44 protein-coding genes (2 of these 44 cut by a window edge) are annotated in these 57,671 nt (G+C 39.3%); 29 read left to right on the top strand and 15 right to left on the bottom strand.

The window, feature by feature from the left end:
- Positions 1-2,388: the start of an alpha-2-macroglobulin family protein gene (locus LVD47_RS05815; protein WP_236974617.1), read on the bottom strand. It extends 3,174 nt beyond the left edge of the window; the window shows 2,388 of its 5,562 coding nt (coding positions 1-2,388); it begins with the start codon at positions 2,386-2,388; the stop codon falls past the left edge of the window.
- A 235-nt stretch (positions 2,389-2,623) separates the two neighbouring features.
- Here LVD47_RS05815 and LVD47_RS05810 point away from each other — a divergent pair, with 235 nt between their 5' ends.
- On the top strand, positions 2,624-3,139 hold the full coding sequence (locus LVD47_RS05810; protein WP_236974616.1) for a DinB family protein: 516 nt from the start codon (positions 2,624-2,626) through the stop codon (positions 3,137-3,139).
- A gap of 15 nt (positions 3,140-3,154) precedes the next feature.
- Here the strand turns inward: LVD47_RS05810 and LVD47_RS05805 are convergent, their stop codons facing one another.
- Entirely contained in the window at positions 3,155-4,423 is a 1,269-nt protein-coding gene (locus LVD47_RS05805; RefSeq protein WP_236974615.1) for a purple acid phosphatase family protein, read from the bottom strand.
- 754 nt (positions 4,424-5,177) lie between these two features.
- On the opposite strand from LVD47_RS05805, the gene LVD47_RS05800 reads away from it, so the two are divergent.
- Complete coding sequence (locus tag LVD47_RS05800; protein ID WP_236974614.1) at positions 5,178-6,059, top strand: EamA family transporter; 882 nt, start codon at positions 5,178-5,180, stop codon at positions 6,057-6,059.
- 125 nt (positions 6,060-6,184) lie between these two features.
- A complete protein-coding gene (locus LVD47_RS05795) occupies positions 6,185-6,565 on the top strand; it encodes a MerC domain-containing protein (protein ID WP_236974613.1) in 381 nt (126 codons plus the stop codon).
- A 413-nt stretch (positions 6,566-6,978) separates the two neighbouring features.
- Here the strand turns inward: LVD47_RS05795 and LVD47_RS05790 are convergent, their stop codons facing one another.
- The 3 genes from LVD47_RS05790 to LVD47_RS05780 form a co-directional block, all read right to left on the bottom strand.
- A complete protein-coding gene (locus LVD47_RS05790; RefSeq protein WP_236974612.1) occupies positions 6,979-8,355 on the bottom strand; it encodes a sulfatase family protein in 1,377 nt (458 codons plus the stop codon).
- A gap of 9 nt (positions 8,356-8,364) precedes the next feature.
- The gene (locus LVD47_RS05785) at positions 8,365-9,663 is read right to left on the bottom strand and encodes a Gfo/Idh/MocA family protein (protein ID WP_236974611.1); all 1,299 of its coding nucleotides are present in this window, start codon (positions 9,661-9,663) and stop codon (positions 8,365-8,367) included.
- Between the two features lie 103 nt (positions 9,664-9,766).
- Positions 9,767-10,975 (bottom strand): CehA/McbA family metallohydrolase domain-containing protein, encoded by a 1,209-nt coding sequence (locus tag LVD47_RS05780; RefSeq protein ID WP_236974610.1) that lies wholly within the window; start codon positions 10,973-10,975, stop codon positions 9,767-9,769.
- 157 nt (positions 10,976-11,132) lie between these two features.
- Between LVD47_RS05780 and LVD47_RS05775 the strand changes: the two genes are divergently transcribed.
- Positions 11,133-12,182, top strand: a complete 1,050-nt coding sequence (locus LVD47_RS05775) for an AI-2E family transporter (RefSeq protein ID WP_236974609.1) — start codon at positions 11,133-11,135, stop codon at positions 12,180-12,182.
- 32 nt (positions 12,183-12,214) lie between these two features.
- Here LVD47_RS05775 and LVD47_RS05770 read toward each other — a convergent pair whose 3' ends face one another.
- Positions 12,215-12,631, bottom strand: a complete 417-nt coding sequence (locus LVD47_RS05770) for a VOC family protein (RefSeq protein WP_236974608.1) — start codon at positions 12,629-12,631, stop codon at positions 12,215-12,217.
- A gap of 161 nt (positions 12,632-12,792) precedes the next feature.
- Complete coding sequence (locus LVD47_RS05765) at positions 12,793-14,475, bottom strand: fibronectin type III domain-containing protein (protein WP_236974607.1); 1,683 nt, start codon at positions 14,473-14,475, stop codon at positions 12,793-12,795.
- 296 nt (positions 14,476-14,771) lie between these two features.
- Between LVD47_RS05765 and LVD47_RS24300 the strand changes: the two genes are divergently transcribed.
- The 8 genes from LVD47_RS24300 (at position 14,772) to queG (ending at position 21,726) form a co-directional block, all read left to right on the top strand.
- Positions 14,772-14,915, top strand: coding sequence for a DUF6922 domain-containing protein (locus tag LVD47_RS24300; RefSeq protein ID WP_439651985.1), 144 nt, complete (start codon positions 14,772-14,774; stop codon positions 14,913-14,915).
- Between the two features lie 72 nt (positions 14,916-14,987).
- Positions 14,988-15,173 carry a nucleotidyl transferase AbiEii/AbiGii toxin family protein gene (locus LVD47_RS05760; protein ID WP_236974606.1) on the top strand — a complete coding sequence of 62 codons (186 nt, stop codon included), beginning with the start codon at positions 14,988-14,990 and terminating at the stop codon, positions 15,171-15,173.
- Between the two features lie 268 nt (positions 15,174-15,441).
- Positions 15,442-15,588: a hypothetical protein gene (locus LVD47_RS05755; protein WP_236974605.1), complete on the top strand. Its 147-nt coding sequence runs from the start codon at positions 15,442-15,444 to the stop codon at positions 15,586-15,588.
- Positions 15,589-15,682: 94 nt separating this feature from the next.
- Positions 15,683-17,014: an RIP metalloprotease RseP gene (gene rseP / locus LVD47_RS05750; protein WP_236974604.1), complete on the top strand. Its 1,332-nt coding sequence runs from the start codon at positions 15,683-15,685 to the stop codon at positions 17,012-17,014.
- Positions 17,015-17,429: 415 nt separating this feature from the next.
- Positions 17,430-19,301 (top strand): T9SS type B sorting domain-containing protein, encoded by a 1,872-nt coding sequence (locus LVD47_RS05745; RefSeq protein WP_236974603.1) that lies wholly within the window; start codon positions 17,430-17,432, stop codon positions 19,299-19,301.
- A gap of 38 nt (positions 19,302-19,339) precedes the next feature.
- The gene (locus LVD47_RS05740) at positions 19,340-20,296 is read left to right on the top strand and encodes a YheT family hydrolase (RefSeq protein WP_236974602.1); all 957 of its coding nucleotides are present in this window, start codon (positions 19,340-19,342) and stop codon (positions 20,294-20,296) included.
- A 205-nt stretch (positions 20,297-20,501) separates the two neighbouring features.
- Positions 20,502-20,711, top strand: a complete 210-nt coding sequence (locus tag LVD47_RS05735; protein ID WP_236974601.1) for a hypothetical protein — start codon at positions 20,502-20,504, stop codon at positions 20,709-20,711.
- Between the two features lie 88 nt (positions 20,712-20,799).
- On the top strand, positions 20,800-21,726 hold the full coding sequence (gene queG / locus LVD47_RS05730; protein ID WP_236974600.1) for a tRNA epoxyqueuosine(34) reductase QueG: 927 nt from the start codon (positions 20,800-20,802) through the stop codon (positions 21,724-21,726).
- A gap of 286 nt (positions 21,727-22,012) precedes the next feature.
- Here the strand turns inward: queG and LVD47_RS05725 are convergent, their stop codons facing one another.
- Positions 22,013-22,741 carry a DUF4197 domain-containing protein gene (locus tag LVD47_RS05725; RefSeq protein ID WP_236974599.1) on the bottom strand — a complete coding sequence of 243 codons (729 nt, stop codon included), beginning with the start codon at positions 22,739-22,741 and terminating at the stop codon, positions 22,013-22,015.
- A gap of 146 nt (positions 22,742-22,887) precedes the next feature.
- On the opposite strand from LVD47_RS05725, the gene asnS reads away from it, so the two are divergent.
- Positions 22,888-24,324 carry an asparagine--tRNA ligase gene (gene asnS, locus LVD47_RS05720; RefSeq protein ID WP_236974598.1) on the top strand — a complete coding sequence of 479 codons (1,437 nt, stop codon included), beginning with the start codon at positions 22,888-22,890 and terminating at the stop codon, positions 24,322-24,324.
- 288 nt (positions 24,325-24,612) lie between these two features.
- Here the strand turns inward: asnS and LVD47_RS05715 are convergent, their stop codons facing one another.
- The 6 genes from LVD47_RS05715 to LVD47_RS05690 all read right to left on the bottom strand — a co-directional run bounded on the left by LVD47_RS05715 (position 24,613) and on the right by LVD47_RS05690 (position 30,049).
- A complete protein-coding gene (locus LVD47_RS05715; RefSeq protein ID WP_236974597.1) occupies positions 24,613-24,876 on the bottom strand; it encodes a hypothetical protein in 264 nt (87 codons plus the stop codon).
- A 58-nt stretch (positions 24,877-24,934) separates the two neighbouring features.
- Complete coding sequence (locus LVD47_RS05710; RefSeq protein ID WP_236974596.1) at positions 24,935-25,174, bottom strand: hypothetical protein; 240 nt, start codon at positions 25,172-25,174, stop codon at positions 24,935-24,937.
- 519 nt (positions 25,175-25,693) lie between these two features.
- The gene (locus LVD47_RS05705; protein WP_236974595.1) at positions 25,694-25,951 is read right to left on the bottom strand and encodes a hypothetical protein; all 258 of its coding nucleotides are present in this window, start codon (positions 25,949-25,951) and stop codon (positions 25,694-25,696) included.
- Positions 25,952-26,558: 607 nt separating this feature from the next.
- Positions 26,559-27,314 carry a succinate dehydrogenase/fumarate reductase iron-sulfur subunit gene (locus LVD47_RS05700; RefSeq protein WP_236974594.1) on the bottom strand — a complete coding sequence of 252 codons (756 nt, stop codon included), beginning with the start codon at positions 27,312-27,314 and terminating at the stop codon, positions 26,559-26,561.
- A 38-nt stretch (positions 27,315-27,352) separates the two neighbouring features.
- A complete protein-coding gene (locus LVD47_RS05695; protein WP_236974593.1) occupies positions 27,353-29,353 on the bottom strand; it encodes a fumarate reductase/succinate dehydrogenase flavoprotein subunit in 2,001 nt (666 codons plus the stop codon).
- A 12-nt stretch (positions 29,354-29,365) separates the two neighbouring features.
- A complete protein-coding gene (locus tag LVD47_RS05690; RefSeq protein ID WP_236974592.1) occupies positions 29,366-30,049 on the bottom strand; it encodes a succinate dehydrogenase cytochrome b subunit in 684 nt (227 codons plus the stop codon).
- 159 nt (positions 30,050-30,208) lie between these two features.
- On the opposite strand from LVD47_RS05690, the gene LVD47_RS05685 reads away from it, so the two are divergent.
- The 5 genes from LVD47_RS05685 (at position 30,209) to LVD47_RS05665 (ending at position 36,391) form a co-directional block, all read left to right on the top strand.
- Entirely contained in the window at positions 30,209-30,712 is a 504-nt protein-coding gene (locus LVD47_RS05685) for a hypothetical protein (RefSeq protein ID WP_236974591.1), read from the top strand.
- 10 nt (positions 30,713-30,722) lie between these two features.
- Positions 30,723-32,861, top strand: coding sequence for a ribonuclease R (gene rnr, locus LVD47_RS05680; RefSeq protein WP_236974590.1), 2,139 nt, complete (start codon positions 30,723-30,725; stop codon positions 32,859-32,861).
- 166 nt (positions 32,862-33,027) lie between these two features.
- Complete coding sequence (locus LVD47_RS05675; RefSeq protein ID WP_236974589.1) at positions 33,028-34,176, top strand: acyltransferase family protein; 1,149 nt, start codon at positions 33,028-33,030, stop codon at positions 34,174-34,176.
- Positions 34,177-34,209: 33 nt separating this feature from the next.
- Positions 34,210-35,679 carry a Gfo/Idh/MocA family protein gene (locus LVD47_RS05670; protein WP_236974588.1) on the top strand — a complete coding sequence of 490 codons (1,470 nt, stop codon included), beginning with the start codon at positions 34,210-34,212 and terminating at the stop codon, positions 35,677-35,679.
- A gap of 151 nt (positions 35,680-35,830) precedes the next feature.
- On the top strand, positions 35,831-36,391 hold the full coding sequence (locus LVD47_RS05665; RefSeq protein WP_236974587.1) for a Uma2 family endonuclease: 561 nt from the start codon (positions 35,831-35,833) through the stop codon (positions 36,389-36,391).
- 63 nt (positions 36,392-36,454) lie between these two features.
- Here LVD47_RS05665 and LVD47_RS05660 read toward each other — a convergent pair whose 3' ends face one another.
- Entirely contained in the window at positions 36,455-37,054 is a 600-nt protein-coding gene (locus LVD47_RS05660) for an RNA polymerase sigma-70 factor (RefSeq protein WP_236974586.1), read from the bottom strand.
- Between the two features lie 629 nt (positions 37,055-37,683).
- Here LVD47_RS05660 and LVD47_RS05655 point away from each other — a divergent pair.
- The 11 genes from LVD47_RS05655 to LVD47_RS05605 all read left to right on the top strand — a co-directional run.
- Positions 37,684-41,100: a SusC/RagA family TonB-linked outer membrane protein gene (locus tag LVD47_RS05655; RefSeq protein ID WP_236974585.1), complete on the top strand. Its 3,417-nt coding sequence runs from the start codon at positions 37,684-37,686 to the stop codon at positions 41,098-41,100.
- A gap of 7 nt (positions 41,101-41,107) precedes the next feature.
- Positions 41,108-42,862, top strand: a complete 1,755-nt coding sequence (locus tag LVD47_RS05650; RefSeq protein WP_236974584.1) for a RagB/SusD family nutrient uptake outer membrane protein — start codon at positions 41,108-41,110, stop codon at positions 42,860-42,862.
- Positions 42,863-42,873: 11 nt separating this feature from the next.
- Entirely contained in the window at positions 42,874-45,708 is a 2,835-nt protein-coding gene (locus LVD47_RS05645; protein WP_236974583.1) for a SusC/RagA family TonB-linked outer membrane protein, read from the top strand.
- A gap of 24 nt (positions 45,709-45,732) precedes the next feature.
- Complete coding sequence (locus LVD47_RS05640; RefSeq protein ID WP_236974582.1) at positions 45,733-47,430, top strand: RagB/SusD family nutrient uptake outer membrane protein; 1,698 nt, start codon at positions 45,733-45,735, stop codon at positions 47,428-47,430.
- A 43-nt stretch (positions 47,431-47,473) separates the two neighbouring features.
- Positions 47,474-48,067 (top strand): BT_3987 domain-containing protein, encoded by a 594-nt coding sequence (locus LVD47_RS05635; RefSeq protein ID WP_236974581.1) that lies wholly within the window; start codon positions 47,474-47,476, stop codon positions 48,065-48,067.
- Positions 48,068-48,128: 61 nt separating this feature from the next.
- Positions 48,129-48,968 (top strand): hypothetical protein, encoded by an 840-nt coding sequence (locus LVD47_RS05630; RefSeq protein WP_236974580.1) that lies wholly within the window; start codon positions 48,129-48,131, stop codon positions 48,966-48,968.
- 5 nt (positions 48,969-48,973) lie between these two features.
- Complete coding sequence (locus LVD47_RS05625) at positions 48,974-51,421, top strand: T9SS type A sorting domain-containing protein (RefSeq protein ID WP_236974579.1); 2,448 nt, start codon at positions 48,974-48,976, stop codon at positions 51,419-51,421.
- 50 nt (positions 51,422-51,471) lie between these two features.
- Positions 51,472-52,320: a hypothetical protein gene (locus LVD47_RS05620; RefSeq protein WP_236974578.1), complete on the top strand. Its 849-nt coding sequence runs from the start codon at positions 51,472-51,474 to the stop codon at positions 52,318-52,320.
- 228 nt (positions 52,321-52,548) lie between these two features.
- Positions 52,549-55,002 carry a T9SS type A sorting domain-containing protein gene (locus tag LVD47_RS05615; protein WP_236974577.1) on the top strand — a complete coding sequence of 818 codons (2,454 nt, stop codon included), beginning with the start codon at positions 52,549-52,551 and terminating at the stop codon, positions 55,000-55,002.
- A gap of 132 nt (positions 55,003-55,134) precedes the next feature.
- The gene (locus LVD47_RS05610) at positions 55,135-56,172 is read left to right on the top strand and encodes a FecR family protein (RefSeq protein ID WP_236974576.1); all 1,038 of its coding nucleotides are present in this window, start codon (positions 55,135-55,137) and stop codon (positions 56,170-56,172) included.
- 111 nt (positions 56,173-56,283) lie between these two features.
- A protein-coding gene (locus tag LVD47_RS05605) for a SusC/RagA family TonB-linked outer membrane protein (protein WP_236974575.1) crosses the window boundary here: on the top strand, positions 56,284-57,671 show its beginning. 2,173 nt of this gene lie beyond the right edge of the window; only the first 1,388 of its 3,561 coding nucleotides appear in the window; it begins with the start codon at positions 56,284-56,286; its stop codon lies off the right edge, out of view.

The raw sequence follows: 57,671 nt of genomic DNA, 5'->3' as shown, positions 1-57,671 counted from the left end.
ATTTTGATCCGTTTGTCCTTCAAAGATGATTTTGTCTTCTGTACTAAATTCGATCGAAGGGTCATCAAAATTATAGTCCGGATATTTTTCAAATTTTGTGTCCCCACTCCTAATACTCAATTCAATATCTGTTTTTAAATTCCCGGCTTTTGCCCCATGTAGCCATTGAGAATATAATTGTCCCTTTTGGATGGAACCTTTGGAAATAATGTCAGCTCCAAAATCGATATTTATTTTTAGTCTGTTGGGTTTTACGGTTTCTATTTTGATTGTTTGTGTGAATTCCGAACCACCTACCTTTATTCGTGCCAACCAATTACCTGTGGGGTCTGATGTTGTTGTCCCCGTGCGAAAATCGTAAAATCCATTGAGCGAAGTAGTTAGAACCTCGCGGGTATATAACTGTCGGTCCGGTGTCAATAGCTCAAATATTACGGGATGTGATTCCGGGATTTGCGTGTTGGACTTTTCCAGAACAAATGTAAGATAAAGGGAATCACCCGGTCTCCAAACTCCACGGTCACCATAAAGGAATCCCTTCATCCCCTTTTGAGTTTCTTTGCCCGATACATCAAACATACTCATGGACAGGGAGGATCCATCGTCCAATCGCAAATATCCTTTTTGATTACCTTGTTCGGCAAGAAGGAAAAAGGGTTTATTGGGCAGTGGAATTTCTGCAAAACCTTTAGAATCTGTGTTGACCGAATTGATTAATTGGTTTTGAAAATTGAAAATATTTATTTTGACTCCCCCCTGTGGATCTGTCGTTTGTAGATTGGTTACGGCAAGTTTAAGATTATTTGATGCATCTTTTTTCGCTATAATACCTAAATCGGATGCCAGGATATTTTGGGCTATTGATCTTCCGCTAGACATATAATACGATGGTGTACACGGGTTGTCACGATCCCTCCAATTATAATTTCCATAATCATAGTCGATGTCAAAATCATCCCAATAATATGTGTTTGGGTTGTCAAATAAGGCAGCTTCCGAATCACTAATTTCATCTTCAGTGTTAAAAACGATATCTTCAGTGTTACCGAAAACTGAATCACAAGGGTATAATGATTGGGATGGCTCAAAACTCAGGTGGATCCTGTAGATCGCACCGGGTTCAACTTCTATTAGCCTGGATAAATCAATAGAGAAAGTATTCCAGGTCCCGTAATCTATGGGTTTTTGGCTGCTGAGTTGAATTTTGTCTTTGTAAACAATGCGGCCGACCCGGGATAATTCATTGTATCCGTCAAATTGATTAGTCTGAAAAAATTGAGGGATATTTTCTTCATAGATTTTAATAATCCTCAAGTTGATACCATTTAGATTTACGGCTTTAAAAGGGAAGGTTAAATTTCCTGTTTTTGGAAGTATGACTCCCGAACTGACCAACTCAAGTGCAGGTTTAATCGAAGTGAATGATTCGGTTTTTTCAATTTTATTACTTAACGAGCGACCTACAGTATTTTTTACAGCCTTTTCAACCACAATGGTTTTTTCTCCAACCAGTCTTTTTTCCGGGTAAATATGTATATCGTTTCCTTCCAGGTCAATTCGGATTTTTTCCGAAGGTTGGAAATGTATCAATCCTTCCAGGTTTTGGTTTTCCAGCAAGGGATCTGACATGTGTAGTGTAAGATATTGGTTGGGCTGTTGGTAAACTGAAGTACCTAACAAAGTAAAGTCATTTATGGAGGGAATCTCTATTATTTCTTTCCCGTTGTTTTTCATTTGAATTTTTTCGCCGGTCCAGGAAAGAATAACTCTTGATGGTTCTGTACCCCTTTGAATACTGTCAATTGTCAGATTAAACAGCTTTTGTTCTCCCATTTTTTCCCAGCGAATCGGGCGTTTTTCCCCATTTTGTGTAGCTGTAAATGAAGATTCTAAATGTGTGAAATTAACTATGTCTGCGGTCTGAACTTTTACGTGGTATTGCTGTAAGCTTAGATCATTATTTGTATAAGGTTGCATACCTTTGTTTTGGATGAAAATTCCCTGCGGTATGGTATGAAATTTAAAATTAAAATCTTCCTGTATATTGAGCCATTCCAGTGCTCCAAGGTCTAAAGTAGCTGTGTATGTTTGACCGGAAGATAAAGGTATTTCCGGTATGAATTCCAGTGTTTGATGATTTGTCCATTGGATTGTTCCGGATACTTTTGGTGAAATCATCAAGATATCAGGGTTGAGGGGATTTTCCATGATGGATTCAGGGACTTTTTCTCTCAATTTAATTTTTATGGAGGAATGGCTGGAAATCATACCTGTTGTAAATCCAGAGATATAAGGAGTGAAATCGGTCCTTTCCTCAGAATTCGCCTGCTTTTGACACTGGAAGGACAGTAAAGTAGCGGCAAATATAAAAAAGTGTTTGATGTTCATAGATATGACCTTTTACAAGTTCCATATTATAAACGGAAGTTAGTGAATTTAATGATCAAATTTTTAATCAAAACCATTTTTTTACTTTTGATGAGTTATTATTTATGGTCCCTCAATTTCAGTGTTAAATGTCAGGTATTAAAATATTTTATTTTAAATATTAAATAAAAAATAAATCTTAATTTTAAAAAAAATATTAAATTAAAGCAATTGCAAACTCATTCAAATTTTAGTTATGAAAAAATTGTTTGTTCTATTCGTTTTATTCTTGTCCTTTCAAATGTATGGTCAGGAACAGTTACAGTCCGAGTCCGTAAATTTCCTTCAATTTACATCCAACAAAGTAATACAATTGTCGGAGGCGATACCAGCGGATACATATAATTGGGCGCCAGAGGAAGGAGTTCGTACCTTTGCCCAAATATTTGCCCACATCATTTCTGCCAATTATTTTTTTGGTTCCAAACTAGGTGCAGAGGTTCCATCAGAAATTGATATGCAGTCATTGGAAAAAAACCTTGATACTAAAGAGGAGATACAAAAAGCACTACAGGGGTCATATGATTTTATATTTAACGCAATTAAAGAGACACCATATGAAGTCCTATCAGATAAAGTAGAGTATCCTTTTCCAGGGGAATATACTAATATGTCTTCTATCCTAATTAGTATGTCTCATTCAAATGAACACCTGGGACAGTTAATTGCTTATTCACGTATGAATGGCATAACACCTCCATGGAGCGAATAATGGCAATACGAGAAATTATTCTATTAAAATACTGGCATTGGTACCTTTTTGGAGTACAAATGAATCAAAAAGGTCCCCAGTTGTAGTGTAACATTCAAAAAATAATTTATTTCCATTGATCTTAATTACCTGGTATAATTGTGTGTTTTCCGTACTTTTGGTCATCCATTCTTTTTGATCTCCTACTTCATACATTTTTGGACCACTGACAGATACGACGTACATTGTTCCGGCTTTTACCGGATGTTTTGAGTTTTCGTCCAACATGCCCCGCCCATAGGCATGATCATGTCCTTGAAGGACAAGATCTACACCGTATTTATCCAATAATGGTTTAAGAGCTTTTCGTATTTGAGGATTATCCCGGCTAGCCTTGGTACTATAGAAAGGCTGGTGTAATGTAAGAATGATCCATTTTTTATCGGTTACGGATAATACTTTTTCTAACCATTTTGCCTGGATTTTTCTCAATTTCCGATCATTTTCCAACCTTGTTCCGTCGAGTGAAATAATCCGGACGGCAGGGTAGTCAATGTAATAACAGGCACCATAAAGTTCCTTGATCTCCTCAGGGCCATTCTGCGGTAAAGTAAAGTGGGTTTTCCATAATGGAGAAAGGATCGGGTATTCATACTCATGATTACCTGGAGTCATGACAGAGGGAATCATCCTGTGGATAAAATCACCCGCGCGATAAAAATCTCCCCATTCGCGGTCGTTGTATCCTCTATTAACCAGGTCTCCGGCATAAAGTAAAAATGCAGATTCCGGGGCGGTAGAATAAGCTTGCCTAATGGTTCTTGACCACTGGCTGTGGAGGTCTGATTGTGGATCTCCAAAATAAATAAAACTAAATATGGAATCCGGGCTTGCTTCCGGGAGGTGGAATTGAATCCATTCACTCCATTGATTGGAATTACTTCCTACGCGGTATATGTATTTGGTTCCAGGGGCAAGATTTGTCAATTGCGCCCTAAAACTTTTAAAAATCCCGGTTTTACCCTCATAGGTTACAGTGTCTAATTGAAAAGACGCATTTTGTTGATCAAGTATTGTTTCACTATGTATAGGATGGGGGTCTGCTATTTTCCATTGGATATAATTTTCTTTTACTTCTCTAGGACACCTCCAGGTAATGGATACTCCGGTATGTCCTGATTCAAGAGGGTTGAGTATAATTCTACTCGGTTCGGTTGGGGTTTGAGAAAAAAGTAAAGCGCTAATAAAAATGAATAAAAAGGTAAAAAAGACTTCAGGGCATTTTGAATTGGTTCCGGGTAGCATTTTGATTTTATTTTGATCCTTGCATAAAACCTAAAATCTCACTTCAGGGAATGTGATTTTAATTCAGGCAAATGTATAATATTTTAGATACTGGTTGCTCAATCTATAGATAAAACTTGTAAAATATTTTCCAAGGTTAAATTATGATTAAAACAATTCCAACGATATATTATATCAATGCTTTGAATGCCAAAATAGATTATAAAATATTATAAATTGAAAGACTTTTCTATGAATGCTGTGCTAACAAGACTCGTCGTAGTCCTGTTAAGACAATGTTTTTCGCCACTGTCTCACAATAAATCCAATTCTTTTGTGTGTTTACCAGATGGGCATAGCTGTTTCCATTATCTATTTGGTACAAGTTAGAATCCTGCCGGGTTCACATAGCTCCAGTAAAAGGTCAAAATAATAAATCACTTTCCCCATGGACTCCTGCATATATAGGAATTCGGGGACTGAACAGAAAACTGTTGCTAATATGTTCAATAGCAGATGATTTACCTAAGTCGTTGTTTTGTTGCACACTGGAGTGAGTTGAAATCCTAAATACTAGAGGAAATCAGGTTATCTAAGTATGCAGGATGTGAAAGTTTAATATCTTTGCCGAATTATTGATGGTTTGAATAATTTCTGTAAATAAATATTCTTTATTATTTGTTTTTAACTAACGTCCTAGCGTGTATTGCTTTAATAAATTTTCAAACCCATTTTATAACAGTGAATACCGGATATGTCCTATAGGAAGAAAAATATGAGAATTTCAAAGGGAGGAGTATTTGTCCTTACGGCTGCAGTTCTTTGGGGTGTATCGGGTACTTTTGCACAATTCCTTTTTCAGGAACGGGATATTGAAGCTGAATGGTTGGTTAGTATCCGACTGTTATTTGCTGGTTCTTCTCTTGTATTGTATTCTCTGGTTAAGAATAAAAAAGAAACTTTTCTTGTTTGGAAACAAGCTAAAGATATACGAGAACAAATAATGTTTGGGCTCTTTGGTATGTTAGGGGTCCAGTTGACATATTTTTCTGCCATTAAACATTCAAATGCTGCTACGGCAACTGTCATGCAATATCTGGGTCCCGTACTTATTGCTGCTTATTATTCTCTGGTCAGGAAAAGGTGGCCTTCAAAAAGAGAGGCACTTGCTATTGTTCTTGCAATTTCAGGTACATTTCTCTTAGTGACACATGGTGATATTGGAAAACTCTCGATTACTCCAGTGGCGTTTGTTTGGGGAATATGTGCTGCATTTGCCCTTGCATTTAATTCTATTTTTCCGATAAGATTATTGAAAAGATTTGAATCAACTGCTGTTATTGGTTGGGGAATGCTGATAGGAGGATTATTGTCAGGCATAATAACCCGGCCCTGGATTGTTCCGGGAACCTGGGATATTTATACATTTGCATTTTGTGGTTTTATATTAATTTTGGGAAGTTTGGTTCCTTTCTATCTCTATCTCAATGCAGTGAAAATGATAGGCGCAGAAACTTCATCGCTTATGGCTTCTGTCCAACCTCTTTCGGCTACCCTTTTAGCGGTAATTTGGTTGCAAGTTCCGTTTATTTTCGCGGACTGGCTAGGGGCAATTTTTATTATTGCAACCATCGTTATCCTTGCCAAGAAGACATAGTAAAAATCAGATTGATATTCCTTTTGAAATTACATGCAACTATGTTGCAGTGTGTTTAAAAAATAATTATATTTGCGGATCATAAATGATACAGTTTTGAACTCGTGGCAGAAAAGAATAGAAATATGAGTGCATTAATAAGTAAAAATTCGGATATTTTGGGAGCGAGTTCCAGCGCTTTGTGTATTTTACATTGTTTAATTTCTCCATTGATTTTTGTATTAGCTCCAATAGTAGATTCAGGTCATTCAAACCATTTACATATAAGTGGTGGCGGTTTCTGGGGGTTCCTTGATTTGATTTTTTTAATTTTAGGCTTAATAGCGGTTCAATTTACTTCAGTCAGAAATACTATTATAAAAAAGATTCTCTGGGGAGCTTGGTTGATTTTGGCCCTGGGGTTGGGTATGGATAAAATGGGTGAAGTTTTGGGCCATTTTTTAATGTATACTGGATCTGCAGGACTTGTTGTAACGCATATAATCAATTATTTCCTTAAGAAATAAACCAGCCCTCCTTTTTATAACGATCCCATAGTAAATTGTCCTTTTCAGGAAAATTATTCGGGGGAGTAATGGCGTCTAAGAATTCTAGTACATCAAAACCAAATACTTCCGGGTTGTTTCTTGGTAATAGTCTCCTACTTTCAAGGAAATCGATGTTTTCCCCGCGATACTTTGAATTAATTATATCTAACAAAACCACACTGCTGTTTTCGTTACCTGGCAGGTAATGGTCCTAAAGGGTACCACTATGTAAGGGGACTATCCTGACGATCATTCTTTAAATTGCCAGGTGTGGACTTCCCCCAAGGTGTTGTTTCCGGCCTGTCAGGAACCCTAGTTTTAATTAGCTATTTTAACCCTATGCCATGAGCATCCCACTTTGACTAATATTTATATTTGAATTCAATTTTGGGTTACCTGATTTCTAGTTGATTTTCTACTTGTTGAATTGATTTTTTATGCTTTGTAATGCTTTCTTTTATTCTTTCAATAATTTCCGGATTCTCTGTTGCAACATTGTATTTTTCTGATGGATCTATATTAAGATTGTAAAGCAAGGGAGGATTATGAATCGTTTCCTCGGGGTTGCCATACTCTGCTTTAGTAATGAAATGGGCTTTATAGGCTCCCAGTCTGTATGCGTATACTTTGGTCCCACGATAATATATTACTTCTTGCCTCTTACTAGCTCCCACTCCATTGAGAACATTAGTTAGGTCATAGCCATCATAAATCCTATCTTCGGGCATTTCTATATCGGCTAAGGAACTAAAAGTGGGGAATAAATCCATAGTGGTTCCAGGCTGCATAATTACACCTGGCGAAATGGTTCCCGGCCACCAAAATAAAGTTGGTTCTCGCATACCACCTTCAAAAGTTCCACCTTTTCCGCCACGCAGAAGACCTGCACTTCCTCCTTGCTGGTCAAAAGTAAGCCATGGGCCATTGTCAGAAGTAAAAACAACCAAGGTGTTTTTATCCTGGCCGGTTTCTCTTAATGCATCCAGGATTTTGCCAACGCTCCAATCAATTTCTTCGATCACGTCTCCGTAAAGGCCGCGAAGGCTTTTATCCTCGAAATTTTTGGATCGAAATAAGGGAACATGTGGCATAGAGTGAGCAAGGTAAATAAAATATGGGTGGTTACTCTTATTTTGTATGATCCTGACAGCTTCTTCTGTATATCTTTTGGTTATAGTGGTTTGATCAGCAGGTTGCTCTAATACTTCACTATTTTTCATCAGGGGAACCTGGAAATATTCAATTTTTGAATTGCCAAAAGCTTCATTACGGTCGATGTCTTTGATCCGATCCATGTCATTACTATAAGGTATACCATAGTAATAATCAAATCCATGGGAAGTAGGTAGGAATTCCGGTAAATGCCCCAAATGCCACTTTCCTATGCAGGCCGTATAATAATCTGCTTTTTTCAACTGGCTCGCAGCAGTAATTTCGCTTTGTGGAAGCCCTCCTTTAGAATCGGGAAAAAGAACTCTTCTTTTGTCACTGCACATGCCGGAACGAATGGGCAATCTACCAGTAAGTAGAGCCGCCCTGCTCGGGGTGCATACTGATGCGCCTACATAAAAATTTGTCCATTTTTGACCTTCTTCGGCCATTCGGTCCAAATGAGGGGTTTGTATAGTTGGATGACCAAATGTGCCCAGATCCCCATAGCCCAGATCATCGCAAAAAATGACAATAATATTAGGTTTATCGTTTTGCGAAAAAATCTCAACTGAAGAGAATAAAAAGAGTATAATAATGTACCAAAAACTATTTTTCATACTTTTTTTTTACAATGAATATCCCTTCCGATAGGGCCTGTGGAGGTGTTTATTAGCATCCTGATCTTTGGTGAAAACTTGGCGAATGGGATCCCAGTCTAGTGGCCGGTCCAATTCATACGCTATGTTTCCTATATTACATGTAGTGCAGGTGCTATGACCTATCTCTACGGAAGCGATAGGATCTCTCCTTGTAATGATGGATTCCAGGAAGTCAAGATAATGCGAGGGGCCTTGTATATCCATATCTTCGGGCGGGTTCAGCGACACATCTGAAGCTTTATAATGTCCTCTGGATACTTCGATCCAACCGTCAGTCCCCCAAAATTTACAACCTTTTGTACCCTTTTCATCAAAAGGCTCCTGGGTCATGATTACACCGTTATCATATTGATAGGTTAGGCAATCTGTACCCTCGTGTCCGGGAGGGATGATTTTAACAGGACCATTTCGGTCCATACCTATTGCCCACTGACTGATGTCAAACATATGTGCTCCCCAATCCGTAGTAAGTCCTCCTCCAGTCTCTTTATACCATCTCCAGCCACCCCACATTTCTTCGCTTTGTTCTGGATTCAGAGATATGGGCGGATTGAGTTCTTTGTTATAATGAATATCAGCCGCCAGAGGTCCGAGCCACAGATCCCAGTTCAAATCATCAGGCAAGCTTTCTTTGGGTAGATTAAATGGTTTGGGTGGACCTCCTACATGTGCATTAACTTTTTGGACTGTGCCAATTTTTCCCCTTTGAACCATACGAACTGCATGTTGAAACCGGGTATCAGATCTTTGTTGCGAACCCACAGCCAATACAATTTTGTGTTCCCGAACAGCACTGACTAGTTTTTTACCCTCTTCTACAGTAAAGGTTAATGGTTTTTCAATGTATATATCCTTTTTTGCTTTGCATGCATCTATGGCCATTAACGCATGCCAATGATCCTGTGTAGCAATAACTACCGCATCAATATCTTTGCGTTCCAATAAATCCCGGTAATTTTCATAAATAGTTATTTGGGGGGTCCAACCTTTTGATGAGTAATATTCAGTAAGTATTTTCTTAAATCGATCACATTTGACTCCATATACATCACTTCCCGCTACAATTTCGACATTCCCAAACTTCATAAATCCATTTACCAAATTTACAGATCGGCGTCCTAATCCAATAAAACCCATCCGGATCTTAGACGAAGATGAATATTTTTTTTCTTGAGAACGGAATAGTTTACCCGGACTTATGTAAAAGCCTGCCATCCCTGCAGCAGAAGATTCTATAAAACCTCTTCTGGATACCTTATTACTCATTGAAATGTTTTTTGACAGTGTAATAATATCAAAAAATGAGTGTAAATGGAAATAATATAATATGCAAATACGGTAATATGATATATTTACTGGATATGAGGACTTATTTGTTGATCAAAGGTTGGACCCAGGCTCTTTCTGTTTCACCTTCCTGGTAGGGGTTTTCTTTTAATTTATCGGAAATGATTATCGCCCGTACGTACAAATCATCATCAGTTAATGTATACGAGTTTTCGATTTCGTTGGTTTCTTTTAGCACAATCCCTGTGTCCATAGGGTTACTCTTTTTAGTGCCAATGAACTGAACTTTATAAGTCACTCCTGTTTCGGGCTGAACCTCAAAGGAAAGCGTATTATTTGCTTTTTTGATATAATTAAAATTTACGCCTGAGGTAGCATAAAAGTCACCTTTTTCCAGGGCATTAATTATCGATACCGGGTTCAGGTTTTGGGCATTGACCATGACCCATCCGCGTCCGGTATTGGAATGTCCTACTTTTCTCTCATGGTAGCTGTGGGAATCGTCAGTAGCCAGCCCATATAAAGGTGGTTTATTGTTCAATATGTAAGCAGTGAGTATATCATCCCACATTTCATCCATGCCGGGTCTTGTGTCATCGCCGAAGTTGTGCACTGCGGGATGACCATTATATACTTCAAAAAATTGCTCACCATCCAGTTTTTTAATATCATCTGTCGTAACGGACCACCCAAAATTCGGGTGATTAATATGGGGTATCATAGGTACTCCGGTTTCTTTTCTTTGGGCGTTGACTGCATCAATATTGTTTTGGAGCATTTCGGCAACGGTTTTTCCTCCCCGGGGTTCTATTTTATTTACGATGTTTGTAGCATTAACGTGTATATGTTTGTTCTCGTAACGATCTGTGATCTCTTCTGATTGAATAATGAGAAATTCCTCAGATGCTTCAAAAATACTTCTGTATTCCTGGAGAGTCTTTAGTCGAACCATAGTATTCCCTTCAGAATCTTTCCTGGTATGAATCCAATGGTCCTCAAATTTCTTTTGATATTTCTGCAGGGCTAATTTCTTTGTTTTATTATCATCAATAGTGACCCATTTTTCTCCGGCATTGAGAGTGTTGTGGTCGCTGAGCACTGCAAAATCATAATTGTGATTCTTATACCAATCCATAATCATTTCGGGAAAATCATTCCCGTCACTCCAAAAGGAATGTGCATGGAGATTCCCTTTATACCAGGTTTCAGAAATGCTTTTTTTCTGGGCGGTTGATAAGGACAGAAATGAAAGAAGGATTAGTACGGTAAGATTAAAAGTGTTAGGTTTCATAAATGGTGCATCTTTGCAAAGACATAAATGTATATTACTCCTGAAAATTAATAGTAATCATCCAAAACGAAGAAAAAGGCTGGACAATATTTATTCTTTAGCAGCAAACTTTTACTTTACAAATTGTTTACTAAATAAAATTTAATTCAAGCCGGGTATGAAATATCGTTCTTCATTATTTACGGTTAATCAGTTTTTACTGTTTTTGCTTTTATTATTCACAATGCTGTATTTGGGGCGTTCTTTCCTTATACCCATTGCATTGGGAAGCTTGTTGGCAATGTTATTGGTTCCGATTTGCAAAAAGTTGGAAGACTGGGGACTCTCCAGAGGATTATCGGCTGGCATTAGTGTCCTTTTGACTATCGTAGTAATAGCAGGCGTATTTACGGTTTTGATTAATCAGATTATACTTGTTGGTGAGGATATTGGGTCTTTACAGGATCGATTACCCACCATGTTAAATTCATTTTATGATTATGTTTCAGATTCTTTTGCGCTCTCGCGAGAACAACAAGAAGGGTATTTAAAAGAACAGTTAAAAGCTGCTGCCGGAGAAATTACAAATTTTGCGACTTTGATATTCAGTTCACTGGGATTGTATCTGGTAAATTTTGTGATCGTAATTACCTATGCGGTTTTGCTCCTGTTGTACCGTGATCGATTGAAAAACTTTGTAATACAGGTCGTTCGTAAAAGGAGTTCAGATAATGTGGAGGATGCAGCTGATATCGTCGAAAAGACCACCCGGGTGGCGAGTTCATATATTGCTGGAGTGTTTTTAGTGGTTTTGATTCTGGCAATTACAAATACTATAACCTTATATGCTATTGGTTTAAAACATGCTTTGTTTTTTGGTTTGACAGCGGGAATACTGAACCTGATCCCCTATGTCGGATCATTGTTGGGTAGTTTATTGCCGGTGGTCTATGCACTATTGACTCAGGACTCTTCTTCTGTTGTCGTGATGACCGGAATCTATTTTATAATTATTCAGCACGTAGAAAGTTATGTGCTCACTCCTAATATAGCTGGTGCAAAAGTTGATCTCAGCCCGTTAGCTACGATTTTTGCTCTTCTATTGGGCAGTTTTATTTGGGGTATAGCCGGTATGGTGGTATTTGTACCGATTCTGGGCATCGCGAAGGTGGTATTCGATAATGTAGATGTATTAAAGCCTTATGGGTATTTGATTGCTACACGGTAAACGAATGCTCCTAAAACCATGGTGATTATTCCTTACATATTAGCACTGTATAAAAGATTGAATTTGTGACCGTCAGGGTCGGAAAATACGCAAACGAAATAACCGTTTTCATCATAAAATTTTTTCCGGTCTTTGTTAGAATCAAAAAGAATGGTACCACCTGCCTTTTCTATTTCCTCTATCCACTGGTCAAACTCCTCTTTACTATTTACGGAAAGTGAAAACATAATTTCATTTCCCTGATTTAGGTCAGACAAATTTCCTTCAAGGCTTTCTTTTAACTGCTCTTTTTCAAAGAAGTGGATGATGAACTTATCGTCACTGAAAAAGAAACTTACCAAATTGTTAGCAGGGGATCCATTAAGTTCAAACCCCAGTGCCTGGTAAAATTGTTGTGTCCTTTCGATGTTTTCTATTGCTAAGTTTGCCCAAATCTTCCTTGGTTTCATTTTGTATGGATTTTTTTTCAAATATAGGATCTCTGACACTTATTTCTAAGGTGTAATTGCGACAATATGAAGTGGTAGACACGACAATTTAGATTAATTGTCATGTCCGAAGGATAGAAGTTAAGATTAATATTGTATTATTAAAAATACATATAGAGACTTTAGTCTGGTAATACTTCCAACCGATCTATCCGCGGTATATTTTTCCCCATTTTTTGGAGAGTTATTGTATTATCCCCTTTTTTGAGAAAAACACGGACTGGGGAGGATTTTTCCCAATCCGCCCACGATTTGGTAGGTGTAAATGTCAAATTATGATTTATCACGGCATCATTGACAATAAACTTCATTTGGGAATTCTGACTTCCTTCCTGGGAGTATCTGATGAATAAGATAAAATGACCACTCTTTTCAATCGGTATATCCCAGGTTAGAAATGTAGAGTCTAATTCTTTCTCAAACCAGGCAAATCCATTCTCTGTATATCCTTTGTAGTCAGAATCAATATGGACACCCCGGGATCTATCGGCAATTTCAGCACTGAGTGTTATACCTCCATCCGGAGTCAAGCTGCTAATTTGATTAGATAAAGGAGGTGTGTAAAATAAATTAGGGTATTCGTCGATAATTTGTCCGGATTCATTTACAGCCCGGAGAAATCGTTGATCGCGGTACAAAGAAATGAGTACGGCGTGACGTTCGCGGATAGTAGTGTCCAGATACCAGGTATTGTGTGCATCTTTTGGTTGTTTGAGCTGAGTACCCCAACCACCATCACCAATATATACAGTCCCTTTGGAATGGACAGATCCATTGCGGATCGGGGGCGTACGTTTGTATGAATGGTCGTGATATTCAAAAGCCCAGGGAACATTGTACTTGTCAAATAGGGGACTCCAGTATTTTCTCACTCTTTCGGAAGATCTATTGTCCAGTTCATTGTGGGAAGGATAAGCCGGAACATGATAAACAGGGAAAACATGTGGAATCTCTTTTCGATCTTCCAGGGAGTTTTGCAACCATTTTTCCTGGATCCCATTAATGGGGTTAGTGTGGTCAGTGTCCAGGATGATCAAACTGAGATAATTTCCAATATCCAGTGTTTTGAAACCCGGTTGTCCGGGGAATGCAAGGAGGCTGTAAAAAAATGGGGCGGATTTTTCACGCAAAGCATTGATTTGTTCGTAATCTTTTCCCCAGGAATGGACACTTTTATTTACTTCGTGATTGCCTATAGTAGGGAGGATAGGTATTACTTTACCATCCTTATCTATTAAAGTGTTTTTGATAGCATCGAACCAACCTTCCCAGCGCCAGGACTGGTCCGGTCTACCGTCAGCATATGCCAGGTCCCCGCCCCAGACTATGAATTTTGGTTGGTATTGCATGACTACCCTGTTCATGCGCTCCATCCAAATATGACGTGCCCAGTGGCCACGGTCATAGGTGTCGCCACCAATAGCGAATGATAGTGGTTCGCTGTCAATATTTTCTGGAAGAGTGGTAAATTGATACACCCTTTCGAAGCCGTCAAACTTAAAATGGTAAGTTGTATTCGCTTTTAATCCTGTAAGTTCAATCCTGTTAACAATTCGGTCTGAATTTGGGAAGTCGAAATTATTCCCCTGTTCTTTGCTCCATTCATGTCTATCTTTTTGTCTGTAGTAAATAAATGGTTTTGCATGGTCTTCCGGCAAGGTATGCCAGTCTATAGTCATGGTAGAAGTCGGATCCTTTTGCCAGGTGAGATAAAGACCGGTGGGTTCGGTTTGTGAATAGCTAAATGTGGAAACAAGAATAAAGAGTGGGATGTAGATTGCGTATTCCTTTATCAATTGCGACATGGCTTCATTAAATTTTAGTGCTACAAAGCGGGTACGCAATTTTATATATTTTCTTTGCATTGACATAAAAAAGTGAAAATAGTATGGGATTTTTGATGAATGCTATTATGTGAACTAACTGTATTTCTAAAATTTATATTGGTTGCTGTTTTGCAGCTACTGCGTGCTCTGTCAATTGAAAATCAACAAATTATATCTCATTTGTATTATGATGATTATAAAACGGGAAGAGAAGTGGAAACAAATTACGAAAATACCGAAGGAAAGCCGAAGCCAAATTTCGACCCCCGGTTCTTTTGGGACTTGGATATGGAAAAAATGAGGATATAGACGAGAAAGCGTCCTTTGTGATCGAACGGGTTTTTGAGCGTGGTGATGTGGAAGATATACGTCAGTGCAGGAGATACTATGGGGTAGTCGAATCAAAAATGTATAATTAAATAAGAAGTATTTACCCAGAATCGATTATATCTGGCAAGCGCTGTTATTGACGAACCCGTGAATGTATTCAGATGTTACAAACACAGACAATTAATCCAGAAAGTTTTGCCTTATTGAAAAGACTGAAGAGCCTTTCTGAATTAAGTAATTTCTACTTGTTGGGAGGTACTGCTTTGGCGTTAAAATATGGTCATCGTATTTCGATTGATCTTGATTTATTTGGTGAAAAAGGCTTTGACAAGAGAGTTTGGTCGTGATTTTATGCCTGAAATAAGTAAGGCTAAATGGGCAACTTTCTGCTATATTCAGGATGTAAAAGTTATATAATCAAGTAGGAACATCCCATTATTTCAAAAATAGACAGTATTGGCGATTTTAGAATGTTTGGAGATGAAGACCTGATTGCTATGAAGATTAATGCTATTTTGGGTAGGGGAAGAAAAAAGGATTTTTGGGATATTTATGAATTGGTATACCATTACTCCCTTTCAAATATAATTGGCCTTTTATCACAAAAAATATCCAATGCAAATGCTATTAATTTCTATACCCGTAGCCCTTACATATTTCACGGATACCGAAGAAAGCGTAGAACCGGTCAGCCTAAAGGGGCAAACCTGGGAGGATGTTAAGTCGTTTATTCGGCAAAAAGTAAACGATTATCTAAAATAAACCATTAGTTCGTCAATTATCTGTAACTTCGCGGGCTAAAATTACGTTGGATATCAATGTATAATCCAATTTAAGAGATAAAGAAGGTAATCTTATGGGAATTATGATAGCGCAGTTTGCTTTGAGCCTTTCGCTCTTGATCGTACTGCATGAAATGGGGCACTTTTTTCCGGCAAAGTGGTTCAAGACACGGGTGGAAAAGTTTTATTTGTTTTTCGACCCCTGGTTTTCAATATTCAAAAAGAAATTTGGCGATACAGAATATGGGATCGGATGGTTGCCATTGGGAGGATATGTAAAAATTTCCGGAATGGTAGATGAAAGCATGGATACTGAGGCTTTGAAAGAACCCCCTAAACCCTGGGAGTTCCGTTCCAAACCGGCCTGGCAAAGACTCATAATTATGTTGGGAGGGGTTACCGTGAATTTTATTCTGGGCTTTTTGATATTTGGATTAATGCTCTGGCAGTACGGGTCAGAATATTTGCCAACAAGTGAATTGAAATACGGACTGCAAGTAGACAGTATAGCACAGGAAATGGGATTGCAAAATGGAGATAAGATCCTGTCAATTGGCGATGTCAAATTCGAGAGGTATAACCCCGGGGTGATACGGTCGGAAATAGCCATCAATAATGCCACTACTATGGAAATAGAAAGAGGTGGAGCGCAGCAAACCCTTCAGATAGACCCTCGTTTTACTAAGGTATTGACCAGTTATGAGTACAAAGATGCCTATTTGGTAGCTCCGCGGATGCCGGTAAAAATTGGCAAAATCGTTAAAGGGTCGAATGCAGAAGATGCCGGTCTTAAAGTTGATGATCAAATTACAAAGATAAATGGAGTTGAAACGGCATTCTTTGATCAGTTTTATTCAGAAATACGAGAACACAAAGGAGAAGATATTGAACTTACAGTTTTACGGGAAGGAAATGAAGTGGAAGTGGAGGCCGAAGTAAGTGATGAAGGGACACTAGGATTTCAAAACTATGGAATGGATCATTTTTTTAGTTTTGCAACAGAGAAGTATAGCCTTGGAAAAGCACTTCCAATGGGTGTAGTCCAGGGATGGGATTTCATTATGACTCAGGTAAAAGCCTTTGGACAAATGTTTCGTGGTAAAATCAAAGCCTCTGACAGCCTTGGCGGATTTGCCACGATTTCAAAACTATTTCCCGAGGAATGGAATTGGCAGATTTTCTGGCGAAATACGGCGATACTTTCCCTTATCCTGGGATTTATGAACTTGCTACCTATTCCAGCCTTGGACGGTGGGCACGTAATGTTTCTATTAATAGAGATGGTGACGGGCAGGAAACCGAGTGACAAAGTATTGGAATACGCCACAATAATTGGATTTATCCTGGTGATGGGACTTGTGCTTTTTGCCAACGGACTTGATGTCTGGCGATGGCTCAAGGGATAGATTAGTCTGTTAGTCTATTAGTCTATTAGTCTATTAGTCTGGTAGTTCGTTAGTCTGTTAGTCTGGTGGTCTGGTAGTCTGGTAGTTCGTTAGTCTGTTAGTTGTGGAGTTTTGTAGTAGTTTGGTTTGCAGATCCGATCGGCTGTCAACTCTAATTAGGGATCCGCAACGTAACACTAGTTGTTTACAGCTTGTCCGAAGGACTCATTTGGAGAGACTTACAGCTTTTACAGTACTGACCACCCTTCCATCGGAGAAGGAGACGCAAATCCGATCTTTCGTAATTTTCAGATGTAATGTCTGAGGAGCATTTAATTGATGGGTGAATTGGTATTCATTCCTAAAATTTACAAAAATCCATTATTAAATGGTAATTTCCGAATCATTGTCAACTTGTAATTAAGATTAGCAGGGAATGCGTTTAGAGTTTCTTTGGGGGATTATTTTTTTGTGGATACTTCTTTCTTCGGGATTTACATTTACCCAAGAGCTTTGTAGTGGAATCCTGGGGCAAAACATCTTTGAAGATGGAGATTTTGGTAGTGGGCAGGAAAACATACCCTTAAAAGATCCACAAGTTGCACCAGGATATATATATACTCGAAATGCTCCACCTCCGGATGGATCCTATACTTTGACGAATGATATGCGGAGATGGGGAAATAATTATGGTACCTGGATTTCTATTCCGGATAATTCTTCAGATCCCAACGGTTATATGATGGTCGTCAATGCCTCTTATCAGCCCGGTGTATTTTATGAGGACACTATAACCGGATTGTGTTCAAATACGTTATATGAATTCTCAGCAGATGTGATCAATATAGTTAGCCGGAGTACAGTAGGTCATATTTTACCTGAAGTGGATTTTTTAATTGATGGAGAGGTGAAATATTCAACAGGGAAAATTCCCCAGGATGAGCAATGGAAAAAATACGGATTTACCTTCACATTGCCAGTCGACAAAACTTCTATAAAATTAACCTTGATCAATAGGGCCCCCGGGGGAACGGGGAACGACCTGGCTTTAGATAATATAAGCTTTCAGCCTTGTGGCCCCGAGGGAATCATTGAAATTCAAAATGAACCTCCTCTTATATTTTGTGAAGGGAGACTGGATCCATTGCCATTAAAAGCAATAGTGGATACCTCACAAAATGTGGTACAATGGCAGAAAGCCTCCAACCAAACTAATGAATGGGAAGATGTTGGCGACGAAAATTCCCTGGAGTTTTTTCATAAGGAGTTTACCCCGGGTCAATACACATATCGTTTTATAGCGGCCGGAACAGGGGCTAATTTATCCAATGAAAAGTGCCGGACCATTTCTGAGGAGGTATACCTTGAGGTAGTTCCCCTTCATTATGAAGAAGTCGATACCTTTTGCAGTGGGACTGAATATATGTTCAATAACCGAACTTTAATTTCTCCGGGAATCTATATTGATACCTTTACTTCTCATCTCGGGTGTGATTCTATTGTACAGCTTGAATTAACAGAGGTAGAGAATAGAAATATTGAAGCGGAAATAGCCTTTACGGATCCTTCTTGTTATAATTTTGAAGACGGATCTATTGAAGTTGAATCTATCGCAGGAGGGTATCCACCTTATTCATTTTCCCTAAATACTGAAAGTAAGAATTTTTCCGGTATTTTTAATTCCTTACCGGCAGGTGAATATAATGTATATTATGAAGATCGGTTTGGTTGTAATGATTCTGAACCACTGACCCTTATTAATCCTGAGGAGCTAATAGTAAAGACATCCGGAGATACCATATTGGATCTGGGTGAAGAAATCAATGTAATGGCAACAGTGAACCAGGATATCAAATCCTTGCATTGGGAACCCCCTGAGCAGGTAGCGTGTAAGGACTGTGAGACAACCCAAATTTTACCATTGAACAGTACGGAATTTATAGTGACGGTGGAAAACACCAATGGTTGTATAGCAGAAGATCGTTTTACGATTAGCGTTAATAAAGAAAATTTGCCGATTGCTTTTCCCAATGCCTTTAGTCCCAATCACGATGGGGTAAATGATTCTTTTACCGTGATAGCACCCAAAAACCTGGTGAATTCTATTGAATCATTCAGTGTTTTTGACAAGTGGGGGAATGAATTGTTTCATGCTGGAAATATTACTGGTGGTGGCTCAGAAAATGGATGGAATGGAAGTGCCAATGGTCAGCCAGCCCCTTACGGAGTATATTTGTACCAATGCAGCCTTAGATTATTAGATGGTCAAATTTATCAATATTCGGGGGATGTATTATTAATTCGATAATTATTGCATATTTAGGTCTAAATCGAGTGTAAGAGTCTATGCCCGTATTAAAAGATACGTATAAAATCAATAATACCTTCTTTCGAAATTCCTTTATTTCGTCGGTTTACCCGAATATTTTTCGAAAGGTAAAATTAAAACATCCCGGGGAAATCAGAATACATACTTCCGATGGTGACTTTCTGGATATTGATTTTTACAGTAATGGGGGTTCTTTCGCTGCTATACTGTTACATGGATTCGAAGGGAATGCCCGACGGCCGTATATGAAAGGAATGATTGCCCAGTTATCAAAACAAAATATTGATTGTTTCGCGATGAATTTCAGGGGGTGCAGTGGTATTCCCAATACTACAGATAAGGCATACAACGCAGTCAATAGTGAGGATGTGAATTCGGTGGTAAATTATGTGTGGGGACGAAATCGGTATATTGGAGTTGTTTTAGTAGGATTCAGTCTCGGAGGCAACGTAGTTTTGAATTATTTGGGTCGAAAACAGCCAGAGTTTATAAGTGGAGCTATTGCGATCTCAGTTCCAGTTTACATGCCGGGTTCTGCAAAGGCTATTATGTCCCTTAAAAACCGGATTTACCAGCGGCGGTTTTTGAAGAATTTACGCTCTAAAATGAGGGAAAAACAGGAGGTGTACCCCGGACTCCTGGACTATGAAAAGGTGATTTCTGCCCGTAACCTGGCAGAGGTGGATGAATTTTACACTGCGAAAATTTATGGATACAGGGATGCTGACCATTATTACAGTTCCGCAAGCTCACTACCTTTTTTAGAAAAAATTCAAACACCTACATTGTTAATCAATGCAGAAAATGATAGTTTTTTATCCCCGGAATGTTATCCGGTTGAGGAAGCGAAAAGTTCAGAATATTTGTATTTTATAAAGACAAAGTATGGGGGGCATTGTGGATTTTGGTCCCCGGGAGATGTATATTGGCATGAAAGAAGGGCTATGGAATTTATTGGGGATATCCTTTACTAACTTTAATAATAGATAAGAACAAGTTATAATTTTGGCACGATTTTGCCCTTTTTCAATAGCATATGTATCAAAAAAGCGTTAAGAATTTTCGAAGCCTTGGATTATTGAACGAAATTCTGCCAATCAAAGCAGGATCAAAGAGCATGACTGAATAATGTCTGAACTTGAGAATCAAGTCAGACCAAGGGTGCCAAATGCACGCTTGATGAAGGAACCGAGCAAGGTTTTGCGAAGGTGGGGTGGCACCTTTGGTGAAGTAACCTCGGCTACCATCTCGAGGGTGGGCGTGACTTTTTCGATACGGCTTTTGCCTGGCAAGCAAAAAATGGTCTTGAGAAAAATCGGGATGCCCTTTTGCCGAAGGCATCCCGTTGGAGCTTTTGTTTCGTTTTCTTTGGGCACGCAAAGAAAATGAAAAGTGACAACCAATAATTTGATTTTTAGTTTCTTATGAAAATGTTAGTAGATTCGTCTTAGAGATTATACACGTCAATTAATGAAATATGACGCGAGCAGAAATGGTACAGGCAATAAAAGAACAGGCAAAAGTAATAGGCTTTAGCAGGATCGGTATTGCCCGGGCTGAAGAGCTCACAGAGGAAAAGCAAAGACTGAAATCCTGGTTGGCCAAAGGGTATCACGGAGAAATGAAATACATGGAGAACCATTTTCAAAAAAGGACCGATCCCGGTAAATTGGTTCCTGGTGCTCGTTCCGTCATTGTATTAGCCTATAATTATCACAATCCCAGGAAACAACAAGGTGATAAAATCCCCAAAATAGCTCAATATGCCTATGGAAAGGATTATCATTTTGTGGTGAAAGACAAACTACATGAATTATTCAATTATATCAATGAGGAGATTGCACCTATATCCGGACGAGTATTTACAGATTCTGCTCCGGTTATGGAACGGGATTGGGCACGACGGGCCGGGCTTGGATGGATAGGTAAGAATACATTGCTGATTAGTCCCGGAGAAGGTTCCTACTTCTTTCTTGGAGAGCTCATTATTGATTTGGAATTGGTATATGATCAGGAAATCGGCGATTACTGTGGCCGATGTACCCGCTGCATTGAAGCTTGTCCTACAGATGCCATATATGAAGAAGGGTATGAAATGAATGGGAGCAAGTGCATCTCTTATGCTACTATCGAATTAAAAGGGGATATACCGGAATTTTTTCGTGGGAAAATGGAAAATTGGGTATTTGGATGTGATATCTGCCAGGATGTATGTCCTTGGAACCGGTTTGCTACGCCTCATAATGAAACAGATTTCGAACCCCATCCCGATTTACTGGAAATGAGCAGGGAAGACTGGGAAGCGCTGGATGAAGATACCTTCCGTGAATTGTTCAGGAAATCCGCTGTGAAGCGTACCAAATATGAAGGTTTGAAAAGGAATATGGAATTTTTAAAGGAGTGAAAGGAGTCCAGTTAGAAGATCCTGATTCCAACGAGTTCATTCGATGTCAGTAAGCTGTATTTTCGAAGCGTAAATTATTACTAGGCTTATTATTCTAGCAGCCTTCTAGGATCTTGAAAGAATTGTCCGTGGATTTCAGCGAGTGACTCGGCTGATTTTGTCTAAGCTCTCAGTCAAATTGTCCTCGTAAGAGTTACCTGAGGCACTCGAAGGCAACATTAATAAGAAATAGATTTGACAGTTCTTCAAGAACTGTCAAATCTATTTCTCTACAAAGGACTTTCCATTAAAAGCTATCCAACAGGCTGCCTCCGTTGTTACCTTTATCTTGTTTGGCAAATACTTTCTTCATCATATCAGTGGTACGCATACCTACATTATTCCGAATACCCTGTTCTTCTTTCTCGATCCTTTCAAAAATGGATTTCAATGCCAGTTCGGACACAAATCCGTCAAAGTCTGGATTTACCTTTTCTTTGAACGGTAATTTATTATAGAGGTCTGCAATTTTTCCCCATTCCTTCAAAGCACCTACTTCCTGAAGGCTATTGGATACGATTGGTTTGAATTCGCCCATCAGGGGTTGGTAAGTTTTGTCCTTGAGATAGAGGGTAGCCGCATCTTCCTGACCGCCCATCAGAATATTATAGGCGTCAGCGAAGGTAAGTTCTGTTATTGCTGTTTTGAATATGGGTAGGGAAGCATCAATGGCTTGCGAGGTAGCTACTTCCACTTTATCGGTAAATTTTTTGGTATATTCCTTGACGATAGGTACTGAACTAAGGGTTTTGATAACTTCCAGTGCTTCTGGTGGAATATTGACTGAATTGCCTCCGGTCAAAAAGGAAGGATCCTGGGAAAATTCACGTACGGCTTTTTCCGCACCCTGGTAAAGGGCATCCTTGAGCCCTTGTCCAATTTCTGCGTTGGTCAATCCAGCTGAACCAGCTAATTCCTGCAGCACATCGCATGAGGCCAATTGGAATACTAACACAATCATAAGTAATTTCTTCATCTGATATCTTTTTATTTACTCATTATACGAATTACAACCTGATAAAGTACTTAAAGTTTGCTTAAATTTTTAACAAATTAAATATCGAGTGGCGGGGCTTTTCACATCCAATTCTGTATTTTTGCGGATTCAAGATTCAAATGCTTATGAAGAAGAGAACGAGAATTAATGTCTTATTGGCCGAACAACCTATTGGTGAAACTGTAGTCGTGAAAGGCTGGGTAAAGTCTTTTCGCAATAACCAATTTATATCGCTTAACGACGGAAGTTGTTTTGATAGTTTGCAAATTGTCGTTGACAGAGATGATGTTGAAGAAAAGATCTTGAAGCAAATTACACCGGGAGCTGCTTTAGGAGTAAAGGGAAAGCTAATTGAATCCAGAGGTAAAGGACAATCTGTGGAGATAGATGCTGAGGATGTAATTGTCTATGGCCCGGCTAATCCCGAGACTTATCCGCTTCAACCTAAAAAGCACAGCAAGGAATTTCTTCGGGAGATTGCTCATTTGCGTTTTCGGACCAATACGTTTGGTGCTATCTTCAGAATCCGGCATGCGATATCGTATGCGATCCACCAGTTTTTCAACGAGCAAAAATTTTATTACCTGCATACTCCCATCATTACGGCCTCTGATGCCGAAGGGGCCGGAGAAATGTTTCGGGTGACAACATTGGATTTGGACAATACCCCGAAAACGGAGGATGGAAAAATAGATTTCAAAAAAGACTTTTTTGAGCGGGAAACCCACTTGACGGTTTCGGGACAATTGGAAGCCGAGCTTGGAGCACTGGCACTCGGTCAGGTATATACCTTTGGACCTACTTTCCGTGCGGAGAATAGCAATACCAGCAGGCATCTGGCAGAATTCTGGATGGTAGAACCGGAAGTAGCTTTTGCAGATCTGGAAGAGAATATGGATTTGGCAGAGAAGATGCTGAAATACATTATTACCTATACGTTGGTGAATTGCAGCCAGGATCTCCAGTTTTTGAACGACCAATTGGAAAAAGAAGAAAGTCAAAAGCCGAAAAATGAGCGGTCTGCTATGTCTCTTTTGGACCGTTTGCAGTTTTGTGTAGACTATGATTTTGCTCGCATTACGTATACTGAAGCAATTGATATCTTAAAGAAATCGAAGCCCAATAAAAAGAAAAAGTTCAATTACATTATAGAAGAATGGGGGGCGGACTTACAGTCGGAGCATGAGCGGTATCTGGTAGAAAAGCACTTCAAGAAGCCGGTTATCTTATACGATTATCCGAAGAATATCAAAGCATTTTATATGAAGGTTAATGAGGATGGAAAGACAGTACGTGCCATGGATATCCTTTTCCCGGGAATAGGGGAAATTATCGGCGGTTCACAGCGTGAGGAAAATATAGACATTCTTTTAGACCGTATGAAAGAAATGAATATTCCAGAGGAGGAATTGTATTGGTATCTGGATATCCGTAAATACGGTTCTTGCCCGCACAGTGGGTATGGCCTGGGATTCGAACGGATGGTACAATTTGTGACCGGTATGGGTAATATCCGCGATGTTATCCCATTCCCAAGGACTCCTGGAAATGCAGCGTTTTAGGAGGCTTTGGACAGAAACCCTTTAACTTGTTGCTTACCTTTTGTTTATTTTAAATTTTCCAATACCAATCCCAATATTATTAAATCCGTTATTTGATAAGTGATGGAGAATTTCCGATTCCTTTTGGTAACTCCACAAGATAGTTGCCAGGAAACCATTACCAAAATCCTCATGCCACAAGAGGGTATTATCTGGACCTATCAATTCTGCTTTAAAAGCAAAATTAGGCAATTTTGTTTCTGTATAATTTCCATTTTCGCTTACTTTCCAAAGTTCGTTTTTCAGTACTCAATCACCAACAAAGCTTTTTAGCGGATTTTCTTTTGACTCTGATCCTGCAACCTGGCAGATAGTTTCAGCAGCAAATAAAAACAGGAAAATTAACACCATGATCGCACGGTAAGATTTAGATAGATACTTTTTCATCATCATTGGATTTAATTGTATTGATTTTATGACACACAACTTGTTTATACCCGGACAAAATATCTCATTTACATCCTTTTTTGGCCTATAACCCGGACATTGAACGGTATATTTTTCAAACGCCATCCAAAAAATTTAACATTTGTTAAAGAAACAAATAAATGATACTATTTGATGGGTTTCGCTAATTGGAAATTAGTAGATTTCTTTCAGAAGGGGAAGACAAAGAATGGGAAATAATAATCCACGGTAGTGGATGGATGTAGAAATAATTTATGCTAAATGCCAGAAATCGGTGGCATTTTGATATGGTTAAAGGCCCGGTGCCCGGTGTAGTACTATATCTTTTTCTTCCGGCCGGGGCACTTCCCGCATCTTTTTCCGGACTTTTTATATTTTTTACAGCATTTTTTCTTTTTCCCACAGGCGCACCCCGTTAGTTTGTTGCCACCTACAAGGTCGTAAATACCTTCGGCCTGAAACTGCTGTATAGAAATTAATGTATTCGATTTCATGCGATTACGATTAAACGATCGGCGAATATAATACTTTAATTTTATTTAGACCTATTTTAGATAAATATTTTAAATGAATATATATTATTTTCCTTGAGCATTTTGACCTTTGTCAAGTGACAACAAAACCAAAGAGTTTTGTTACATCATAGACGTACATCAAAACTTTGAATGGGTTTTTAAATATCCTTTTGGGAGTTTTGATACAACAATGGTCTTTAGGTAATGAAATGAATATATTTCTTTATTAATACATTAACGTCAATAGTGGATAAGAAACAAGTTGTACTGTCTGTAGGATTTTGGTCTTTTTCAACAGTATATGTATCGAAAAGCGTTAAGAATTTTCGAAGCCCTGGATTATTGAACGAAATCCCGTTTGATAACGGGATCAAAGAGCATGACTGAATAATGTCTGAACTTGAGAATCAAGTCAGGCCAAGGGTGCCAAATGCACGCTTGATGAAAGAACCGAGCATGGTTTTGCGAGGGTGGGGTGGCACCTTTGGTAAAATAACCTCGGTTACCATGACGAGGGTGGGCTTGACTTTTTCGAGACGGTTTTTGACTAGAAGGAAAAAATGCTCCCGAGAAAAATCGGGATGCCCTTTTGCCGAAGGCATCCCTTTCGGGGCTTTTGTTTCGTTTTCTTTGGGCACGCAAAGAAAATGAAAAACAACATTCAATAATCTGATTTTTAATTATCTATAAAACATAATAGTTTTTTAGTACTAAACATTATTCAGGATACATTAAGTCTTTATTTGATTGTTGCTCATTTGTCTTGAAACAAACGAGCCAAAATTTAAGACAAAATAAATGTTCATTCGCACAGCAGTCACCCGCACCCACTATTTTGTCGCTTCCTTTCCCACTTTTCTTGTGTTGAAGGTAAATTTTGTTAACCTTGGAACTCTTTATAGGTTAGAGAATTTAGTGGTTCTATCATGTATGGAGTTGAGGTTGAAATACAAGTCAAGAGCAGCAAGGTTTTATTTGGTATATAGTAGTTTTACCGGACCTAAGTAAGTAGTATAGACAATATGGATAGGGTATTAGTGCCTACAAACCTTATTTCCAAAGATTGCTATTTTGGTGTATTAGTTTGACAGGAGATAAGTCGGGAATAAAAAAAAGTCCTCCGAGGTAGTTTTGGATAAAATGAGATTAAAAATCCAATTCATATTTCATCGCACTCAGAGGACTACGGTTAACATGGGATTAGTACAAATCTAAATTTATTTTTTTACAAATTAAAAATGTTTCTTCCATATTAACTTTTGATAATATCTTCTATTCTACCACTTTGTCGGTAGATAATGAACTTTTAATAAATTGCCTGTTCAGTCGGGCTATATTGCTTATGCTTATTTCCTTCGGACATTCGACTTCGCAGGCCCCGGTATTTGAACAATTACCAAATCCTTCTTTGTCCATTTGGTTGACCATAAGCTGTGCTCTTCGTTCTCCTTCTACTGCTCCCTGCGGTAATAAACTCAAGTGAGAGACCTTAGCGGAAGTGAAAAGCATAGCACTGGCATTGGGGCAGGCAGCTACGCAAGCACCACATCCAATACACGCTGCCGCATCAAAGGCTTTAGAGGCAATACCCTTTTCGATGGGAATATCATTTCCATCAGGTGCTTGCCCGGTATTGACAGAAATATATCCTCCGGCCTGAATGATCCGGTCAAAAGCAGATCTGTCAACTACCAGATCCTTTACGGCAGGAAATGAATCGGCACGGAAAGGTTCTACCGTTATAGTATCACCGTCTTTGAAATGCCTCATATGGAGTTGGCAGGTAGTTGTAGCTTTTTGGGGACCGTGGGCCCTTCCATTGATGACCATGCTACAAGCCCCACAAATACCCTCGCGACAATCGTGGTCAAAAGCGACAGGATCTTTCTTTTCCTCGATAAGTTGTTGGTTCAATACATCCAACATTTCAAGAAAAGACATTTCTTCCGTTGCTTTCACCTGATATGTTTCCAACCTTCCTTTATCATTTGGGCCTTTCTGCCTCCATATTTTTAATGTTAAATCCATTTTGTCATTTTTGATTGAAAAATTTGATCAACGATGGGTTATTTATAGCTTCTTACCTTGAGTTCTACATTTTCAAACTTCAATGGTTCTTTGTGTAATACGGCTTCGTCGGTTTCATTCCATTCCCAGGCTGCTACGTATGCAAATTCTTCATCATTACGCATTGCTTCTCCTTCTTCTGTTTGATATTCCTCTCGAAAGTGACCACCGGCAGATTCTTCCCGGTTAAGAGCGTCTTTTACCATCATTTCACCCAACTCCATAAAGTCAGCTACCCGAAGTGCTTTTTCGAGTTCGGGATTATATTCATCTTTACTTCCCGGTACAAATACATCTTTCCAGTATTCTTCTCGCAATTCCCTGATAAGGCCCAGGGCTTTTTGCAGTCCTTCAGCATTCCGGGACATTCCACAATATTCCCACATAATCAGCCCAAGCTCTCTGTGGAAAGATTCTACGGATTTGTTTCCATTGACGCTAAAAACCTTATCAATTCTATCTGTTACACTTTTTTCCGCATCTATGAACTCCTGGGTGTCATTGGCTATTTTCGGTGTACGAATTTCATGTGACAAAAATTGCCCGATTGTATAAGGAATTACAAAATATCCATCTGCCAACCCTTGCATAAGTGCTGATGCCCCCAGCCGGTTGGCACCATGATCGGAAAAATTTGCTTCCCCCAGGGAAAATAACCCCGGGATATTGGTTTCCAGGTTGTAATCTACCCAAAGGCCTCCCATGGTATAATGTACTGCCGGATAGATTTTCATCGGTGTCTCATACGGATTGTCACCGGTAATTTTTTCATACATTTCAAACAAATTTCCGTACTTCTGTTCAACTACTTGTTTGCCGTACTTTTCTATTGTTTTTTGATCCGGATTTTCTATTCCATGTTTGTAAGCTTCTGATTTCCCGTATCGCTGGATAGCGCTTCCAAAGTCAAGGAATACGGCAAGTCCGGTTTTATTGACACCGTGTCCTTTATCACAGGCTTGCTTAGCGGCTCTGCTGGCTACATCTCTAGGGACAAGGTTTCCAAATGCCGGGTACCTTCTTTCGAGGTAATAGTCGCGATCTTCTTCATGTATATCATTTGGACTTTTATTGCCATTTCGGATGGCTTCAACATCATCTTTATGTTTGGGGACCCATACCCTTCCATCGTTTCTGAGTGACTCCGACATCAATGTCAATTTGGACTGGTATGAACCCGAAACGGGAATACAGGTCGGGTGAATTTGTGTATAACATGGATTGGCCATGAGTGCCCCTCTTTTTACGGCACGCCAGGCTGCGGAAACATTTGACCCCATGGCATTGGTAGAGAGGTAAAATACATTACCATAACCTCCTGATGCCAGTACTACACAGTGAGCTGCATGCCGCTCCAATTCCCCGGTTATGAGATTTCGGGCAATAATTCCCCGGGCTTTCCCATCAACTTTTACTACGTCCAGCATTTCATGGCGGCTATATAGTTCCACTTGTCCGGAAGCTACCTGACGTGATAAGGCAGAATAAGCACCTATTAATAATTGCTGTCCGGTTTGTCCACGGGCATAAAAAGTCCGGGATACTTGAACACCACCGAAGGACCGATTCGCTAAAAGACCCCCATATTCACGTGCAAAAGGGACTCCTTGTGCCACACATTGGTCAATAATATTGGCACTAACCTCTGCCAACCTATACACATTGGCTTCGCGCGAACGGTAATCCCCGCCTTTTATCGTATCGTAAAACAACCGGTAAACGCTATCACCATCATTTTGGTAGTTTTTAGCTGCATTAATTCCTCCCTGAGCTGCAATACTGTGTGCTCTTCTGGGAGAATCATGGAAAGTAAAAACCTTTACTTTATAGCCCAGTTCTCCGAGCGTTGCTGCTGCAGATGCTCCGGCCAGGCCTGTTCCCACGATAATAATTTCGATATTTCTTTTATTATTGGGCGCGACCAAATTCATGGTGCCCTTATAATTTGTCCATTTTTCCGCTAAAGGACCTTTCGGAATTTTTGGATCTAATTTTATCATTGTATCGAATTGTTATTTTACAAAATAAATATAGAGTGGTATCAGTGCAAATCCAAGGGGAATAATAATTGAATAAATTATTCCGATTCCTTTGATAATTGGTGTGTATTTGGGATGGTTCCAACCCAGTGTCTGAAAAGCACTGGCGAATCCGTGTTTTAAATGGAAATAAAGTGCTATTTGACCTATTATGTATACCAATACAATCCACCATACGTTAAAAGCAGTATAAACGCGCGAATACAGGTCATTGACAGGTACATCAAAACCTTCGTATTTTACCATGTCGAGGTGTCCCAGTTTCATCTTTAACCAAAAATCCCCCATGTGCATAAACAAAAAGGCTAAAATCAATATTCCCAAAATGGCCATATTCCTCGCAGCCCAGCTAGTGATCTGGGTATTGGCAACGGCATAGCGGCTCCTCCGAGCTTTCCTGTTTGCAATTGTTATGACAATTCCCTGGATAGCGTGTAGGATTATGAAAAAATATAATCCTATAGAGACCGTTTTTATCAAACCATTATGCGTCATAAAATAGGCATATGTATTGAACGAAAAACCTTCGTCGTCGTTGAGCAACTGCAGGTTACCTATTAAATGGATAACTAAAAATAAAATAAGGAATAAACCGGTTAGGCCCATGATGAGTTTGCGCCCAATTGATGATACAAAGAATCGTGAAAACCAGCTCATATTGTTTAATTAATTTAATTATTATTACATCAGCAATAAAGCTAAAAAATAAGAATAGGCATATGTTAAGAAATTAAAAAATTATCAATTATTTAGAACGCATCTAAATTTCTTTCGGTTTATTCTGTTAATTTTAATCATTCAAAATCAAATTCTTAAATGGCAAATCCATCGAAAGCAAAAAAATTTAATACATATTTACAACTATTCAATCCCATCGAATTTCCTTTCACACTGCATTCCGACGCTCACCACGATTTTAGCAAAAGTAATAAAAGCATTCATCCCGATTTGATCAAAGATTATATTACGCCATATATTGGAAAAAATGAGGATGAATACACGGAATATATTCCGTGTTTTTTGTTGGATGAGCAAAAAAATTATATTGCAGTTGTTGTTTGGAAAGCAGGGTTAAAGGAATATGAATATTATGTACTGACTTATAACAATGCTGGAGACGTCATTCATCATCAGGTGATTGGAGGAATGAAGTCAGATGGGGAGAAGGTAATCTCCAGAATTGCAATTATTGATGACGAAAAAAGTATCCATATGGTCGAAGGAGAATTAAAAGATCAGGAAACTGACTATGACCCTTTGAAGACTAAGGAGTACAGTTTTGTACTTAATGAGGAAGGATATTTAAGTCTGGAACACTAAGAAGAAAAATATGACAAAAAAAAGTATAAAGAAAAAACCAAAGAAATTATCATCAGGAGTTTTACAAGAGCGTTTGAAAACACGTTTTTATAAAAATCCGACAAAATCTTACAGCGCTAAACAACTTATAAAATCCGAGAGGATATCCAATAACGCTGACTCAGTGAATCATGCCCTCTCACAATTGTCGAATGAAGGATTTCTCGTTAAAGTGAAAGATGCCAAGTACCAGTTTAATAAAAATAGTGTTAAAGCTACTCGCATTTTTGAAGGAATCGTAGATATGACCAAATATGGGTCTGCTTACATCATTACGGATGACCTGGAATCGGATATATTCGTTCCGAAAAAAAGGGTGAAAGGTGCTATGAATAATGACCGGGTGGAAGTTATGGTTGTTAGCAAACACAAGGAAAAGTATACCGGAGAAATACTTAAAGTAGTAGAAAGAAATACCACTCATTTTGTAGGGATTTATCAACCGAGCAAATCATTTGGCTTTGTCCTGCCGAAAGATCCGAATGTGACATTTGATGTTTATATCCATCAAAAAGATTCATTGGATGCCAAATCCGGAGACCAGGTTTTGGTCAAAGTTGATAAGTGGCCGTCAAGTAAACGAAAAAGCCCTATAGGGCATATTGAGCGTATTCTCACGGAAGAGGATATGAATGAAGTCCGGATGCAATCAATTCTTGCCGAGCAGGGCTTTAGTGAAATATTCCCGCCTGAAGTGGAAAGTGAAGTAGCCAATTTAAAATTTGAACTTGATAAGCAGGAGCTTTCCCGCAGGAAGGATTGCAGAAATGTCACAACTTTTACTATTGACCCTTTTGATGCAAAAGATTTTGACGATGCCCTTTCTTACCAAAAACTGGAAAATGGAAATGTTGAAATAGGGATACATATAGCAGACGTAACGCATTATGTCCACCCGAATACGGAACTGGACAAAGAAGCTTATCTCCGGTCCACCTCTGTATATTTAGCGGACCGGGTAGCCCCAATGTTACCCGAAAAATTATCCAACGAATTGTGTTCGTTGAGGCCCAATGAGGACAGTATGACCTTTTCAGCTATTTTTGAGTTGGATAAGGATAAAGGGGTAGTTAAGAAGTGGTTTGGTAAAACCGTTATACACTCGGATTTTAGGTTTTCGTATGAAGAGGCTCAGGATGTAATTGATGGCACCATGCAAAGTGATTTTGCAGAGGTCCTGGTTGACCTGAATAGCACAGCAAAAGTACTAAGGGAAAGAAGACTTAAAGAAGGTTCTATAGAATTTGAGTCGGATGAAGTGAAAATTATTCTTGATGAGAATAACAACCCTATTGATATCCAGATTAAGGAAAGGCTGGATACCCATTTGTTGGTGGAAGAATACATGTTGTTAGCAAATAGACATACAGGAGAGTTTATGGCCAGGAGAGCCAAACCCGAAGTGCCGTTTATTTACAGAATTCACGATTTGCCGGACGAGGACCGAATGATGGATTTTGCCATATTATTGAAGGAAATGGGATTCCAATTTAATACGGAAAATCCCAGGGCTATCAAAAATTCGATCAAGAATCTAAATCAAAAGGCACAAACAGATGAATCGTTGAAAATGGTCCAGCCAATGGCCATTCGGATGATGGCCAAAGCCGTTTATTCGCCGGATAATATTGGGCATTTTGGATTGGGATTTGATTATTACAGCCACTTTACATCTCCTATTAGAAGGTATTCCGATGTTATTGCCCACAGGATTTTATTCGATAATCTTGATCAGGTAAAGCGCTATGATAAATCAGAGTTAGAAATTCAATGCAAGCATATTTCCAACCAGGAAAAAAAGGCCATGGATGCCGAAAGGGATTCGATCAAATATAAGAAATCAGAGTTCTTGAAAAATCATATTGGGGAGGTATTCGATGGTATTATTTCCGGGTTTATAGATAAAGGTGTATTTGTGGAAATCAAATCCAATCGCTGTGAAGGCCTGGTACAATTTGATAAATTCGAAGAACCGTATACGGTAGCCACTAACAGACTGGAAGCCCGGGCAAAACATTCGGGGGAAGTAATTAAAATTGGCCAGCCAATCAGGATAGAAGTGATCGATGTGGATGTTGACCGCGCGGAGGTAGATATGGATTTGGCTTAGGTTTTTTAACTAATATGTATGCTTTTGATTCCATAGAGTATTTTGTAATAAATGGTATTAGTAGGAGATTAATATGTTGTTGCATTGCTTTAAATTATTCTCCATCTGTTAATAGTCTATCCGAAAATTAATTATATTGGGGTTCTTTATTTTTGAACGGGAAAAAATGGGACTTCAAAAAAGCCAAAATAAGCAATATAATGCCGGTAATCAGTCAAAATCTGTTTCCAAACGGTTAGATTCTTTGGATGCGTTGAGAGGGTTTGATATGTTTCTGATTATTGGCGGTACCTATTTGATTTCTACTTTTATAGATGCGATGAACTGGACTTCACTCGGTTGGTTGACAGCACAATTCAAACACGTTCCCTGGCACGGTCTTACATTTGAGGATGTTATATTTCCCCTGTTTTTATTCATGGTCGGTGTTTCGATGGTATATTCAATAGCATCTTCCAGAAAAAAAGGGTTGAGCGATCAGGATATTTATATTAAAGCATTCAAACGGATGCTTCTGTTAAGTGTGCTGGGAATCATTTACAAGAACAGGCCATTGCATTTTGATTTGGAGGAAATCCGGTTCGTGAGTGTGCTTGGACGGATTGGTGTGACTGGATTCATCGGAACCCTCATCGTAATGAATACTAATATCCGCGGTCAAATATATTGGCTGGCTGGGTTATTGATATTTTACTGGTTGTCTATGTTGTTTATTCCTGTTCCAGGGTATGGTGCCGGAGATTTGAGCCAGGAAGGAAATTTAGCGGGATTTATTGATCGGATTATTGTGCCGGGAAGGTTAAAGGATGGAAATTTTGATGAGTTGGGGTATTTTGAGCATATTCCTTCAATCGGATTGGTACTTATGGGTGCTTTAGCTGCCCATATATTAAGAAAGGAAATCATTGATATTAAAAAGGTTACATATTTAGGCATTATAGGGGCCGGATGTATACTTGGAGGAATAATCTGGAATTTTCACTTTCCAATAAACAAACACCTTTGGTCCAGTTCCTTTATTATGGTGACCGGGGGAATTAGCTTTTTGTTTCTGGCACTGTTTTATCAGATAATAGATGTTTGGGGATTCAAAAAATGGTCTTTTGTATTTAAAATCATTGGTTTGAATTCTATTTTTATTTACCTGGCTTCTGCCTTGATTGATTTTCGGTATACTTCAAATTATTTATTTAATGGATTTTTTGAAATGGCGGGTGAAGACGGTAAACGATTTTTGTTGCAACTATCTGTTTTGCTATTGGAAGTCGGATTATTATATTTCCTTTACAAAAAGAGAATATTTTTTAAAGTTTAAAAATTATAATTTACAAATAAAAATAGCATAATAATGAATCAGGATCGTGATAAAGGGCAATTAAATAAAATACAAAATGGCTCTTCTCGAAGGAATTTTATGAAGACAGGTGCAACGGCACTGGCAGGTTTTTCCTTGGTCCCTAGGCATGTGCTGGGAGGCCCTGGATTTGTAGCACCTAGTGACAAACTCAATATAGCGGGTATTGGTGCAGGTGGAAAAGGACATAGTGATTTGAACAGTTCTTACGATAGTGGAAAAGCCAATATCGCATTTTTGTGTGATGTAGATGATCGGCAGGCTCAAAGAACAAGGGAGAAATACCCGAAGGCCAAATACTATAAGGACTTCAGAGAAATGTTGGATAAAGAGCATAAAAATATAGATGCAGTTACCGTATCTACTCCAGACCACAATCATGCCATCCAGGCATTGGCTGCAATGGAATTAGGGAAACACGTGTATGTCCAAAAACCCCTGACCCACGATATTTACGAAGCTCGTATGTTGACCGAAGCTGCTGAGAAGTATAAAGTGGTTACTCAAATGGGAAATCAAGGTTCATCAGGAGATGGCGTCCGCAAAATGATGGAATGGTACAATGCCGGGTTGATTGGTGAAGCACATACTGTATATTGCTGGACTAATCGTCCCGTTTGGCCCCAGGGAATCCCCTGGCCGGAAGAAAAAGCAACAATCCCCTCCGAATTGGATTGGGACTTATGGTTAGGAACTGCACCCCAAAAAGAGTATGTAGATACCCTGGTCCCTTTCAACTGGCGAGGTTGGTGGGACTATGGAACCGGAGCATTGGGAGATATGGCATGTCATATAATGGAGCCACCTTTCCGTGTATTAGGTCTGGGATACCCTAAAACAGCCCAGTGTAGCGTAGGAAGCGTATATGTTGGTAATTTTGGTAGAGGGTATTTTCCTGAGAGTTGTCCGCCATCATCTCACATTACATTGCGATTTGATACGCCTGAAATGAATGATTTGGAATTCCATTGGATGGACGGAGGAATCCAGCCTTCCCGGCCGGAAGAGCTAGGCCCGAATGAAATAATGGGTGATGGTGGAAATGGAGTAATTATAGAGGGTACAAGGGGTAAGATGATGTGTTCTACTTACGGACGTGATCCCAAATTGCTACCTACATCTCTAACCGATGCAATCAATGTGCCGGAATCAATACCCAGAGTAGAAGGAGGCTCCGGTGGACACCAGGCTCAATGGGTGGAAGCTTGTGTGGCAGGATATGGTAGTGATGAATTCAAAGCGTTGAGCTCTCCTTTCTCTATTGCCGGTCCTTTGACCGAGTCCGTATTGATGGGGAATTTAGCTATCCGAAGCTTTGATTACCGAGAAGCCAAGAGCGACGGCGAAGGATATAACTATCCCGGAAGAGGAATTACCCTGGAATGGGACGGACCAAATATGCAAGTGACTAATTTTGATCCTGCGAACGAATTTGTAAAAAGAGAATATAGAAAAGGGTGGTAGAATAATTTATAATATATACAATTGATCCCCGTGTTGATAAGTTCAGTGCGGGGATTTTTGTTTTATGGTAGTGGTTGTAGGTATGGCATTGAACTCTTATAGAAGGACATACGTTGCAAATTGCATATATTGGTAGTATAAAATGTAAAAGATGTCAACACCGGTAGTAAAAAGATTGATCAGTACAGAAGACTATAATAAAATGGCGGAAATAGGCATGTTGAAGCCGGACGAGCGCTTGGAATTAATCAACGGAGAAATATATACTAAGCGTCCTATTTTAAGTAGACATGCGGCTATTGTTAATCAAGTGAATAGAATACTGGGGAGAATAATGACCAATGAGTACATAGTTAGTATTCAGAATCCGGTTCATTTGGACGAACTGAATCAGCTGGAACCAGATATTTCTGTTTTGAAATTTCAAGACGATCTTTACGTCCATTCACACCCAAATTCTAACGATGTACGTGTTGTCATGGAAGTATCCGATTCTACCTATGAATTTGATCGATATGTAAAGTTACCAATATATGCCAACAACGGTGTTCCAGAATATTGGTTGATTAATTTGAAAGAAAAGTGCATCGAAGTGTATGAAGACCCTGTACTAAACAAATATAGGATAAATAATTGTTATTTATTGGGGGATGAGATTCCGGTTTTGGATGAAATGATATCCGTGTCGCAGGTGTTGGTAATAGAGGAGTAAGAATTTTTATTTTTATTCAATTTGGAATGGGGCCCAGATGTGAAGAGTCAGATTATCAATTGTCTAGTTTCCTGCGAAATAGAGTAAACACAAAATCAAGATAGTATTGTATTCGGTCAAATGCATTCTCAGATGCTTAAGTGCTTTGGTGAGGTGGTTTTCTACCGTTTTTTTGGAAATATGTAGTTGGTCGGCGATTTCCTGATTGGGGATATGCTCTTGTCTGCTCATCCTGTAGACTAATTGACATTTCGGGGGAAGTGTAGAAAGACTATTCTCTATTAGGTTTTTTAAGTCTGATAAATTTTGAAGGTTTTCGGCTTGGGAAGGTGCATAGTTTTGCGCAAATGAACCGAAGTCCTTTGCATATTTGGCCCGGACTTTTTTAGACCGCATTATATTCAACATTTTGTACTTAACGGAGCTGTACAAATAAGATGATAGTGAGGTTTTGATTTTAAGGTTGTAACGATTTTCCCATAGTGATAAAAAAACTTCTTGCAGGGCTTCTTCACTACTTTCCCGATCATGCATTCGATTATATACATACGCAAACAAACGTTCCCAGTACAATTCATATATGCGTTTAAAAGCATTTCGATCTCCACGGTTTAATGCCTTAACCAATTTTAAATCATCATGTATATTACGTGTATCAGACATGTTTATAAGTACCTATTAAAAAACATTAAATGTTGGAAGTAAGATGATTAAAAGCTAAAGTTATAAAAATAGATTCAAAATTAATAATTATTTAAAGCATAAGAGTTTGATAGGACATCTTATTACAAAAAAAGTAATGGATGAATTTTAAAAGGTATGATTGACCCCTTGATAGCATATAAATTAATTTTTTCAAAAAAACTCCCATTCTTATTGGGTGCGATGACTTTTTGAAGTGACTTAATGAGTAGAAAGGGGAAACACCTCATTTGTTTATTTAATATTGTGCAATGTAAACATTCGATACTATTCAATTAGAATGAAATTCATATTCATTGGAGGTATGAAATTTTAATAAAATTTTTGTAATTAAACTGTTTTAAACAGTTTGATTACAGGGTGTTTTAGTATGAAATATGTGATCGAGCAGAGGAAAAGTTAGATAGTGTAAAAGTTGAAGAACTAGTTTTGAATTTATAGAAGGAGGGAAAAAGACGATTATTGACTGAAAGCATAGTATGAATAGTAATTTTTAAGGAGATAAAAAAACAGGAATGGGCCAACATTCCTGTTTGATTCCCATATGGGAGTTAATTGTTTTAAACAAACAATAGAAAACATTTAAATATATGAAAATTTATTTTTCTGGATTGCCGGTATTGTATAAAATTATGAAGATTACAGTGGGGCAATTCATTTTAATGACCATTTTTTCAAGTTTTTCTTATGGAGGAGTTTCCGAAGTTCAGGTTTTGGACCAGGAAGTAAGTGTGAAATGGGATTCTATATCGATTGAAAATGCATTAGTCATGCTTGAGTCTCAAGCCAATGTGAAGTTTGTGTATAGTGAAAGCAAACTTCAGTTGCAGAAAAAGGTGAATTATTTGGGAGAGAAGAAGAAGCTTGGAGAAGTATTGGATCGAATTTTATTGCCCAACTCTATTGTTTATGTAGTTAAGAATAATAATTACATAATTTTAAAGAAAAGGCAAAAAGGAGTTGCTCCTAAATTATATAGATCCTCACAATTGATAAAATTTCCGAGGCTGGAAACAACAGAAATAGCGGTTTCTGGAACAATAGTAGATAAAGAAGAAGGCCAACCCCTGATTGGCGTCAATGTTCTTGTAAAAGGGACGGAAAAAGGGACTACTACCGATTTGGATGGAAATTTTAGATTGGAAAATGTGAAGGAGAATGCCACTTTAACCTTATCCTATATTGGGTATCGGACTCAAGAGGTAAACATCAATGGTAGAAGTAATTTGAACATAACCATGGAAGAAGATGCGCAAACCCTCGATGAAGTGGTGGTTGTAGCATTTGGAAGTCAAAAGAAAAAAACGGTTACCGGGGCTGTATCATCTATTGAGACCAAGGAACTACTGCAATCTTCTCAAGCCAATATTAGTAATGCGATGGTAGGCAGGATGCCTGGTTTGCTTACCAAACAAACGAGCGGGGAGCCTGGATTTGACCAGGCAGAAATTAGGATTCGAGGTGCGAGTACATTTACGGGTTCTTTAAGTCCGCTTATACTTATCGACGGAGTGGAAAGCGACAATTTCAATAATCTGGATCCTAATTCAATTGAAAATATAACTATTCTTAAGGATGCTTCTGCTACTGCTGTATATGGAGTTCGCGGTGCAAATGGCGTTATCCTGATAACTACAAAGCGAGGTGAAATCGGAGCACCCCAAATAAGTTATACCGTGGATGCTACTGTGACCAAATTTATCGACATAAGACAAAACATGAATAGCTTTGACCATGCTACTACCATAAACAAAACTCTTCAGTATGACTCCTATTTTAGAGGAGGGTACAATCCACCTTATTCAGACTTTGACATTGCATTGTATGAGACGGGACAGGATCCGGTTTTTTATCCGGATATGGACTGGCACAATGAGCTCCTAAAACCTTTTACAACTCAAATGCAACACAATTTGAATATCCAGGGAGGCACAGAGCGGGTTAAATATTTTGCCAGTGTCGGGTATTTTGACCAGGGAGGGTTGCTCAATAATACAAACGCCATTGATTTATTCGATGCTCAGATTAATTACCGTCGGTATAATTTTCGCTCCAATCTCGATTTTAAGGTGACCAATGACCTCACTGTCTCTGTAGACTTGTCCACCACAAATGAAAATAGAAGAGGGAAAGGAGCGGGTTCCTCCATACCATCATTAATGCTCGCTATCAACAATGCAAGCCCAAGCGGGACTCCTGGAGTGGTGGATGGCAAACTAATCGACATAGGAGTTCCAAGGACGATAAATCCTTATTCAAGTTTATTCAATTACGGGTATGCTCGGGAATATCGCAATTACCTAAAGGGCAGGGTGAAAGTAACCCAGTTATTGGACTTTGTGACGGAAGGACTATCAATACACGGTGTATTATCCCATCAGTCCTTTAATAGTCAGCAAAACACAATAAGTAAGGCGTTGAATATTTATTTGGCTGTGAAAGACCGGGCTGAAAATACGATTTTTGTTCCCCAAAGAGTCGACGCCCCTTTCAATACCGGGCAAAGTTTTGGAAAAAACAGGATGTTATACGCAGAGTTGGGGCTGAATTATGCCCGGGATTTTGGAGATCATAGTATTACGGGCTTGTTATTATACAATCAGAGTAAACGCCACGATCCCAACCTGGCATTTCTGGTTCCTTCTGGATATCAGGGAGCTGTGGGAAGGGTGACTTATAATTATCAGGGCAAATACCTGGCTGAATTCAATGCGGGATTTAACGGGACCGAAAATTTCGCAGAAGGCAAACGGTTTGGTTTTTTCCCGGCGTATTCCGTGGGATGGGTGTTGTCCGAAGAGTCATTCTTTCCGGATAATGATATAATTTCCTTTTTAAAGATCAGGGCTTCATATGGAGAGGTAGGCAATGACAAAATAGGCGGAGAACGGTTCTTGTATCGCCCCTCAGCATATGAGTATTCAGGGGGATATTACTTCGGAGAGGTGGGAAGTAATTATAATTATTATCCCGCTTCACAGGAAAGTAAAATAGGAAATCCTGACCTCACCTGGGAACGGGCTGTCAAAAGGGATATCGGGATTGAAATGACCTTATGGGAAGATAAACTAAGGGTAAATGTGGATTATTTTGATGAAAAAAGAAATAATATCCTTGCCGATATAAGTACGGTCCCCAGTATAGTAGGGGCTGATCTTCCTGCTTATAATCTTGGCCGGATGCAAAACCGGGGGATTGATGGAGAAATTACATTTAATGACAGAATTGGGGATGTTAGCTATTGGTTAAAGGGTATTTATACATTTGCACGTAACAAAATCCTCTTCCAGGATGAAGTACCGAATCAATATCCTTATCAAGATAAAACGGGGCAGATGCTGGGACAATATTTCGGTCTTATAGCCGACGGAGTCTACAATACCTGGGAAGAAGTGAACGAAGCCCGCCGGCCGGGATCCGATATGAATTTTTTGCAGCCCGGTGATCTAAAATACCGGGATGTTAATGGGGACGGATTGATCAACGGGTATGATTATGTACCTATTGGTTATTCGAATTTTCCAGGGAAAATATTTGGATTTTCTCTAGGTGGAGAATTTAAAGGATTTGATTTGTCCATATTGTTTCAAGGCGCTGCAGATGTATCGTACAGGTACTATAGTTCAGCTATTAAAGTTCTTTCACAAGAGCGATCTATACCTCAATACCTGGACAAAAGCTGGACACAAGAGCGGTTTGAAAGCGGTGGAGAAATTTTGTTCCCGAGATTATCCCTCGATAACCGCAATTATACCACTTCATCTTTTTTGATAGTAGACGCGAGTTATTTGAGGTTGAAAAATGCAGAAATCGGGTATCGGTTTTCCAATAAATTATTTGAGCGATTGAATATTGAATCAGGAAGAGTTTTTATTAATGGGGATAACCTGTTGACCTGGTCCGGATTGTTGCCCGGAATTGATCCTGAACAGGGAGCCTCTTCCGGGGACACGGAGCCATACCCTATGACACAGAATTTTAATTTGGGAGTTAACATAAAATTTTAAGAGTAAAATGAAGATAATTGTTAATACCATTGGAGTTTATTTATTGATAATGATCCTGGGTTCTTGTGACAAAGGAATTGGTGACTTCCTGGACAAAGCTCCCGGGGTGGATATCACCGAAGATGTGGTTTTTTCATCCCAGCAAGAACTTTTGTCTTTTGTTTCGGGAATCTATTTTGACGGAATTCCTGCGGGTTACCCGTATAAGGGGTTTAATGATATCAGTGGTAATGTATTGAATACAGGAGGAGCTACGGAGGAGGCAGATTTGGATCGAAGTTGGTACCCGAGCAATGACTGGAATGGAGGATCTATTGGTCCTGGTTCCATTATATGGCATGAGGACGCGATATACAATAAAAGATGGGAAGTAATTCGGAGAATAAATACGGTTCTGGAGCGAATTAACGACGTTCCGGATTTGACAGAGGAAGAAAAAAATCAATTCATTGGGGAGGTGTTGTTTATTCGTGCGCTTACAAATTTTGAAATACTAAAAAGATACGGTGGTTTTCCCATTGTGAAAGAAAGATTTGATCTGACGGATGATCTAATGATCCCGAGAAGTACTGTAGAAGAATGTGTAAATTTTATTGTAGAGGATTGTGATAGAGCAGCTGAATTTCTTCCGGATGCCAATATGGGAATTATGAGAGGACGGGCGACCAAGGGAGCCGCACTTATGGTGAAGTCACGAACTTTATTATATGCCGCAAGTCCTTTGCTTAATACCGGGGATCCTTATCTGGATTTTGGAGAAAATAACGAACTCATATGCTATGGAAGTACTGACGTGCAAAGATGGCAATTGGCTGCTGATGCTGCCAGGGCTGTTATTGATTGGGCGCCACAGGGACAATGTCACTTAATCGAAGACCAAGGAGAGGATAAAAACTACAAATATGTGTGGGAACAAACCGATAATTCGGAAATCATTCTGGCAGATAAACCCATATCTGAGCAAAATGCCTGGAGTATGATGCCGTGGGGTAATTACGTGCCTGCTACCATATATAATGGGCAAGTGGGGGCGTCGGTGCCGATGAACCACGTAATGAAATACGAAAAAAGGGATGGAACTCCCCAATCCTGGAATATGGAAGACGGAGGTGATGATTTGAATCAAAAATATGAGGAACTCGACTATCGGTTCAAACAATCCGTAGCATACAATGGGGCTTATTGGAATGAAGATTATCCCGTTGTTGAGACCTATGAGGGGGGCGCCCACATCAGCCAGTGTCTAGGAGGTGCATGGTTGAGAAAGGGGATACCGACCGCTTTGACGCGATCAAACCCGGTCATCGTAAATTGGATTGTATTCAGATTGGCAGAAGCCTATTTGAATTATGCTGAGGCCTTGAATGAGGCTAACGGAGGACCTACACCTGAAGCGTATGAGGCTGTTAATAAAATACGTAATCGTTCCGGTATGCCTGATTTGCCGGAAGGGCTGATCCAGGAAGAATTTCGCCAGCGAGTAAGAAATGAAAGGGCCGTTGAATTGTTTTTCGAAGATCATCGATTTTGGGATATCCGACGTTGGCTTATTGCCGAAGAAGAAGGTGTGATGCAAGGGGACTTTTACGGATTGAAAATCAACCCTGTCGGAAGCGGGGAGGTAACTGAAGATACTGAATTCAGATATGACTTTTATGTCTTTGAAACCCGGACTTTTCACAAAAAAATGTACTTGCACCCGTATCCATTGGAAGAAGTCAACAAGGGGTACATTGTTGAAAATCCGGGATATATCAGATAGCGGAGTATAAAATGATAAAATTAAAAATGATGGTGCATCAATACAAGCAGTATATAATTATTTCCTTAGTGGTGTTTACCTGTAGTAAGGGTTTTGCACAAACAAATGGGGATCTTGATTCCATAGGGGCAAATGCGGAAGAAAAGATAAATATAGCATTCGATACTCAGACACCAGAAGAGATTTCAAGTTCCGTATCGGTGGTTCGCGGAGAAGAACTGAGAAAGACATTTGCTCCTAATCTGGCAAATACATTGTATGGCAGGCTCGGAGGGCTGATGATTGAACAACGGGGTAATGAGCCGGGAAATGATTCGCCGGGATTGTATGTCAGGGGAGTGAATTCTTTTGGTGGAGCTGGTACCGCTCCTATTATTGTGGTTGACGGTATTGAAAGTTCTTTTGAGCAGCTTGTCTCTTACGAAATCGAGTCGATAACTTTACTCAAGGACGCATCGGCTACGGCGATCTTTGGAAACCGGGGAGCTAATGGGGTATTATTGGTGACTACCAAACGTGGATCCACAGGTGAATTACAGGTCAATTTTACCGCACAGGCCGGGGTTCAGCAGGCGATGCGATTGCCTGAATTTCTGAATTCCTACGAATACGCCAATTTATATAATGAAGGGTTGGAAAATGATGGTATTGCCCCGGCATTTTCAGAAGAAGAGCTTCAAAAATACCGATCGGGCAGTGATCCTTATTTGTACCCGGATGTGAATTGGTATGACCAGGTTTTGAGAAGTAATGCACCGGTAGCCAATTACAATTTGAATTTTGGTGGAGGAGATGATAACGTCACGTACTTTGCTTCTCTGAATGCTTTATCTAATGGTGGATTATATAAAAAAACAGGCGATCGATCAGAGAATAGCCTAAATGCCAATTATGAAAGATATAATATTCGTACCAATGTAGATATACAACTCGCCAAACGGATTTCAGCTTCGATCGGACTAGGCGGTTCGGTAGAGGAAAAAAGCACTCCAGCTGCCAATACGACCAATGACATTTTTAATAGTATGAGTATACTGCCTCCGAATTCTTTTCCGGTCTATAATGAAGACGGATCTTACGGTGGAAATTCTTTGTTTACCAATCCTTTGGGGGATATTTTGGAATCCGGCTTTTTTACATCCAGCGGAAGAACATTGCAGTCTTCATTTCGACTGAATGGCGATTTGGACCAGATTACACCGGGATTAGAAATGACTACGGCCCTTTCTTATCACACCTCCTTTGTCAGCTATTCTAATAAGACCAGAGAGTACGAGCGATTTCATGTTTCACAGAATAATTCCGGGGAAACTGTTTATACCAGATTTGGGCAAAACACGCAATTGGAGGGAGATGAGGATGAATCAGATCAATGGCAAAACCTGACTTTTCAGACTTTTTTCAATTATATGAAAAATATTGGTGATTATAACCTGGATGCTATGGTGAAGTTGCATTACAAAAATTTTACCATTATCGGTCCGTCTGAGTACTACCCCAATGACGGGAGTGTGTTCCCCTATGAAAATGCCGGTGTCAGTGGTCGCTTTACCAATACATTTAGAGAGAAGTATATCGGAGAAATAACTATCGGCTATCACGGTTCGGAAAATTTTGCAAAAAAGAACAGGTTTGGCATTTTCCCGGCTGTTTCATTGGGCTGGATTTTATCTGAAGAAGATTTCTTTAAGGGAGGAAGTGCAGTTGACTTTCTAAAGCTGAGAGGATCATTTGGAATCGTGGGCAATGAAAATGTAGGAGGTGAGCGATTTATGTTTGAACCTACTTTCCCGGGGTCTTCGGGATATTATTTTGGGGGTTCTAATACATATGATGGTGGAATTGTGCAGGGAAGACCGGCGAATCCGGGCTTTACCTGGGAAAAAGACAGGCAGATTAATTTTGGTCTGGAAGCAACCCTTTTTAATAAACTTGATATTGTGGTTGATTATTTTAATCGCAACAGGTTCGATATACTTGTGCCGGCGTATTCCGAAATACCTGCATTTATCGGTCAGGAATATCCTTTTCTCAATGTAGGAGAGTCAAAGAGCTATGGTGTCGATGCTTCCGTAGAAATTAAATCTAATCCGACAAACAGGTTTGGGTATTTTGTCAAAACGAATTTTTGGTTTGCCAGAAATGAAATAAAATACAATGCGGAATTGCCTCAAAGGGAAAGTTATTTATATAGGAGCGGACAGCCTGTTAATCAACCATACCTGTTGGAGACCCTGGGCTTTTTCACGGATGAAGATGATATAGCCAATAGTCCCGAACAAGTCTTTACCGAAGTGCAGCCCGGTGATATCAAGTACAAGGATCAAAACGACGATGGAGTGATAGATAATGCTGATTTCTACCCGTCGGGAAAGCGGAATATTCCCGAATTTAATTTGGGTGTCAATGCCGGCATTTCCTATCAGGGCTTTTACCTGGATTGCTTTATTCAGGCAGTGACCGGTCGTTCGGTGTATTTGGGTGGTAGCTATTACCATGCATACCAGAATGATGCGAAAGTATCTTCGATAGCCCTGGGAAGGTGGCGTCCGGAAAATAGTAATAGTGCTACATATCCCCGGCTTTCTTCCTCCAATAACGAAAATAATTTTCAACCGTCTACCTTTTGGCAGAGGGATGGAAGTTTTATAAAGCTGAGAAGCATAGAACTGGGATACCAATTACCTGCGCGAATTACCCAAGAATTGAGAATGAAGGATGTTCACTTTTTTATTAACGGGTCCAATTTATTTTCCCTGGATCATTTGGAGTACAGTGATCCTGAAACTTTATCGGGATATCCGGCTGTAAGAACCATTAGCGCGGGGACAAGTATTCAATTTTGATACGGCTCTATAAAAAGATAAGAGATGAGAATTAAAACATATTCACTTTTAATAGTTTTAGTGGCCATACTAAATGCCTGTATAGATTTGGACAGGGAAGTTGTCACCACTCTGCAAGAAGACCAGGTAACAGAGAGTTTTGAATTTACAAAAAACAGAATCAATGCGGTTTATGAAGGATTGCAGTCTGGATTCAATCCCATAGGGGACGCTATGTCTTCCAGTGCTACGGATGATGCGGAATTTACAATCGAATCTTCTTCGGTGCAAAGGTTTAATACTGGAAATTGGAATGCATTGAGTAATCCGGATGATAAGTGGTATCATTACTATAGGGCGATATTCAATGCCAACCGATTTTTGGAGACGTCGGATAATGTTGATTTGGATGTGTATCGGTTGGACCCGAGTCCTTCGGCACAGAAGGTCTTTGCCAACCGGTTGATTGAAATTGAGAGATGGAAAGCTGAAGCAATTTTTCTCAGGGCTTATTTTTATTTTGAATTAGTCAAGAGATACGGTGGGGTGCCAATATTGACCCGTACGTATGAAGCTGCTGAAGACTATAAAGATATCCAACGAGCTACCCTGGACGAATGTATATCTTTCATTACGGCCCAATGTGATATTGCGGCGAGTAGGTTGCCTGGAGAGGGTGATTATTCATTGTCGCAATTGGGAAGGGCTACCAGTGGTGCTGCGCTGGCTTTGAAGAGCAGGGTTTTGTTATATGCAGCCAGTGACTTGTTTAATGACCCATCGTGGTCGACCGGCTTCGTAAGACCGGATTTGATAGCCAGCCAGAACGGGCAAAGAAGGGAAAAATGGAGGGCAGCAGCTGATGCGGCAAAGGAAGTGATTGACCTTTCGGAATATTCGTTGGATTCTGATTATGAAGAGCTCTTCCACACCTTTAATTCATCGGAAATTATTCTGGCCCGAAGGGAAGGTAGTAGCAATTACTTTGAAAGAATAAATTATCCGATCGGGTACGACCTGGGACGAAGCGGGAATACACCTTCTCAGAATTTGGTGGATGTATATGAAATGGCCGATGGTTCGTCATTTGACTGGGGCAACCCTGATCATGCATTGAACCCTTATGAGAACAGGGATCCCAGACTTCAGTATACTGTTGTCACTAATGGCGAGGTGTTCAGGGAAAGGCCGGTAGAACTTTGGACGGGAGGAAGAGACGGCCAGGGAACGGAAAGAGCTTCCCGTACCGGTTACTATCTCCAAAAGTATGTAAATGGAGACCTGAACCTGCTTCAGGATGAAACCAGTGTGCATACGTGGATCCTTATCCGGTTGGGTGAGATTTATCTTAATTATGCCGAAGCTTTAAATGAATGTGACCCGGGAAATCCGGATATAAAAGAATACGTGGATGCGGTCCGGGGCCGATCCGGAGTAGAAATGCCCCCTTTACCCGAAGGTTTGTCCCAGGAACAGATGCGGGAAAGGATCAGAAATGAAAGAAGAGTTGAGCTGGCATTTGAAGGGTACCGTTTCTGGGATGTCCGTCGGTGGATGAAAGGAGCGGAATATTTCGGAAACCCTCTTCAGGGAGTTGAGGTGATTCGACGCGATAGTGCTGTATATGATTATACCCCTTTAGTAGTAGAAGACAGGGTTTGGAATCAAGGAATGTACTTATACCCTATACCCGAATCAGAGATATTACAAATGTCCGGTTGGGAACAAAATCCCGGATGGTGAATATAATTGAGGACGATATGGCAAAGTTTAAAAAAAATAGGTTATGAAAAATATTGGGATATACCCGTGCCGGTTTGGAGTGGTTTTGATGTTGGTTTGGATTTCGATATCATGCGAATACCGCGAGTATGCTGATGCAGAGTATATAGGACAGAAAATATATATGCCTGCAGCCAATTACAATGTTTATGAAATAAGGGAGGAATCCAAAAAGCCCAGTGTTCATCCCACTGAAGGAAACCGGTCAAGGTACAAAATAGATGAAACTGACGACCGATTTATCATCCCATTGGGAGTGTATCGATCAGGAATAGACAGAAGGGGAAGCTTTGATGTGGATATTGAAATTAATAATGATACTATTTCAGACCTGATGACTTTAGGAACGTTGGATTCTAATGTCTTGATCCTACCGGATGAGCAGTTTTCACTGCCGGAACAAATTTCGCTCGCAGATGGAGATAATTTTTCGGGGTTTGACCTGGAAATAGATTTAAAATTTTTGCAGGAAATGAATGCAAATAGTCCAGATATCAAATATGCTGTGGGGGTGGAAATATCCAGTGAAGCCCGGCCTGTGACAAAAGAACTTAAGACCACAATGATATTGATTGATACTGACGTGGCAGTACCGTAGGGTTTATGTCTATTAGTGATACAACAAATTTATTATTTAAATCAAATAACATTATAATTCAATGACGAGGATTATTTCATTCTGTACTTTTGTTGCGTTTATTTTTATTATTTCCAGTTGTGACAAGGAGGATCCGGTACCTTCCGGACCAGAAGTTTCTGTAAATGCTCCGGGGTATACGATAAACAGTGGGTCGTTTAACATTGGGGTTACAAAAGATTCAACGGTAATTTTGATATATTCAGTGGATGCTCCTGGAATTATTGAGGAGTTAAACCAAACCGTCGACGGTGTAAATGAATCCATTACCGGTGCGCTAGGTGAAACCAGTTACTCCAAGCAATTGGTAGTTGATCTTCCCTATGAAGATAAGACTATTGATGTGGAAATTGAAGTTGTTGACGAGCATGACCAATCTTCCTCCGCTTCGGTTTCTATTGTAGTTGAGGCTATCGTGCCACCGGCTATTCCTTTGACTGAAAACCAACTGATTACTATGGGCGGATCATCCAGTCCGTCTCATTTTAGCAGGTGGGATCTGGACCGCCCCAAAGGGTATGGGTATTGGGATTTGGAAGGAGATAACGCCGGTCAAATTCTTACAATGGATAGCTATTATACTACGCTGTCTCTTGGAGATAGTGATCTGGGACAGGAGCAGTTTGTAGAATCCGGGGCTAAATTTGTGATTACGGATTTTACTGCGGAAGAATATCATAATATGGAAAATGATTTGCTTTTACAGGATCTCGAAATAGAGGAAAACTATCTACAGAATATTGAAGTTGGCCAGGTCATAGCCTTTATAACCAATTTAGACAAACTTGGGGTCTTATACATTAAGGAATATTACGATGGAACGGATGATATTGATGTGGAGATTAAACTCCAGGAAAAATAATGCATATGAATTTTAGAATGCAATTAATACGATACTGTTTGGCATTTTTGTGGTTGGGTGGTGCCATACCGCTAAGTGCTCAGTATTCGGATACACAGCATCGTTCGTTAAAGGAAGGGGAGATACCTGTAAGTGAACCGGGATATTATGGGGCGCCTGGGGCTACCTACGTGCTGGTGAATGATATAAAATCCAACATGAGCCCTATTTTTTTGGGAAATAATGTAACTCTGGATCTTAATGGGTATGAAATAGTGTATGCCGATGGTGATTATGAGCATGTACCCAATTATGGTTTTGAAGATGGTTTGTCTTCTTGGGATTTGTCCGATGCTCCAGAGGCACAACTGGTCGATAACAAGGTTCAGGTGTTTATTGGGGATAGTGCGTTGAGCCTGGTCCAGGGAGAGGAAATCACCTCTAAATTTGTACAACTACCGGTTGCTGACCGCTCATACTTTGCCATGTGCGGGGTAGCAAGTAATACGATGAAAGTAAGCGTATTTGTTGAAAATGAAAAAGGGGAAATTGTATATAGTAATAATCCATATGGAAACGATATAATGCAGGGATGCCCGGTAGAAAATAAACATCCACAGCTGGGTGGTGGCTTTGTATATGCTCATTTCCAGGGTAAGTCCACAGGGAAATATAGAGTTCGAATAAGAGCAGAAACTGACGCTATAGTTGATCAAATAGATATCCGGCCGGCACTGGATGTGGGCGTAGGTATTGTAGAGCGGACTTTTACCAATACCCATACCGATCATATGTATGCAGGATGGTACGATCCTGCCTTTTATGATTACACGGAGGACTTTGGAGATGGGAATCCAATAGAAGGTGTTCCGGTTGTGCAGCGCGGCGAAGAAGGTACGATAATCATAAAGAATGGAACTATTCGAAGTGGAGCCAGAGGAATTTTATCCTGGGGGATCCAATCAACTGCTACTAAAATAGATTTGAATATTGATAATGTAAAAATTGTCTCTTCTGGCATCAATACCAATGCAATTGAAGTCATCGCAGCAAATATATCCAATTGTTATTTTGATGTCGAGACTCCTTTTATTATCAATCGACACAACAGTGGTAATTACGCCGTTGACTTAAGGGGAACACAATCTTCTGAAGTGTCACATTCGGAGTTTTATGGTGGACAAGGTTGTTTATCATACCGGGGAAACGGGAGTAAAATTCATGATAATTTGTTTGTCAACCGGCAAACCGTCACCAATCACTATAGTATTGGAACTGGAGGTAGGTTTTCAGAGATATATCGCAATGTATTTAAGCCAGAGTTGGGCTCAGGAATCGGGGTAGGTGGAAGAGATATCAAAATTTATGACAACGAAATTCATATTGAAGCAGCTCCACCCACTTGTGAATACGGGCACGAAGATTATAGTGTGAATGGTATACGTCTGGCAGATTACAATGCGCCTCCCGGTGATCCGGACGGTTGTTATGATAACCAAATTTACGACAATAAATTTTTTATTACGGGAAAAGACTATCCGGAATACCCTGATTATATACCCGTTGCTACCGCCATTTTTTACAGTGCCAGTGGAGGGGATAACTTTATTTATGACAATGAAGTTTTAGTCGATGCTCTGGATCCTGATTCAAAAGCGAGGACCAGTGCTTTTTATGTTGGTGGTGGTACCATTGGAGGTATTTTTGAAAACAATACGATAGAAACAAATGTACCTGCATTTTGGCTGGGGTCTCCATATGGAGACGCAGCACAGACAAAGATAATTGAAAATACGATCGTTCAAACTCCAAATGCGCTGGATAATTATGCTCCGGTAAGACTGGGGAGCGGGGGAAATTTGGCAACGGATATTGAGTTTATTAGTAATAATATTGAAGGTAGGGATAGCATCCTCAATTTTGATGCAACCCGGAGACAGCATACCTATTCCGTACTTTGGAGTCTGGAAATATCAACAAAGGATACTGAAGGACTTCCCATTTTCGGCCAGAGAATTAAAATATATGACAACGAAGACAACCTGGTAGTAGATTCCACAACGGGAAACAGTGGTGTATTGAAAGTTGTGTTGAAAGAATATGAATATTACAACAGGCTTGTTCACAACAAACATCCTTACAGGGTTGTAGTCGGTGGACAGGAAAGCAATATTCGGCTGAAAAGGGACAGACAATTGATTGTTTTGCTCGATGAAATATCAGGGAGCAAAGAGCAGTATTTAACAGAGTTCTCTTACGGTCCCAATCCGGCAGACTCGGCCTTGAATTTGAATTTTTCAAATACCATCGAGAGGAGGATAAAATTATTGGACAGTAATAATAAAACCTGTTTGCAGAAGGTGGTCCGTGGAAATAAAGTAAAGTTGGATATTTCTTCTTTTCCTTCGGGGAGCTACTTTTTACAAGTTGTTGAAGGGGAGAAAATTATTACGGAAAAGATCCTGATACATTAGAATTACTATATAAATTATTTGTTAATTTTTAAATACATAAATAATATATTATGAGTACTTTATTGAAATTATTGTCCGTCTTATTGATGGCGGGTTTGTTTATTACAATTACGAGCTGTGACAAGGAAGATCCAATTCCTGAAGGGCCTCAAGTTTCTATAACTTCTCCGGGATTGACGGTGTCAAATGGCCTACTTGAGGTAGGGGTTACCCAGGATTCAATGGTAATAATTAGTTATACAGTTGATGCTCCAGGTGGAATTATGACCTTGGAACAAAGTGTTGAAGGAGTATCAGAATCTGTATCTGCAGCAGTAGGACAAGATGCATACACTAGACAGATCATAGTTGACGTGCCGTACGAAGACAAAGAAATTCCTGTAGAGGTAAACGTGACTGACGATCATGGTCAATCTTCTTCTGCGTCTCTTTCTATAGCCGTAGAGGCAATAGTTCCTCCAGCGACTCCTCTTACTGATAACCAACTAATTACTATGGGAGGAAATAGTAGTCCAAGCGAATTTAGTAGATGGGACTTCGATATTCCGGTTGGATACTCTGGCTGGGCATTACGCAATACGGATCAGGATAAAGTGGAATCTATTGATATTTTCTATACAAACCTTTCATTTAGAGATAACGATGACAATGGTATGTTTGGAGAAGACGGAACAGGAGGTGTTTTTCTAAAAACTGATTTCACTGAAGAAGAATTTAGAAATATGGAAGACGATGCCTTATTTTCAGATATGGAAATAGATAAAACGTATGTAGACTTTGAAATAGGTGATGTTGTTATTTTTGAAACGGATATGGGCCGTAAGGGAATATTGTTCGCAAAAGAATATTATGAAGGAACGGATGATATTGATATTGAAATAAAATTACAGGAAAATTAATAGAATCTCGTTTTTTTAATTGAAGGTGCAAAAAGACCGAGGAGCTGGAATCGTATGTGAAATTATTTCATTGAAGTACATAGGTTTGACAAACTACATCACGACCTGCCTTTCTCCAAAATTTGTCGTATGTGGGACAAATTGGAATAATAGGCAACTTTTTTTAAAGTTTGTCAAACCTTTCTCAGTATCTAAAACGGATCAATAGAAATAGAAAAAAAATTATTGATGAGAGTAATAAGTTCTTCCTGGCGAGTTGTATTCTTTTTTGCACTAGTGTTTGTAAATTGTTGGCCTGGATATGGACAGTATACGGAAACAATTCACAGGGAACTTGAAGCAGGTGAGATACCGATTAGTAAACCGGGGTATTACGGTAAGCCCGGAGCAACATATGTTTTGGTGAATGATATCCGAAGTAGTAGAAGTGGTTTGTTCCTGGGGAAAGATGTAACCCTGGACCTAAATGGATATGAAATTGTTTATGCTAACGGTGATTACCATCATTTACCAAATTACAGCTTTGAAGAAGGAAAAGTGGGGTGGGATTTTTCAAATGCACTCAATTCCAAAATTTTAGGTCGAGTGGAGCAGGTTTTTATTGGGGACAAAGTTTTGCGGTTAGATGCTGGAGAGGAGATTACCTCTGACTATATAGAATTGCCGGATTCGGGACGGTCCTATTTTGCTATATGTGGAGTTGCAAAAAACACCATGCGTGTAAGCGTTTATATTGAAGATTCTGAAGGTGAAATCGTCAAATGTATCAACCGTTATGGTAATACAGAACTACAGGGAAGTCCGGTAGAAAATAAACATCCACAATTGGGAGGTGGATTTGTATACGCACATATGTATGGAAAACCATCCGGCAGATACCGAGTACGAATTCGGGCGGAGACCGAGGCTATTATCGACCATGTTGATCTAAGGCCGGCTATGGATGTGGGTGTCGGGGTTATCGAAAGGACGTATACCAATGCACACAGTGACGATTTGTATGATGGTTGGCACCATCCCGCATTTTATGACTATACATCCAATTTTGGAAATGGGGTTCCACTGGATAGTATCCCCGTGACTAAGACTGGGGCTGAAGGCAGTATCACGATTAAGAACGGGGTTATTAGGAGTGGTGTTAGGGGTATCTTGTCCTGGGGGATACAATCTACAGCTGAGTCGATGGATTTTACTATCGACAATGTGAAAGTAGTTTCTTCCGGAATTAATACCAATGCCGTCGAGGTGCCACAGGCTACCATTAAAAATTGTTATTTTGATATAGAAAGCCCTTTTATTATTAACAGACATGGCTCTCACTACTACGCTGTAGATTTACGTGGGGACCAACCTTCGGAAGTTTCCTATTCTGAGTTCTATGGTGGACAAGGTTGTCTAAATTTTCAGGGCAAGGACTCTGATATCCACCACAATTTTTTTGCCAATCGACAAATGGTGACCAATCACTATAGTATTATGGCTGGGGGTAATCAATCCAGGATTTACGAAAATGTATTTATGCCGGAAACCGGTTCAGGTATAGAAATTTACAGAAGAAATGGTATTTCAATTTATAATAATGAAATATACATCGAGGCTTCACCTCCTACTTGTGAATATGGAAATGAGGATTACAGCGTAAATGGGGTCAGATTAGCTGACTATAATGCCAAACCCGGTGCTTCAAATGGATGTTATAATAATAGCATTTTTAATAACAATTTCTATATTACAGGAAAGGATTACCCGGAATTTCCCAATTATATTCCTGTTGCTACGGCAATATTTTACAGTGCAAGTGGAGGGGATAATTTTGTATACAATAATAAGGTTATTGTGGATGCAAGAGATCCTAAGTCAAAAGCTATTACATGTGGATTTTACGTGGGGGGAGGAACAATCGGAGGTGTCTTTGAAAATAATACTGTAAAAACAAATGTCCCTGCATTTTGGTTGGCCACTCCGTATGGTGATGCTGAAAAGGTGATAATAAAGGGTAACACAATCATTGAATCTCAAGAGTCGATTGAGAATTATGCTCCTATTAAATTGGGGCATGGGAATAATTTGGCTACAGAAATCCGATTTGTGTCTAATTTAATACAAGGCGGAAATAGGAGATTGGAATTTATTAGGACACGTAGGGAACATACCTATTCTGTATTCTGGCAACTTCAAGCAACCTTGGTTGATCAACAAAACTATTACGGTAATAGACACAGGTTAACTATTTCAGATATAAATGGCATTGTAGCAAATGATACGTTGATTTCGACAAATGATACCTTTCATACAATTCTTAAAGAATATTCGTATTACAATCGGCTTCGTCATGAAGAGCACCCTTATAAATTAAAAGTCGGAGAACACGAAGAGGATATATCTTTGGATAAAGATACTTTAATCACTTTTACACTGGATGAATTATCAAGTATTATAAATGTATTTGAAAACAAATATTCAGCTAGTCCCAATCCTGTAAGGTCAAGATTGTATATTAGTACTCAAGATATTGGAAAATACCAGGTGAAAATTTTGGATCTTCATGGTAAAGTCTATTTTGAAAATAATATTTATTCAAGGAGTTTGCAATTGGACACTTCTTTTTTACCAACAGGAGTCTATATCCTGATGGTTGAAGACGGGAAAGGAGTTTATACAAAAAGGATTCTAAAGCATTGAGGCAGAGTTGTGGATGTATTTATTTGTGATGATAAATTTTAAAATATTTGCAGTGTAACTAGGTGTAGTTGAATTGAAAAGTGACTTATTAATAAAATAGCAATTAGCTATAAAAACTTAATTTCGGAATTAATGAAGGAAGAGCGATTTAGTGAATTAATAAAAAAATATCAGGAAGGAAAGGCTTCTTCTGCTGAAATTGAATTAATCGAAGCTTGGTTGGATTCACGGAAGGATTTTGAAACATATGGAAAACTATCTGATATAGAAGTTCAGAAAATAAAAAAAAGTATCAAGTCTGGTGTTGACAATCGTATTGAAAGTAAGACCTACGATAAGGTGAAATTAGGTAGGGGATTTAATATTATTAGGAGAGCAGCAGCAATTCTGATAGTTGTTGTTGCTGGATTTTTATTGTGGGAGATGATTGGCAATTTTGCAGAAAAGACTCAAATCCAAATTGCACAATCCTCAGGAGAAGTTAAAAAAGTGATTTTGAATGATGGAAGTATTGTTTGGTTAAAAGGGAATAGTTCCTTGACCTATCCTGAAGAATTTACTGGTGAACAGAGACTTGTAGAACTCGATGGAGAGGCTCTATTTGAAATAACCAAAGCATATACAGAACCGGGGTTATGGGGTCGAATAATAGGCGAAAAGAGTGTACGTAAAAGTTTTATTGTAAAAAGCGGTTCTTTAAAAACCCGTGTTATGGGAACAAGTTTTAATATAAAGACTAAACCTGGAGAGACGGAAGTGTATGTATTAACTGGAAAAGTTGAAGTCCTGTTGGATGAAGAAAAGGGTCTGGAATTATTACCTAATGAAAGGAGTGTCTTTGAGCATGATTTGCAAAAATTGACAAAAATTAACCAGGAAAGTCTCTCGATGGATTCAATTCGAAAAGCTCCGACCTTTGGAGAATATACTCAGGGTACTGAATACGATATGTACTTTGAAAATATTGAATTAAATGAAGTTGCTAAAAGAATTACAGAAAAGTTCGATGTTGAAATAGCCGTTGAAGAATCAATGAAGAATTGTTTAATTCGTGCGGATTTTACAGACCAATCATTGGAAAATACGCTGGAATTGATTGTGGAAACTTTAAACGGAAATTATAAAATTGAAAAGGAAATGGTATACCTGAGTGGTAGGGGGTGTTATTAATATTTTACATCCGATTTGGGTAAAATGAAATTGTAATAGGAGTACAGAGTTTTGGGAGTGGGCCAACATTCCTGGATGATGTTTTAAATAAATAATAGAAAACAAATGGAGATGAAAAATTATTTTTCTAGGGTGCCGCTTATTTATAAAGTGATGAAATTTTCGGCAGGACAGTTATTATTGATGATATTATTTACCGGTTTCACTTTAGCAAATGAAACGGATGCCCAGATATTGGATGAAAAGGTAACCATTGAATGGGAGTCTGTCAATATTATCCGGGCATTGGAGCTTTTAGAGGAACAAACAGATGTGAAATTTGTATACAGTGAAAGTCGTTTGAAGCTTGAAGGAAGTATTACGTACAGGGGGAGAAATCTTGAACTAAAGCGTGTTTTGGATGCTATATTTGCTCCACGTTCTATTGGTTATTTAGTAAACGGCAACTTCATTATATTAAAAGAAAAGCCCGTAAATGTATTACCCGAAAGATTGCCAACAATAGGAAGACGAGAGGTTTTCAGTACTGTGCGGAAGGTTTCAACAATTACAGGTGTGGTGACGGATGATAGTGGTGAACCCCTTATAGGTGTTAATGTTCTAGTAAAGGGTACTGACCATGGAACGGCAACAAATTACAATGGAGGATTTTCTTTAGAGAGTGTTGAGGAAAATGCTACTTTAGTTTTTTCATATATAGGTTACAATACCAAAGAAGTTCCACTAGATGGAAATGATTATGTTGAAGTGGTAATGAGTGAAAATATACAGCAATTATCACAGGTAGTTGTTACAGGACTCGGTATTGAAAGAGAAAAAAAAGCATTGGGATATGCAGCACAGGAACTGGGATCCAGAGATCTTGAAGCCGCCCGCGAAGTAAATGTTGCCGATTATCTCGCGGGCAAAGTAGCAGGTGTTCAAATTTCTAAATTGGCAGGTGGCGTTGGGAGTTCATCATCAGTGGTGATTAGAGGCAACAGTTCCCTAAGTGGAAACAACCAACCCTTGTATGTAGTCGATGGGGTCCCTATAGTGAATGATGGACACAGCAGTGGGGTATTTGAATCTAGGGATTATGGCGATGGCATAGGTGGTATTAATCCGCAGGATATTGAATCAATTTCTGTTTTGAAAGGACCCAATTCCTCTGCACTGTATGGTTCAAGAGGAGCTAATGGAGTGATTTTAATTACCACAAAATCCGGAAAAGGATCTAAAGGTCTTGGCGTAGAAATTAATTCGAGTCTGGGACTTGACTTTTTAAACCTGATCCCGACATACCAAAATAAATACGGTTCTGGTTATGATGGGACAGGTGTTGCCAACTATGGAAAGAATGAGGTCAATGGTGAGAACTATTTTTATCCAGAATGGGGAAATCTCGATAGTTGGGGTGGTCCCCTGGATGGTAGCATATCTATTATTGATGTATATCGAATGCCTGATGACGATGGTCCTCCACGGACAATGCCTTATGTTTCCCAACCGGAAGACAA

It is taken from the genome of Membranihabitans maritimus, assembly GCF_021729145.1.
GTDB classification, from domain to species: domain Bacteria; phylum Bacteroidota; class Bacteroidia; order Chitinophagales; family Saprospiraceae; genus Membranihabitans; species Membranihabitans maritimus.
Note: the sequence above shows the minus strand (reverse complement) of the source record. Positions and strands in the feature narration are given on the sequence as shown.

Excerpts from the sequence above, each read along its gene's own strand:
- LVD47_RS05810 (WP_236974616.1), top strand. The coding sequence starts at position 2,624 with ATGAAAAAATTGTTTGTTCTATTCGTTTTATTCTTGTCCTTTCAAATG.
- LVD47_RS05805 (WP_236974615.1), bottom strand. The coding sequence starts at position 4,423 with ATGCTACCCGGAACCAATTCAAAATGCCCTGAAGTCTTTTTTACCTTT.
- LVD47_RS05800 (WP_236974614.1), top strand. The coding sequence starts at position 5,178 with ATGAGAATTTCAAAGGGAGGAGTATTTGTCCTTACGGCTGCAGTTCTT.
- LVD47_RS05795 (WP_236974613.1), top strand. The coding sequence starts at position 6,185 with ATGAGTGCATTAATAAGTAAAAATTCGGATATTTTGGGAGCGAGTTCC.
- LVD47_RS05790 (WP_236974612.1), bottom strand. The coding sequence starts at position 8,355 with ATGAAAAATAGTTTTTGGTACATTATTATACTCTTTTTATTCTCTTCA.
- LVD47_RS05785 (WP_236974611.1), bottom strand. The coding sequence starts at position 9,663 with ATGAGTAATAAGGTATCCAGAAGAGGTTTTATAGAATCTTCTGCTGCA.
- LVD47_RS05780 (WP_236974610.1), bottom strand. The coding sequence starts at position 10,975 with ATGAAACCTAACACTTTTAATCTTACCGTACTAATCCTTCTTTCATTT.
- LVD47_RS05775 (WP_236974609.1), top strand. The coding sequence starts at position 11,133 with ATGAAATATCGTTCTTCATTATTTACGGTTAATCAGTTTTTACTGTTT.
- LVD47_RS05770 (WP_236974608.1), bottom strand. The coding sequence starts at position 12,631 with ATGAAACCAAGGAAGATTTGGGCAAACTTAGCAATAGAAAACATCGAA.
- LVD47_RS05765 (WP_236974607.1), bottom strand. The coding sequence starts at position 14,475 with ATGTCGCAATTGATAAAGGAATACGCAATCTACATCCCACTCTTTATT.
- LVD47_RS05760 (WP_236974606.1), top strand. The coding sequence starts at position 14,988 with ATGTTACAAACACAGACAATTAATCCAGAAAGTTTTGCCTTATTGAAA.
- LVD47_RS05755 (WP_236974605.1), top strand. The coding sequence starts at position 15,442 with ATGCAAATGCTATTAATTTCTATACCCGTAGCCCTTACATATTTCACG.
- rseP (WP_236974604.1), top strand. The coding sequence starts at position 15,683 with ATGGGAATTATGATAGCGCAGTTTGCTTTGAGCCTTTCGCTCTTGATC.
- LVD47_RS05745 (WP_236974603.1), top strand. The coding sequence starts at position 17,430 with ATGCGTTTAGAGTTTCTTTGGGGGATTATTTTTTTGTGGATACTTCTT.
- LVD47_RS05740 (WP_236974602.1), top strand. The coding sequence starts at position 19,340 with ATGCCCGTATTAAAAGATACGTATAAAATCAATAATACCTTCTTTCGA.
- LVD47_RS05735 (WP_236974601.1), top strand. The coding sequence starts at position 20,502 with ATGAAGGAACCGAGCAAGGTTTTGCGAAGGTGGGGTGGCACCTTTGGT.
- queG (WP_236974600.1), top strand. The coding sequence starts at position 20,800 with ATGACGCGAGCAGAAATGGTACAGGCAATAAAAGAACAGGCAAAAGTA.
- LVD47_RS05725 (WP_236974599.1), bottom strand. The coding sequence starts at position 22,741 with ATGAAGAAATTACTTATGATTGTGTTAGTATTCCAATTGGCCTCATGC.
- asnS (WP_236974598.1), top strand. The coding sequence starts at position 22,888 with ATGAAGAAGAGAACGAGAATTAATGTCTTATTGGCCGAACAACCTATT.
- LVD47_RS05715 (WP_236974597.1), bottom strand. The coding sequence starts at position 24,876 with ATGGCGTTTGAAAAATATACCGTTCAATGTCCGGGTTATAGGCCAAAA.
- LVD47_RS05700 (WP_236974594.1), bottom strand. The coding sequence starts at position 27,314 with ATGGATTTAACATTAAAAATATGGAGGCAGAAAGGCCCAAATGATAAA.
- LVD47_RS05695 (WP_236974593.1), bottom strand. The coding sequence starts at position 29,353 with ATGATAAAATTAGATCCAAAAATTCCGAAAGGTCCTTTAGCGGAAAAA.
- LVD47_RS05690 (WP_236974592.1), bottom strand. The coding sequence starts at position 30,049 with ATGAGCTGGTTTTCACGATTCTTTGTATCATCAATTGGGCGCAAACTC.
- LVD47_RS05685 (WP_236974591.1), top strand. The coding sequence starts at position 30,209 with ATGGCAAATCCATCGAAAGCAAAAAAATTTAATACATATTTACAACTA.
- rnr (WP_236974590.1), top strand. The coding sequence starts at position 30,723 with ATGACAAAAAAAAGTATAAAGAAAAAACCAAAGAAATTATCATCAGGA.
- LVD47_RS05675 (WP_236974589.1), top strand. The coding sequence starts at position 33,028 with ATGGGACTTCAAAAAAGCCAAAATAAGCAATATAATGCCGGTAATCAG.
- LVD47_RS05670 (WP_236974588.1), top strand. The coding sequence starts at position 34,210 with ATGAATCAGGATCGTGATAAAGGGCAATTAAATAAAATACAAAATGGC.
- LVD47_RS05665 (WP_236974587.1), top strand. The coding sequence starts at position 35,831 with ATGTCAACACCGGTAGTAAAAAGATTGATCAGTACAGAAGACTATAAT.
- LVD47_RS05660 (WP_236974586.1), bottom strand. The coding sequence starts at position 37,054 with ATGTCTGATACACGTAATATACATGATGATTTAAAATTGGTTAAGGCA.
- LVD47_RS05655 (WP_236974585.1), top strand. The coding sequence starts at position 37,684 with ATGAAAATTTATTTTTCTGGATTGCCGGTATTGTATAAAATTATGAAG.
- LVD47_RS05650 (WP_236974584.1), top strand. The coding sequence starts at position 41,108 with ATGAAGATAATTGTTAATACCATTGGAGTTTATTTATTGATAATGATC.
- LVD47_RS05645 (WP_236974583.1), top strand. The coding sequence starts at position 42,874 with ATGATAAAATTAAAAATGATGGTGCATCAATACAAGCAGTATATAATT.
- LVD47_RS05640 (WP_236974582.1), top strand. The coding sequence starts at position 45,733 with ATGAGAATTAAAACATATTCACTTTTAATAGTTTTAGTGGCCATACTA.
- LVD47_RS05635 (WP_236974581.1), top strand. The coding sequence starts at position 47,474 with ATGAAAAATATTGGGATATACCCGTGCCGGTTTGGAGTGGTTTTGATG.
- LVD47_RS05630 (WP_236974580.1), top strand. The coding sequence starts at position 48,129 with ATGACGAGGATTATTTCATTCTGTACTTTTGTTGCGTTTATTTTTATT.
- LVD47_RS05625 (WP_236974579.1), top strand. The coding sequence starts at position 48,974 with ATGAATTTTAGAATGCAATTAATACGATACTGTTTGGCATTTTTGTGG.
- LVD47_RS05620 (WP_236974578.1), top strand. The coding sequence starts at position 51,472 with ATGAGTACTTTATTGAAATTATTGTCCGTCTTATTGATGGCGGGTTTG.
- LVD47_RS05615 (WP_236974577.1), top strand. The coding sequence starts at position 52,549 with ATGAGAGTAATAAGTTCTTCCTGGCGAGTTGTATTCTTTTTTGCACTA.
- LVD47_RS05610 (WP_236974576.1), top strand. The coding sequence starts at position 55,135 with ATGAAGGAAGAGCGATTTAGTGAATTAATAAAAAAATATCAGGAAGGA.